General features: G+C 63.2%; 54 protein-coding genes and 2 pseudogenes (2 of these 56 only partly in view). 29 read left to right on the top strand and 27 right to left on the bottom strand.

Features of this window, described 5'->3' with window-relative positions:
- A protein-coding gene (locus NKH21_RS18740) for a MaoC family dehydratase (protein WP_352660477.1) crosses the window boundary here: on the bottom strand, positions 1 to 535 show its 5' portion. 17 nt of this gene lie to the left of the window's left edge; the window shows 535 of its 552 coding nt (coding positions 1-535); it begins with the start codon at positions 533 to 535; its stop codon lies off the left edge, out of view.
- 189 nt (positions 536 to 724) lie between these two features.
- On the opposite strand from NKH21_RS18740, the gene NKH21_RS18735 reads away from it, so the two are divergent.
- On the top strand, positions 725 to 1,822 hold the full coding sequence (locus NKH21_RS18735; protein WP_352660480.1) for a lactonase family protein: 1,098 nt from the start codon (positions 725 to 727) through the stop codon (positions 1,820 to 1,822).
- Positions 1,823 to 1,829: 7 nt separating this feature from the next.
- Here NKH21_RS18735 and NKH21_RS18730 read toward each other — a convergent pair whose 3' ends face one another.
- The gene (locus tag NKH21_RS18730; RefSeq protein WP_023676076.1) at positions 1,830 to 2,543 is read right to left on the bottom strand and encodes a GntR family transcriptional regulator; all 714 of its coding nucleotides are present in this window, start codon (positions 2,541 to 2,543) and stop codon (positions 1,830 to 1,832) included.
- 258 nt (positions 2,544 to 2,801) lie between these two features.
- On the opposite strand from NKH21_RS18730, the gene NKH21_RS18725 reads away from it, so the two are divergent.
- The 6 genes and pseudogenes from NKH21_RS18725 (at position 2,802) to NKH21_RS18700 (ending at position 8,733) form a co-directional block, all read left to right on the top strand.
- Positions 2,802 to 3,890 (top strand): ABC transporter ATP-binding protein, encoded by a 1,089-nt coding sequence (locus NKH21_RS18725; RefSeq protein WP_352660483.1) that lies wholly within the window; start codon positions 2,802 to 2,804, stop codon positions 3,888 to 3,890.
- Positions 3,891 to 3,925: 35 nt separating this feature from the next.
- A complete protein-coding gene (locus NKH21_RS18720; protein ID WP_352660485.1) occupies positions 3,926 to 5,215 on the top strand; it encodes an ABC transporter substrate-binding protein in 1,290 nt (429 codons plus the stop codon).
- Positions 5,216 to 5,412: 197 nt separating this feature from the next.
- Positions 5,413 to 6,324 (top strand): ABC transporter permease, encoded by a 912-nt coding sequence (locus tag NKH21_RS18715; RefSeq protein ID WP_352660488.1) that lies wholly within the window; start codon positions 5,413 to 5,415, stop codon positions 6,322 to 6,324.
- A gap of 4 nt (positions 6,325 to 6,328) precedes the next feature.
- Positions 6,329 to 7,147 carry an ABC transporter permease gene (locus NKH21_RS18710; RefSeq protein WP_352660491.1) on the top strand — a complete coding sequence of 273 codons (819 nt, stop codon included), beginning with the start codon at positions 6,329 to 6,331 and terminating at the stop codon, positions 7,145 to 7,147.
- A 2-nt stretch (positions 7,148 to 7,149) separates the two neighbouring features.
- Complete coding sequence (locus NKH21_RS18705) at positions 7,150 to 7,890, top strand: aspartate/glutamate racemase family protein (protein WP_352660494.1); 741 nt, start codon at positions 7,150 to 7,152, stop codon at positions 7,888 to 7,890.
- A gap of 5 nt (positions 7,891 to 7,895) precedes the next feature.
- Positions 7,896 to 8,733, top strand: a pseudogene (locus tag NKH21_RS18700) (GNAT family N-acetyltransferase).
- 51 nt (positions 8,734 to 8,784) lie between these two features.
- On the opposite strand, the gene NKH21_RS18695 reads toward NKH21_RS18700, so the two are convergent.
- From NKH21_RS18695 to NKH21_RS18670, 6 genes are all read right to left on the bottom strand, one after another.
- Positions 8,785 to 8,931 carry a hypothetical protein gene (locus NKH21_RS18695; RefSeq protein WP_023716676.1) on the bottom strand — a complete coding sequence of 49 codons (147 nt, stop codon included), beginning with the start codon at positions 8,929 to 8,931 and terminating at the stop codon, positions 8,785 to 8,787.
- A 76-nt stretch (positions 8,932 to 9,007) separates the two neighbouring features.
- Positions 9,008 to 10,300 (bottom strand): NAD(P)/FAD-dependent oxidoreductase, encoded by a 1,293-nt coding sequence (locus NKH21_RS18690; RefSeq protein WP_352660497.1) that lies wholly within the window; start codon positions 10,298 to 10,300, stop codon positions 9,008 to 9,010.
- Complete coding sequence (locus tag NKH21_RS18685) at positions 10,297 to 11,280, bottom strand: branched-chain amino acid ABC transporter permease (RefSeq protein ID WP_352661296.1); 984 nt, start codon at positions 11,278 to 11,280, stop codon at positions 10,297 to 10,299. The genes NKH21_RS18690 and NKH21_RS18685 overlap by 4 nt, the downstream gene beginning before the upstream one ends.
- Positions 11,277 to 12,185 carry a branched-chain amino acid ABC transporter permease gene (locus NKH21_RS18680; protein WP_352660500.1) on the bottom strand — a complete coding sequence of 303 codons (909 nt, stop codon included), beginning with the start codon at positions 12,183 to 12,185 and terminating at the stop codon, positions 11,277 to 11,279. Before NKH21_RS18680 ends, NKH21_RS18685 begins: the two co-directional genes overlap by 4 nt.
- Positions 12,182 to 12,931: an ABC transporter ATP-binding protein gene (locus tag NKH21_RS18675; protein WP_352660503.1), complete on the bottom strand. Its 750-nt coding sequence runs from the start codon at positions 12,929 to 12,931 to the stop codon at positions 12,182 to 12,184. Before NKH21_RS18675 ends, NKH21_RS18680 begins: the two co-directional genes overlap by 4 nt.
- On the bottom strand, positions 12,928 to 13,725 hold the full coding sequence (locus tag NKH21_RS18670) for an ABC transporter ATP-binding protein (RefSeq protein ID WP_352660506.1): 798 nt from the start codon (positions 13,723 to 13,725) through the stop codon (positions 12,928 to 12,930). Before NKH21_RS18670 ends, NKH21_RS18675 begins: the two co-directional genes overlap by 4 nt.
- Positions 13,726 to 13,852: 127 nt before the next feature.
- On the opposite strand from NKH21_RS18670, the gene NKH21_RS18665 reads away from it, so the two are divergent.
- The 6 genes from NKH21_RS18665 to NKH21_RS18640 are packed head-to-tail and all read left to right on the top strand — an operon-like array spanning position 13,853 to position 18,233.
- Positions 13,853 to 14,590, top strand: a complete 738-nt coding sequence (locus NKH21_RS18665; protein WP_352465994.1) for a GntR family transcriptional regulator — start codon at positions 13,853 to 13,855, stop codon at positions 14,588 to 14,590.
- Positions 14,587 to 15,075, top strand: coding sequence for a DUF3830 family protein (locus NKH21_RS18660; RefSeq protein WP_352660511.1), 489 nt, complete (start codon positions 14,587 to 14,589; stop codon positions 15,073 to 15,075). The genes NKH21_RS18665 and NKH21_RS18660 overlap by 4 nt, the downstream gene beginning before the upstream one ends.
- On the top strand, positions 15,076 to 15,435 hold the full coding sequence (locus NKH21_RS18655) for a TIGR04076 family protein (RefSeq protein ID WP_352660514.1): 360 nt from the start codon (positions 15,076 to 15,078) through the stop codon (positions 15,433 to 15,435).
- Positions 15,432 to 16,487 carry an aldo/keto reductase gene (locus NKH21_RS18650; RefSeq protein WP_352660517.1) on the top strand — a complete coding sequence of 352 codons (1,056 nt, stop codon included), beginning with the start codon at positions 15,432 to 15,434 and terminating at the stop codon, positions 16,485 to 16,487. Before NKH21_RS18655 ends, NKH21_RS18650 begins: the two co-directional genes overlap by 4 nt.
- Positions 16,488 to 16,495: 8 nt before the next feature.
- On the top strand, positions 16,496 to 16,924 hold the full coding sequence (locus tag NKH21_RS18645; RefSeq protein ID WP_352660520.1) for a DUF4440 domain-containing protein: 429 nt from the start codon (positions 16,496 to 16,498) through the stop codon (positions 16,922 to 16,924).
- Between the two features lie 49 nt (positions 16,925 to 16,973).
- Positions 16,974 to 18,233 (top strand): ABC transporter substrate-binding protein, encoded by a 1,260-nt coding sequence (locus NKH21_RS18640; protein ID WP_352866745.1) that lies wholly within the window; start codon positions 16,974 to 16,976, stop codon positions 18,231 to 18,233.
- Here the strand turns inward: NKH21_RS18640 and NKH21_RS18635 are convergent.
- The 3 genes from NKH21_RS18635 to NKH21_RS18625 form a co-directional block, all read right to left on the bottom strand.
- Positions 18,205 to 19,206, bottom strand: coding sequence for a sigma-70 family RNA polymerase sigma factor (locus NKH21_RS18635; RefSeq protein ID WP_352660526.1), 1,002 nt, complete (start codon positions 19,204 to 19,206; stop codon positions 18,205 to 18,207). The genes NKH21_RS18640 and NKH21_RS18635 overlap by 29 nt on opposite strands.
- A 9-nt stretch (positions 19,207 to 19,215) precedes the next feature.
- A complete protein-coding gene (locus NKH21_RS18630; protein ID WP_352660529.1) occupies positions 19,216 to 19,755 on the bottom strand; it encodes a dihydrofolate reductase family protein in 540 nt (179 codons plus the stop codon).
- Between the two features lie 134 nt (positions 19,756 to 19,889).
- Positions 19,890 to 20,429, bottom strand: a complete 540-nt coding sequence (locus tag NKH21_RS18625; RefSeq protein ID WP_352660532.1) for an Lrp/AsnC family transcriptional regulator — start codon at positions 20,427 to 20,429, stop codon at positions 19,890 to 19,892.
- Positions 20,430 to 20,477: 48 nt separating this feature from the next.
- On the opposite strand from NKH21_RS18625, the gene NKH21_RS18620 reads away from it, so the two are divergent.
- The gene (locus NKH21_RS18620; protein ID WP_352660535.1) at positions 20,478 to 21,659 is read left to right on the top strand and encodes an MFS transporter; all 1,182 of its coding nucleotides are present in this window, start codon (positions 20,478 to 20,480) and stop codon (positions 21,657 to 21,659) included.
- Positions 21,660 to 21,708: 49 nt separating this feature from the next.
- Complete coding sequence (locus NKH21_RS18615; protein ID WP_352660538.1) at positions 21,709 to 22,137, top strand: GNAT family N-acetyltransferase; 429 nt, start codon at positions 21,709 to 21,711, stop codon at positions 22,135 to 22,137.
- On the opposite strand, the gene NKH21_RS18610 is transcribed toward NKH21_RS18615, so the two are convergent.
- The 9 genes from NKH21_RS18610 to murA form a co-directional block, all read right to left on the bottom strand.
- Positions 22,138 to 23,268 (bottom strand): anhydro-N-acetylmuramic acid kinase, encoded by a 1,131-nt coding sequence (locus NKH21_RS18610; protein WP_352660541.1) that lies wholly within the window; start codon positions 23,266 to 23,268, stop codon positions 22,138 to 22,140.
- Between the two features lie 5 nt (positions 23,269 to 23,273).
- A complete protein-coding gene (locus NKH21_RS18605) occupies positions 23,274 to 24,278 on the bottom strand; it encodes a serine hydrolase domain-containing protein (protein WP_352660544.1) in 1,005 nt (334 codons plus the stop codon).
- A 232-nt stretch (positions 24,279 to 24,510) separates the two neighbouring features.
- Positions 24,511 to 26,259, bottom strand: a complete 1,749-nt coding sequence (locus tag NKH21_RS18600; protein WP_352660546.1) for an ABC transporter ATP-binding protein — start codon at positions 26,257 to 26,259, stop codon at positions 24,511 to 24,513.
- Entirely contained in the window at positions 26,256 to 27,095 is an 840-nt protein-coding gene (locus NKH21_RS18595; RefSeq protein WP_352660548.1) for an ABC transporter permease, read from the bottom strand. Before NKH21_RS18595 ends, NKH21_RS18600 begins: the two co-directional genes overlap by 4 nt.
- On the bottom strand, positions 27,095 to 28,054 hold the full coding sequence (locus tag NKH21_RS18590; RefSeq protein WP_352660550.1) for an ABC transporter permease: 960 nt from the start codon (positions 28,052 to 28,054) through the stop codon (positions 27,095 to 27,097). Before NKH21_RS18590 ends, NKH21_RS18595 begins: the two co-directional genes overlap by 1 nt.
- 33 nt (positions 28,055 to 28,087) lie before the next feature.
- Complete coding sequence (locus NKH21_RS18585) at positions 28,088 to 29,608, bottom strand: ABC transporter substrate-binding protein (RefSeq protein ID WP_352660552.1); 1,521 nt, start codon at positions 29,606 to 29,608, stop codon at positions 28,088 to 28,090.
- A 99-nt stretch (positions 29,609 to 29,707) separates the two neighbouring features.
- Complete coding sequence (murQ, locus tag NKH21_RS18580; protein ID WP_352661298.1) at positions 29,708 to 30,631, bottom strand: N-acetylmuramic acid 6-phosphate etherase; 924 nt, start codon at positions 30,629 to 30,631, stop codon at positions 29,708 to 29,710.
- A 186-nt stretch (positions 30,632 to 30,817) separates the two neighbouring features.
- Positions 30,818 to 31,708: a glucosamine kinase nucleotide-binding domain-containing protein gene (locus NKH21_RS18575; RefSeq protein ID WP_352866737.1), complete on the bottom strand. Its 891-nt coding sequence runs from the start codon at positions 31,706 to 31,708 to the stop codon at positions 30,818 to 30,820.
- Positions 31,705 to 32,961, bottom strand: a complete 1,257-nt coding sequence (gene murA, locus NKH21_RS18570; RefSeq protein WP_352660556.1) for a UDP-N-acetylglucosamine 1-carboxyvinyltransferase — start codon at positions 32,959 to 32,961, stop codon at positions 31,705 to 31,707. Before murA ends, NKH21_RS18575 begins: the two co-directional genes overlap by 4 nt.
- A 186-nt stretch (positions 32,962 to 33,147) precedes the next feature.
- Here murA and NKH21_RS18565 point away from each other — a divergent pair, with 186 nt between their 5' ends.
- Positions 33,148 to 33,996, top strand: coding sequence for a MurR/RpiR family transcriptional regulator (locus NKH21_RS18565; protein ID WP_352660559.1), 849 nt, complete (start codon positions 33,148 to 33,150; stop codon positions 33,994 to 33,996).
- Positions 33,997 to 34,039: 43 nt separating this feature from the next.
- On the opposite strand, the gene NKH21_RS18560 is transcribed toward NKH21_RS18565, so the two are convergent.
- Positions 34,040 to 34,711, bottom strand: a complete 672-nt coding sequence (locus NKH21_RS18560) for a FadR/GntR family transcriptional regulator (protein WP_352660561.1) — start codon at positions 34,709 to 34,711, stop codon at positions 34,040 to 34,042.
- 195 nt (positions 34,712 to 34,906) lie between these two features.
- Here NKH21_RS18560 and NKH21_RS18555 point away from each other — a divergent pair, with 195 nt between their 5' ends.
- The 13 genes from NKH21_RS18555 to NKH21_RS18495 all read left to right on the top strand — a co-directional run bounded on the left by NKH21_RS18555 (position 34,907) and on the right by NKH21_RS18495 (position 50,834).
- Complete coding sequence (locus NKH21_RS18555) at positions 34,907 to 35,785, top strand: fumarylacetoacetate hydrolase family protein (RefSeq protein ID WP_352660564.1); 879 nt, start codon at positions 34,907 to 34,909, stop codon at positions 35,783 to 35,785.
- Entirely contained in the window at positions 35,782 to 36,561 is a 780-nt protein-coding gene (locus tag NKH21_RS18550) for an alpha/beta fold hydrolase (RefSeq protein ID WP_352660567.1), read from the top strand. The genes NKH21_RS18555 and NKH21_RS18550 overlap by 4 nt, the downstream gene beginning before the upstream one ends.
- 54 nt (positions 36,562 to 36,615) lie before the next feature.
- Entirely contained in the window at positions 36,616 to 37,956 is a 1,341-nt protein-coding gene (locus tag NKH21_RS18545) for a metal-dependent hydrolase family protein (RefSeq protein WP_352660570.1), read from the top strand.
- Between the two features lie 74 nt (positions 37,957 to 38,030).
- Positions 38,031 to 39,032 (top strand): branched-chain amino acid ABC transporter permease, encoded by a 1,002-nt coding sequence (locus NKH21_RS18540; protein WP_352660572.1) that lies wholly within the window; start codon positions 38,031 to 38,033, stop codon positions 39,030 to 39,032.
- Positions 39,029 to 40,054 (top strand): branched-chain amino acid ABC transporter permease, encoded by a 1,026-nt coding sequence (locus tag NKH21_RS18535; protein WP_352660575.1) that lies wholly within the window; start codon positions 39,029 to 39,031, stop codon positions 40,052 to 40,054. Before NKH21_RS18540 ends, NKH21_RS18535 begins: the two co-directional genes overlap by 4 nt.
- Positions 40,055 to 40,100: 46 nt before the next feature.
- Complete coding sequence (locus NKH21_RS18530) at positions 40,101 to 41,348, top strand: ABC transporter substrate-binding protein (protein WP_352660578.1); 1,248 nt, start codon at positions 40,101 to 40,103, stop codon at positions 41,346 to 41,348.
- Between the two features lie 27 nt (positions 41,349 to 41,375).
- Positions 41,376 to 42,161 carry an ABC transporter ATP-binding protein gene (locus tag NKH21_RS18525; RefSeq protein WP_352660581.1) on the top strand — a complete coding sequence of 262 codons (786 nt, stop codon included), beginning with the start codon at positions 41,376 to 41,378 and terminating at the stop codon, positions 42,159 to 42,161.
- On the top strand, positions 42,154 to 44,406 hold the full coding sequence (locus tag NKH21_RS18520; RefSeq protein WP_352660583.1) for an ABC transporter permease: 2,253 nt from the start codon (positions 42,154 to 42,156) through the stop codon (positions 44,404 to 44,406). The genes NKH21_RS18525 and NKH21_RS18520 overlap by 8 nt, the downstream gene beginning before the upstream one ends.
- A gap of 79 nt (positions 44,407 to 44,485) precedes the next feature.
- Positions 44,486 to 46,672 (top strand): flotillin family protein, encoded by a 2,187-nt coding sequence (locus NKH21_RS18515; RefSeq protein WP_352660586.1) that lies wholly within the window; start codon positions 44,486 to 44,488, stop codon positions 46,670 to 46,672.
- 57 nt (positions 46,673 to 46,729) lie between these two features.
- Positions 46,730 to 47,167, top strand: a complete 438-nt coding sequence (locus tag NKH21_RS18510; RefSeq protein ID WP_352660589.1) for an SRPBCC family protein — start codon at positions 46,730 to 46,732, stop codon at positions 47,165 to 47,167.
- 10 nt (positions 47,168 to 47,177) lie between these two features.
- Positions 47,178 to 48,695, top strand: a complete 1,518-nt coding sequence (locus NKH21_RS18505; protein ID WP_352660592.1) for a zinc-binding dehydrogenase — start codon at positions 47,178 to 47,180, stop codon at positions 48,693 to 48,695.
- Between the two features lie 87 nt (positions 48,696 to 48,782).
- Entirely contained in the window at positions 48,783 to 49,892 is a 1,110-nt protein-coding gene (locus NKH21_RS18500; RefSeq protein ID WP_352660595.1) for a carbohydrate kinase, read from the top strand.
- A 12-nt stretch (positions 49,893 to 49,904) separates the two neighbouring features.
- Complete coding sequence (locus NKH21_RS18495; protein WP_352660597.1) at positions 49,905 to 50,834, top strand: pseudouridine-5'-phosphate glycosidase; 930 nt, start codon at positions 49,905 to 49,907, stop codon at positions 50,832 to 50,834.
- Positions 50,835 to 50,869: 35 nt separating this feature from the next.
- Here NKH21_RS18495 and NKH21_RS18490 read toward each other — a convergent pair whose 3' ends face one another.
- The 6 genes and pseudogenes from NKH21_RS18490 to NKH21_RS18465 form a co-directional block, all read right to left on the bottom strand.
- Positions 50,870 to 52,261, bottom strand: coding sequence for an FAD-binding oxidoreductase (locus NKH21_RS18490; protein ID WP_352661300.1), 1,392 nt, complete (start codon positions 52,259 to 52,261; stop codon positions 50,870 to 50,872).
- A gap of 198 nt (positions 52,262 to 52,459) precedes the next feature.
- Positions 52,460 to 53,711: pseudogene (locus tag NKH21_RS18485) on the bottom strand (VWA domain-containing protein).
- Entirely contained in the window at positions 53,704 to 54,396 is a 693-nt protein-coding gene (locus tag NKH21_RS18480; RefSeq protein WP_352866727.1) for a DUF5682 family protein, read from the bottom strand. The pseudogene NKH21_RS18485 and the gene NKH21_RS18480 overlap by 8 nt, the downstream one beginning before the upstream one ends.
- On the bottom strand, positions 54,312 to 55,961 hold the full coding sequence (locus NKH21_RS18475; protein WP_352866724.1) for a DUF5682 family protein: 1,650 nt from the start codon (positions 55,959 to 55,961) through the stop codon (positions 54,312 to 54,314). Before NKH21_RS18475 ends, NKH21_RS18480 begins: the two co-directional genes overlap by 85 nt.
- Positions 55,962 to 55,965: 4 nt before the next feature.
- Positions 55,966 to 57,045 (bottom strand): ATP-binding protein, encoded by a 1,080-nt coding sequence (locus NKH21_RS18470; RefSeq protein WP_352866722.1) that lies wholly within the window; start codon positions 57,043 to 57,045, stop codon positions 55,966 to 55,968.
- A gap of 20 nt (positions 57,046 to 57,065) precedes the next feature.
- Positions 57,066 to 57,121, bottom strand: partial view of a DUF5691 domain-containing protein gene (locus NKH21_RS18465; RefSeq protein WP_352660611.1) — the 3' end only. Its footprint extends 1,378 nt past the window's final position; 56 of the gene's 1,434 nt are visible here — the last part of the coding sequence; its start codon lies off the right edge, out of view; it ends in the stop codon at positions 57,066 to 57,068.

Raw genomic sequence — 57,121 nt, 5'->3', positions numbered from 1 at the left:
CGGCGAAATCGGCCGGATTGCGGTACTTCACCGTCTGCAGGTGCTCGCAATAAAGCACGAGCTCGCCTTCACCCTTGAAGACTTCGTAGCTGGCGCGGATCAGCCCCATTTCCTTGTATTTTGGCTTCTTGTCGAGGTTGGAGCGGATCGAATAAATCGTGTCGCCGATGAACACCGGCTTGATGAAGCGCAATTTGTCGTAGCCATAAGAAAAGGCGTTGATGCAGTTGGTGGCGACCAGCCCGAGCCCGGCCGAGAACACGAAGGCCCCGGCGACCAGCCGCTTGCCGAAAATGCCTTCCGTTTCGGCGAACATCTGGTCCTGCACGTATGGATGGATATCGAGTACCAGCGTGTTGAAGAGATGGCTGTCGCCCTCGGCAATGGTCCGGCGCAGCGAGCGGATCTTCTGGCCGACCGGCCAGTCTTCGTAGAACCAGTTCTCCGCGTTCCAGACGGGGAGGTCGGCATGATCCCTAGGCATGTTGGCGGGGTGTGTCGATGCCACGCCCACGGTTGGCGCGAAACCGCTCATGACGGCTTCCCCGGGCAGCGGGAATCGTCCATCAGGGCGCGCCGCAGACCAGCGAAATGCATGATCGATCCTCCCGTCAATCTTCTTTTGTGAATAGTATTTTCACATATGGGGTTGTGTTGCAAGCGTGAACAGGCGAAATTTTGCCCGTTCCGTGCGGCCAATGCCGGCGGAACAAGGGAGGAAGTGATGCAGAATGCCTGTCTGGTTTTCGTCGGCAGCCTCAATCGCGACGCCCCGTATTTTCAAGGCGCGCGCGGTGTCGGGTTGGGTGTTTACAGTTTCGACGAGGGGACGCTGGAGACGAAGAAACTGGCCGAGACGGAAGACATCGACAATCCGACCTTCCTGTCGGTGACGCCGGACGGCTCCCACGTCTACGCCAATTCCGAAGTGTTCACCTGGCGCGAAGGCGTGGTCTCGGCTTACCGCTTCGACAGGCAGACTGCCACGCTGTCCTACATCAACAAGCAGCCGACGCTGGGCAGCATCACGGCGCACAACACCATCACGCGCGACCGGACGAAGCTGCTGGTCGCCAATTACGGCATGGGCGAGGGCGGCCCCGATCGCTCGGTCGTGGTCTTGGGGCTGCGCGAGGATGGCGGCCTGACAGCGCCGTTGTCGAGCGTCGCGCATAGCGGGACCGGACCAGACCTCGCCCGCCAGGAGCGGCCGCATGCCCATAGCGTAACCGAGACGGTTGCCGGCGGCATGGCGATCGTCGCCGACCTCGGCATCGACCGGCTGGTGTCCTATCGGATCGGCTCAGACGGCAGCCTGACCAAACTGGCCGAGTCGGCACTCGCGCCGGGCGCCGGTCCGCGCCATTTGGCGCTGCATCCGGGCGGCCGCTTCGTGTTCGTCATGAACGAGCTGGATTCGACGGTCGTCTCGCTGGCGCTGGACGAGGCATCAGGCAAGCTTACGGTGATCGACAGCAAGGCGGCCGTGCCGGCCGAGGCGCGCGACGGCAATCACTGCGCCGACATCCAGATCTCGCCCGACGGCCGCTTCCTCTATGGCTCCAACCGCGGCCATGACAGCATCGCGGTGTTTTCGGTCGACCAGCAAACCGGCAGGCTTGCCCTTGTGGGCTATACGCCTTGCGGCGGCGCCACGCCGCGCAATCTGGCCCTGACACCCTCGGGCGGCCATCTCTTCTCGGCCAACCAGAACGCCGACCGCATCTCGATTTTCGCGCGCGACGCAGCCACCGGCCGGCTGACCGACACCGGCCGATCCATCGATGTCGGCACGCCGATGTGCGTGAGGATTGTGCGTTGACGTGATCTCAGAACTCGAGCGCCTGCCTGAGTGCCGGGCCGCTCCTGACGCGCAAATCGAGGTCGGCCTCGATATGGTCGATGTGGTGCAGCATCAGCGCGCTGGCGCGTTCGGCATTGCCATTTTCCAGCGCCTCGAGGATCTGCGTGTGTTCGTTGTGGCCGCAGCTCGAGATGCCCGAGCGGCCATAGAGTGCGATCACCAGCGATGAACGAGCGACCAATTCCTCCATGAAGCGCTGCAGGATGACGTTTCCCGCGACCGACGCCAGAAGCAGGTGAAAATCCCCCGACGCCTTGATCTCCGATCGCCTTGCGTTCGGTCCGCGCTCGGCGATGAAACGGCCTTCTTCGTCGAGCTGGGCCTTGAACGCGGCGACATGCGCCGGCGTCATCCGCCCGGCGGCGGCAATCGCGATGCCTGGTTCGATGAGCCGGCGCGAAGCAAAAACCTGCCGCGCTTCCTCCGGCGACGGATTGGCGACGAAGGCGCCGCGATTGCGCTCGGTGCGCACCAATCCCTCGAAGGAAAGCATCTGCAGTGCCGCACGCGCCACGGTGCGGCTGACATCGAACAGCGTGCCGACTTCGCCTTCGGAAAGCTTGGTTCCCGGCGCCAGCCGGCGATCGACGATCGCGTCGCGCAACTGGTCGCGGATCGCCTGCGCGCGATCCTCGTTGGCAGCCTCGATAGCAGGGAAAGTCTGGTCGGCAATGTTCATGGCGGTGATCCTGCGTACTTCTACCCTGAATCGCATCGCTTGGACGAGAGACAAAGTGAATACAGGGATGAAAAAGATTGCATACGATTTTTGCGAGGATCGGCAGCAATCGCCTATAATTTGTGCATTGCACAAGCGTGCCGTATCGGCAGCCATATGGAGGCGGCTCTGATTTCTTCGAGGATTCAGTCGGTTGGTGCGGCGGCGCGCAACTGGCACGCATGATGCTTTGGCTACTCCGACCAAAGGGGAAGCTGGATGTCCAAAGCCGCCGAAATCGACATTGTGTCCGTTTCGAAAGTCTATGGCGCAACGACTGCCGTCGAAGGCATCAGCCTGAAAATCCCTGCGGGAACCTATTGCTGCCTGCTCGGTCCGTCCGGCTGTGGCAAGACCTCGACGCTGCGCATGATCGCCGGGCACGAAAGCATATCGAGCGGCGATGTGCGTCTCGGCAACATTGTGGTCACCGACCTGCCACCGGCTAGGCGCGGCACTGCCATGATGTTCCAATCCTACGCACTGTTTCCGCATCTTGACCTGATCGACAATGTCGCGTTCAGCCTGAAGATGAAAGGCGTCGGCAAGGAGGAGCGCCGCGCCAAGGCACTCGACATGCTGAAGCTGATGCAGATGGAGGCCTATGCCAGCCGTCGTCCGGCGCAGCTTTCCGGCGGCCAGCAGCAGCGCGTTGCTCTCGCCCGCGCACTGATCACCGATCCCGAGGCGCTGTTGCTCGACGAACCGCTATCGGCGCTCGATCCGTTCCTGAAAATCCGCATGCGGGCCGAACTGAAGAAGCTGCAGACGTCGCTCGGCATCACTTTCGTCCACGTCACTCACAGCCAGGAAGAGGCGATGGCGCTGGCCGACCTGATCGTGGTGATGAACGACGGCCGCATCGAGCAGGCGGCGCACCCTCGCATCGTGTTCGAGCGGCCGGCCACCGCCTTCGTCGCCCGTTTCATGGGCGACCACAATGTCATCTCCGGCCGCGTCACCGGCAGTCGCGACGGCATGGTCGTTTTCGATGTGCCCGGCGGCGTCACGCTCGCCGCCAGCGGGCAGGGCAGGGAGACCGGGGAGCCCATCGATATCGCCATTCGCACGGACCACGTGCGCATCGGCGAGCCGCCGGCAGCCGGGCTCGGCTTCACCGGCATCGTTTCAAACGCCGAGTACCGCGGTTCGACCGTGAAGCTCTCGGTCAATGGCGCCGGCATCGAGGATTTCACGGTGATCGTCGACGACACCAGCTTCTTCGCCAGGCCGGTTGCCGTCGGCGACGCAGTGCCGATCGCTTGGGACGCCGAGGACGCGATCGTCCTTGGCCGTCTCCATTCCTGAATCCAGCATAACCAACCAAAACAGGGGAACTGAACATGACCAACACCACCGACAAGAAGACTGGAATATCGCGACGTTCGCTGCTCAAGACAGGTGCCGCCGCCGTCGGTTTTGCCGCCGGTTCCGGCGCCATATCGGGCTTTCCGACCATCTGGGCGCAATCGAACATCACGCTGCGCCAGTTCGGCACCGGTGTGTCTAACCTCAATGCCATCGCCGACAAGTGCAAAGCCGATCTCGGCATCACGCTGGAGATGACGGCAACCGATTCCGACGCCGCCGCGCAGCGCGCCGTGACGCAGCCCGACAGCTACGACATCGCTGATATCGAATACTGGATCTGCAAGAAGGTGTTCCCGACAGGCGTCCTGCAGCCGATGGATGTCACCAAGCTGAAATACTACGACGAACTGGTGCCGCTGTTCAAAACCGGCAAGCTGACGCCGGACAGCGTTATCGCCCAGGGCACCGCGCCGCATACGGTCGGTTACGTCGAGGCGCAGGACAGCAAGGCCTTCGCCAAGGCGCCGACCAATTGGTTCACCATGGTGCCGACGATCTACAATGCCGATACGCTCGGTATCCGCCCCGACCTCGTCGGCCGCGATATCACCACCTGGGCCGACATCATGGATCCGGCCTTCAAGGGCAAGACCGCCATCCTCAACATCCCATCGATCGGCATCATGGATGCGGCGATGATCATGGAAGCCACCGGCAATATCAAATATGCCGACAAGGGCAACATGACCAAGGAGGAGATCGACAAGACGATCGACTTCCTGATCAAGGCCAAGCAAGCCGGCCAGTTCCGCGCCTTCTGGAAATCCTTCGACGAGAGCGTCAACCTGATGGCTTCAGGCGAAGTGGTGATCCAGTCGATGTGGTCGCCGGCCGTGGCCGCGGTCCGCTCCAAGGGCATCGCGTGCCGGTTCCAGCCGCTCAAGGAAGGCTACCGCTCCTGGGGTGGCGGGCTTGGCCTGGCAGCCCATCTCTCCGGCGCCGAACTCGACGCCGCCTATGAATACATCAACTGGTACACCTCCGGCTGGGTAGGCGGCTATCTCAACCGCCAAGGCTACTACTCGGCCAACATGGTGTCGGCCAAGAAGTTCATGTCCGAGGACGAGTGGGGCTACTGGATCGAAGGCAAGCCGGCTAAGGGCGATATCCTGTCGCCGGACGGCAAGGTCATGGAAAAGGCCGGCGCCGTGCGTGACGGCGGCTCGTTCGAAGAGCGTATGGGCAAGGTCGCCTGCTGGAACTCGGTCATGGACGAGGACCGCTACATGGTGAAGCGCTGGAACGAGTTCATCGCTGCTTGATGCCCTCTGCCTTCTCCCCTTGTGGGAGAAGGTGGATTGGCGCGCAGCGCCAAGACGGTTGAGGGGTGCTGGACGGAGCACTGTTGGTGCCAAGCTGGAACACCCCTCATCCGGCCGAGCTTCGCTCGGCCACCTTCTCCCACAGGGGGAGAAGGGAACACCCCTCAGTCGCATCGCCGACTTCGACCGAGATATAGATGGCAGTAGCGCTCGAACAATCCACGCACGTTACGTCTGCGAAGCCAGCGCGACGTAGGCGCTCCTTTGCCGGCCTCGCACCCTATCTCCAGGCGGCACCGCTGGCGCTGATCCTCGGCGCGTTTCTCCTGCTGCCGATCCTGATGATCGCCGTGGTCTCATTCTGGGACTACGATTTCGCGGCGATGTACCCGGATTTCCTGACCACCAACTACGCCGACACGCTCGGCTCCTGGGTCACCTGGAAAACCTATCTCAACACGCTGAAATATGCCGCCATCGTCTGGGCGCTGACGCTGTTCATCGGCTTCTGGGTCGCCTATTTCCTCGCCTTCCATATCAGGACCACTGCCATGCAGATGGTGCTGTTCCTGGTCTGCACCGTGCCGTTCCTGACCTCCAACATCATCCGCATGATCTCGTGGATTCCGGTGCTTGGCCGCAATGGCCTGGTCAACTCGACGCTGGTGCAGATGGGACTGATCCCGAAGCCGATCGAATGGCTGCTCTATTCCGAATTCGCGGTGGTGCTCGCCATGGTGCATCTCTACACACTGTTCATGGTGACGCCGATCTTCAACACGCTGATGCGTATCGACAAGTCGTTGATCGAGGCCGCACGCGATGCCGGCGCTTCCGGCTGGCAGGTTCTTTGGAACGTCATCATCCCGCTCGCCAAGCCCGGCATGGCGATCGGCACCATCTTCGTCGTCACGCTGGTGATGGCCGATTTTTCGACCGTGCAGGTGATGTCCGGCGGCCAGAGCGCCTCCGTCGCGCTGATGATGAAGAACCAGATGTCGCTGCTGCAGTATCCGGCGGCCGCTGCCAACGCGGTCGTGCTGCTGGTATTGGTCCTGCTGATGGTCGCGGGCATCTTGCGCATCGTCGACATTCGCAAGGAGCTGTGAGATTTTGAGTCACGACAAGCGGACCCTCAAATTCTATGTACTGGCGGCGTTCTTTGCGCTTTTCGTGCTGTTCCTCTACGGCCCGCTTTCGGCGATCCTTATCCTGTCCTTCCAGGGCGAGAATGGCGGTCTGACATTTCCGCTGAACGGCGTCTCGCTGCACTGGTTCGCCAATTTGTTCGAGCGCCAGGCGGTCGGCGACTTCGGCGGCAGCTTCAAACGCTCGCTCATCCTTGGCCTGATGGTGATGATGGTGACTGTTGTCGTGTCGCTGCTTGCCGGTCTGGCCTTCCGGCAGAAATTTCGCGGCGCAACCGCACTGTTCTATCTGGCCGTCGCCAGCCTCGTAGTGCCCTCGATCATCATCAGCCTTGGCATCGGCGTTGTCTTTCAGCAGATCGGTTTCCGCCCCGCCTGGTACACGTCCGCTTTGGGCGCCCATTTGACCTGGACCTTGCCTTTCGGCGTGCTGATCATGTTCGCCGTCTTCAACCGGTTCTCGCCGGCCTATGAGGAAGCCGCGCGCGATCTCGGAGCATCGTCGTGGCAGACCTTCGCCCATGTCGTTCTGCCGATGATCGCACCCAGCCTGATCGGTGTCGGCCTGTTCGGCTTCACTCTGTCATATGACGAGTTCGCCCGCACGCTGATGACCTCGGGCACGTTCAACACGCTGCCGCTCGAAATCTACGGCATGACGACCAATGTGACGACACCGGTGCTCTATGCGCTGGGCACCGTGACGACCGTGTTTTCCTTCCTGGTCATCCTGCTGACGCTCGGCGCGATCGTCTATGTCGGCCGCCGCCGCGAGCGTGCCTGACAGTGCAGATCCTCGTCGTCAATCCAAACACCACCGCCAGCATGACCGACACTATCGCAGCCGCGGCCCGATCTGTCGCCGGCGCATCGACGACGATCGTTGCGGTCACCTCGACGATGGGACCTGTGTCGATCGAAGGCTATTATGACGAGGCGCTTGCCGTGCCCGGCCTGCTGGTCGAGATCGCCGCCGGCGAACGCTCGGGCGCGCAAGCCGCGATCATTGCCTGTTTCGACGATACCGGCCTTGATCCCGCACGCGCCATGGCTAACATTCCGGTCATCGGCATCTGTGAGGCATCGCTCAGCACGGCCTCGTTTATCGCCCAGCGCTTCACCGTCGTCACCACCACCGGGCGTTCGCGCGTGCCGGTCGAAGGGCTGGTCCAGCGCTATGGCATGGCGGGGCGGGCGCGTGTGCGCGCCGCCGATATCCCGGTTCTTGCCCTCGAAGATCCGGCGTCCGGCGCACTGCCCAGGCTGCGCAACGAGATTGCGCGCGCCATCGACGAGGATCGCGCCGAGGCGATCGTGCTCGGCTGTGCCGGCATGGCCGACCTGGCGGTGGCGCTGCAGCGGGAATTCGGGCTTCCGGTCGTCGACGGCGTGGGCGCTGCGGTGAAACAGGCCGAGGCATTGATCGCGCTTGGCCTGACGACATCCAAGCGCGGCGCCTATGCAAGCCCATTGGCAAAGCCCTATCATGGTGCGCTGAAATCCTTCGCGCCTGGTGCCGCCGATTGATCGCAATGCCCCGAACGATCCGAACGCTCGCACGTGACGAAGTGGAAACCCTTGTCGATTGGGCGGCGGCGGAAGGCTGGAATCCCGGCCTCGGCGACGCCGCGCTGTTCCAGGCAGCCGACCCGCAGGGCTTCATCGGCGCCTTTGTCGACGGCGAATTGTCGGCCGGTATTTCGGCCGTTGCCTATGGCGACGATTTCGGCTTCATCGGCCTCTACATCTGCCGGCCGGACAGGCGTGGCCAAGGCCACGGCAAGGCCGTTTGGGATGCCGGCATGGCGCGGCTCGGCAAGCGCACGATCGGCCTCGACGGCGTCGTCGAACAGCAGGCCAACTACCGCAGTATGGGCTTTGCGCCGGCCTACCGGTACGATCCGGTTCATGGGATCACCGAATGTCCCGGCAGCCGCCGGCAGTGAGATTCGCGCCATAGGACCGGAACTCGTGCCGGACATACTGGACTATGACCGCCGCTTCTTTCCCGGCCCGAGGCGATCCTTCCTGGAACATTGGCTGCGCCCGCCGCATATGGCGCTTGCGATCATCAAGCACGGCGCCATTGCGGGATACGGCGTCGCGCGCCAATGCCGGGACGGCTTCAAGATCGGCCCGCTTTTTGCCGACGATCTGGACGCGGCAAGCCGTCTCTTCGCCACGCTTGCGCACATGTGCGGTCCCGGAAACGTCCATCTCGACGTTCCCGAAACCAGCGGGCAATTTGCAGCTTTGCTGTCGTCCGCCGGCCTTCAGCCGGGCTTCGAGACCGCTCGAATGTACAAGGGAAAGGCGCCGCAGCTCATGCAGTCTGGTGTCTATGCGATAACGACGTTGGAGTTGGGGTGAGGCGGTGCAAGCCGACTTCCAGCGCAAAATCGGGTAACAGGAATATGTGATCTACTTTTCCTGAACTGAAATGCCGGAATCGTCGATACGAAGTTCCACGCCTTTCGGCTTAGTCTCCTCGCGATAAACGTAAATGCCCAAGGCAATGACGGCGACGACCAAAGCGCCGATGATGAGATAAAGATAGTTCTGCTTCATCCGCTGTCGTTAACAACATGATGTGAGTGAGTCTAGCAGTTCGGGTATCAGGACGGCGGACAGACACGCACGTCGATCAGCCATCCAGCCGGTCGCGCAGCATGCTCCAGGGGAGCACCATGTTTGGTGCATGCCGCATCAGGCTGTGGAACGGGATCGGCGACGGCGGCGCAAACGGCAGCAGCAAATCCTGAGGCTTTGTTCCATCAGCCCAGTCGGCAAGCACCTTGCCCATGGCAGTCGTCATGGCGATGCCGCGCCCGTTACAGGCAAAGCCCGCGATCAGGCCGGGGCCGAGATCGACGAGGTGCGGCAGGAAGTCGGGCTCGACGGCAGCCATCCCCGACCAGCTATATTCAAGCGGCGGGATGTCCGGGAGATCGAGGTGCTTGGCGAGCCGTCTCCAGATCGCCCGCGGCACCCGCGTGTCGGCACCGGGGCCAAAAACATGCATGCCGCCGGTGATCAGCCGGTTTTCGCTATCGAAGCGGAAGGTGAAAAGATTGCGCCTGGTGTCGCCGACGCCTTGCCCGCCCGGAAGCAAGCGGGTGCGTATTTCGCGCGGCAGCGGCGCCGTCGCGATCTGGAAGATTTTCAGCGGGAAATAGGTTCGCTGCAGCGCGCAATCCAGCGCGCCGCCATAGGCGTTGGTGGCGACCAGCACTTTTTCGGCGCGGACCGAACCGGAGGCCGTCTTCAAAGCCCAACCATCGCCTACGTGATCGATCGACGCGACACGCGTATGCTCGAAGATGAGCGCTCCGGCCCTTTCCGCCGCGTCGGCGAGCCCGCGCGCATATTCGACCGGATTGAGGACACCGCCCGACCTGTCCATCCAGCCGCCGAGATAGCCGCGAACGCCGGTCAGTTCCTCGACCGCCTGTCTATCCAGCGCGACAGCCGGCCTTCCGCGTCGCGCCCATTGTTCGGCGCGCGATCTAGTTTTTTCCAAAGCGGCCGGCGAATGGGCGGGTTGTATCCAGCCGCTCTGAACTGCATCGCATTCTATGCCGTGCCGCTTGATCAGGTTGAAGACGAGGTCGGCGCTGCCGGTGGCGAACCCGATAAGGCGTTCGCCGCGTTCGGGCCCGAGCTGGGCAATGATATCGTCGGGGTCTCTTTTCGCGAAATTCGGCACGACGAAGCCGGCGTTCCTGCCGGTCGCGCCCCAGGCGATGATTTCTGCCTCGAGGACGGCGACCGCGACGCCTTTCTCGGCGGTGTGCAGCGCGGTTGAAAGGCCAGAAAATCCGCCGCCGACAATCGCCAGATCGACATCGAGTGCACCTTCGAGAGCGGGCCGGTCGCGGCGGTTGCGGCCGACCGCGTGCCATAGCGACAGGCCGCGTGGCATGGCAACGCTGCTCATGACCTTGCAGCGCTCTCGTCCGGTGTCACTTTCGTGCTCTTGCCAAACCTCACACGCCGCGGCCTGTCGCCGAACAGGCCGTTCGGCCTGACCAGCAGGATGACGCACAGCATCACGCCGATCGCCACGATCTGCAGCGAGGCGGCGCGGGCCTGTTGTTCGGGCGAGAACAACACACTCGTCAAGGCTCCCGATCCGGCCCATATCGCCCAGACCAGGATGCTGCCGATGACGGCGCCGATGTTGCTGCCCGAGCCGCCAACGATCAGCATCACCCAGACCTGGAAAGTCAGCGCCGGCAAATAATTGTCCGGAGCGATGAAGCCGGTGAAATGCGCCTGCAACGCGCCGGCAAGTGCCATGATGGCACCGCCCACGGCAAAGGCCTGGACACGGTAGAAACGTGCGCTTTTACCTAGGGATATCGCCGCCCGCTCGTCCTCGCGAAGCGCCTTCAACACGCGCCCCCACGGGCTGCGCGACAGATGCTCCAGCGCGAGATAGACGATCAGCGTCACCACCGAGACGATCGCAAGGTTCGAAAGGTTGAACAGCAACGGCGTTTCGGCGAGACCGCCGAACGGACGCGGAATGAAGCCGATGCCGAACGGGCCGCCGGTCAGCTTCTGGGCATTGAGCGCTACCAGTTGCACGACGACGGCGACGCCGAAAGTAGTGATCGCCAGATAGTCCGATCTCAGGCGCAGCGTGGCGATGCCGGTGATGGCGGCGGCGACACCGCCCACCAGCATGGCGCCGAGCCAGCCGACAAGGATCGGCAGATCGAAGCCGCCGAGCCGCGCGGCATCGTCGGGCGTGGTCAGCAGTGCCGAGGTGTAGGCGCCGATGGCAACGAAGCCGGCGACCCCGACATTGAAAAGCCCGGTCAGCCCCCACTGCAAATTGAGCCCGAGCGTGACGAGCGAAAAGATCAGCGCGGTGGTCAGGAAGAAAGCGCCGTAGCCGAGCAGATCCATCAGCGTTCCCTCACTCCGAAAAGGCCGATGGGCCGCACGAACAGCACCGCCATCAGGATGACGAAGGAAACGGCTGCCCGCCATTCGGCGCCGATCAATTGCACGGCACCCGCTTCGGCCATGCCGATGATCAAACCGCCGAGGACGGCGCCGGGCACACTGCCGATGCCGCCGAGGATGGCGGCCGCGAACATCGGCAGCAGCATCTCGAAACCCATGAACGGGCGGATCTGGATGAGAATGCCGATCATGACGCCGGCGACGCAGGCCAGCGCGCCGCCGATGATCCAGGTGACGCGCACCACCTTGGCGACGTCGATGCCGACGATGCGGGCAAGTGCCGCGTTCTGGCTCAACGCCTGCATCGAGCGGCCGGTCTGGGTCCGCGTCATCAGAAGATGCACACCGAGCACCAGGACGGCGGTCAGCAGCAGCAGCGCGATCTGGTCGGGGGTGATGCGGATGCCGAAGCCTATCGGCATCGCGATCTGGATGGCCCGGCTAAAATAGGTCGGACGCGAGGTGAAGATGAATTCGAGCAGGCTTCTCAGCGCCATCGAGGCGCCGAAGCTCGCCATCACCACGATGATCGCCTGGCCCTTGGCGCGCAGCCGCGCGAACAACACCATGTCGAGCGCCAGCGCCAGCATGCCGGTGGCCGCCATGCCGATGATGAGCGCGACGACCAGCGGCCAACCGAAGGAGAGGGGAGCGATCGGCGCGATCTTGCCGAACATCGCGCCGATGGCCCCGACGACGGCGAGCGTCGCATAGGCGCCCCAGGCCATGAAGTCGCCATGGGCGAAGTTCGAGAACCGCAGGATCGAATAGGTGAGAGTTACGCCGATTGCGCCGAGGCCGATCATGGAACCTGCCAGCAGTCCGTCTACGACAAATTGCAGGCTCATGCCGCACTCCCTTGTCCAAGGTCGAGGCGGCGCTGGCCAAGATAGAGTTCAGCGACGACTGGATCGTTCCAGAGCTCGGCGGCGACACCCTGGTGCCGCTCCTTGCCCTCAACCAGCACATAGGCGCGGTCGCCGATGGCAAGCGCTGCCTTGGCGTTCTGCTCGACCAGCAGGATGGTGACGCCGGATTCGCGGATGCCGGCCAGCATCTCGAACACCATCGACACGAATTTCGGCGACAGACCGGCCGACGGCTCGTCAAGCACCAGCACCTTGGGATGGATGATCAACGCCCGCGCGACGGCCAGCATTTGCCGCTGTCCACCCGACAGGTTGCCGGCGGCGGTCTTGCGCTGACGGGCGAGATCGGGGAAGGCCGCATACATTTCCCCGATGCGGGCTGGCGTCTCGCGCGGCCTCAGGATGCCGCAGGCGACCCTTAGATTGTCCTCGACCGACATCAGCGGGAAGATGTTCTCTGTTTGTGGCACGAAGGCAAGGCCAAGGCGGACCATGGTGTGGGCGGGCGACGCCGTGATATCCTTGCCGTCCAGCAGCACCGTGCCGCCGGTGATCGGGACAAGGCCGGCGATTGCCTTGATAAGGCTCGACTTGCCGGCGCCGTTGGGACCGAGAACGACGACGATCTCGCCCTGGTCGACGGTGATCGAAGCGCCGCGCACGATCGGAACGCCAGGCTCGTAGCCGGCTTCGAGATCGCGGACGTCGAGTACCCTTTGGCTCATGCCGCGCCCCCGAGATAGGCCTCGATGACGCGTGGGTCGCGCGCCACTTCGTCCGGGGTGCCTTCGCACAGAAGCTGACCGCTCGCCATGACCAGCACGCGATGGCAAAGCCGCGTCACCATGTCGATATTGTGTTCGATCAGCAGAAAAGTGATGCCGCGCGCATTGATGTCGCGGATGCGGTCGATGATGACTTCGAGCAATGTCGCGTTGACCCCGGCCGCCGGCTCGTCGAGCAGGATGATCGCCGGATCGGCCATCATCACGCGGGCCAGCTCGAGCAGCTTGCGCTGGCCGCCTGAAAGCACGCGCGCAGGTTCGTGCGCGAGGTGAGCGATCGTGACGAGCTCGAGCAGCTCGATAGCTCTCGTCTCGGCAGCCCTTTCTTCGGCAGCGACCCGCCGGGGTGTCAGGAAGTTGGCGAGCAGTTTTTCTCCGGCCTGCCCCTGCGCGGCCAGCATGACGTTTTCGATCAGCGTCAGGTTAGGCAAGGGCCGGGGGATCTGGAACGTGCGGCCAAGGCCGCGACCGATGCGGCGATGGGCTGCTTCCCCCGACACCGATACGCCGTTGAGGAGGATTTCGCCGCTAGTCGGTAGAATGCTGCCGGCGAGCAAGTCGAACATCGTGGTCTTGCCGGCGCCGTTCGGGCCAATGAGGCCAAGTATTTCGCCCGGCCGGACGTCGAACGAGACATTGTTGACCGCGACCAGGCCGCCGAAGCGTCTGAGGACGTTCCTGGCCGTGAGGACCGGCGTGCGGATCTCCTCCTGCCGTTCCGTCGTGTCGCTCATCAATCCCTCTGGCCGAAAGCGATCTTCGTCGCCTATGATTTGATTTGTGATCACACTTGCTTTGATCACGCTATTCGGCTTTAATTTCTTGCGCAAGCCGAAAACGGGCCAGAGACCGGGACTGCCCATGCAGAAGGCCGCCATCGAAAAGAACAATGAGGTGATCGCCGCCCAGCTTACGCCGGTCGGGCGCGAGACCGTGCAGGATCGCGTCTATTCGGAGCTGCGCCGCGCCTTGATCGGCGGCCTTTTCGAGCCGAGCCAGGTTCTGACCATCCGCGGCCTCGCCGACGCGCTGGTCACCAGCACCATGCCGGTGCGCGAGGCGCTCGGAAGGCTGATCACCGAGAAGGCGCTGGAGGCGCTTCCCAACCGCTCGGTGCGCGTGCCGCCGATCACGCTGGAGCGCATCGACGACCTCTTGCGGGCCCGCTCTCTGATCGAGGGTGAAGCGATCGCCTTGGCCGCGACGCGCATGAACGCGCGCCAGATTGCTTCGGTCGAGGCCATGCTCGGCGAATGGGACGAGATGCGGGCGCTGAAGCACAAGAAGGATATCGATCGCGAGGCGACGCTCAACCAGAGCTTCCACTTCGAGATCTACCGCTGCTGCGGTTCCGCCGTGCTGATCCCGATGATCGAGAGCCTGTGGCTCCAATCCGGACCTTGTATCCGCGTCGCCATCTACGCCTTTTCGGATGCCGGAGAGGTCGATACCGCCCACTACCACCGCAGCATCGTCGCAGCGCTTTCCAGGCAGGATGCGCAAGCGGCGCGCGAGGCGCTGGTGGCCGACATAAGCCGGCCTTTCGCCTTCCTGCGCGACAAACTTCAGTCCACAAGCAAGGAAGGATTGAGGGCATGACGGCGCCTGGCATCAGCATCACCGAGCCGCGCTCACAGCTTTCCGTGACCGCGCTGCTGTTGCCTGAAAAGGCGCCTGACAACGCCGCCTTCCTGCTGGCCTATCTCGACCGGCCGCGAATCGTTGCCGGCATCCATGCGATGTGGACGGGGCCGGAAATCTCCTGCCCGGTTCCATCAGCCGAACTTGAGGGCCAAACCTATGCCCGGCCCTTGCCAGCGGAGAATGCAACGCTGACGCCGCAGCCAGGCGACATCGTGTTGTGCTACGTGCCGCCGCGTATGTGGGGTGGCAACCCGAATGCCATCTTCGACATCGGCTTGTTTTATGGACAGGGTGCACGCCTGCTGTTCCCGATCGGCTGGCTTGCCGGAAGCGTCGTCGCGCAGGTGCTGCCTGAGGAGCGCGATAAATTCGCAGCCGCTTGTGGCGTGATCCGCCGCAACGGCGCCTGCGACATCACCTTCACCCGGGTGGAGATCTGAATGGCTGAGACCGACGACAGTTTCGAACTCTTCGACCTTCGCGTCGAGGCGGTCATCCCCAAGGGTAAGCCGATCTATTGCGGCGCCAAGCCCGGCGACCATTTCGAGTTGAAGGGCGAGATGCTGTCGATGCCGGCGGGGCAAGGTTTCTCGATCTATTCCATCGCGGCCGTGTTGCCGCTTCTAGCAGCAAAGCAGCGCCCGACCCACAGGAACGACTGGATGACATCGGACGCCGAGATCGCCTGTCCCGATCCCAATTGCGCCAGCCGGCTGCGGATCATCAGGACCGGCAAGCGGCGGTTCAGCCATTCAGAGACCACGGCGGTGCCGCTGCCCAAGGAGAATGACCGGAGATGACCGCCAAGGCATTCGAGCTCAGCCCCGGCTACACGATCTCGCGCGTCATTCGCGGCGGCTGGCAGCTTGCCGGCGGGCACGGCGCGATCGACTGCCAACAGGCGGTGACCGACCTGATCGTCACCTTCGACGCCGGCATCAGGACCTATGATTGCGCCGATATCTATACCGGTGTCGAAGAGCTGATCGGCGCGGCGCGCCTGCGCCTTGCCAATGAGCGTGGCCTCGACGCTGCCGCCAAGATGAAGGTGCACACCAAGCTGGTGCCTGACCTCGAGCGGCTTTCCACGATCAGCCGCGACTACATCAGCAGCATCGTCGACCAGTCGCTGCGGCGGTTGAAGACTGAGCGGCTCGATCTTGTGCAGTTCCATTGGTGGGACTATTCGGTGCCCCGCTATGTCGATGCGATGGGCTGGCTCGACGAAATCCGCAGGAAAGGCAAGGTGCGCAACATTGGCACCACGAACTTCGACACGCCGCGGCTGGCCGAGATCCTGGCCGCAGGTGTGCCGCTGGTCAGCCAGCAATTGCAATACTCCGTGCTCGACCAGCGGCCGGCCAACAGCCTTGCAGCACTCGCCAGCCGGCATGGCGTCAGTTTCCTCTGCTACGGTTCGGTGGCGGGCGGCTTCCTCAGCGAAAAATGGCTTGGCGTTACCGAGCCGCAGACGCCGCTCGAAAACCGGTCGCTGGTGAAATACAAGCTGATCATCGACGACTTCGGCGGTTGGGAGCTTTTCCAAGAGTTGCTTCGCACACTGAAGGCCGTCGCCGACCGCCACGGCGTCGATATCGCCACCATCGCCAGCGCCTGGGTGCTGGAGCAGCCGCAAGTGGCGGCCGTCATCGTCGGCGCCCGCAACCAGGCGCACGCCCTTGCCAATGCCAGAATCATGGACATCGCGCTCGATGTCGACGACCGGGCGAGGATCGCTGCCGTGATCGCGCAAAGCCGTGGGCCGCTGGGCGACGTCTACACATTGGAACGCGACCGTCACGGCCGCCACGGCTCGATCATGCATTACAATTTGAATGCAGGCAGGAAATGAACGCGGCCATGGACGAAAAGCCCTCCTTGCTTTCCCGCGCCAGCGCCGAGGTGGTCGATCTCCACCGCTTCTTCGTCGACTGGTTCAATGCGGCGAGTGCGGACAATGCAGATTTCAGGCGCTTCGAGCACGTCATGGGCGAAGGCTTCTGCATGGTTGCGCCGGATGGCAAGGTCCTCGATCGTGACGCGGTGCTCGACCATGTCAGGGCAAGCCGCGCCACCTCTGAGGGCGATTTCAGTATCTCGATCGAGGATATCCGGGCCGGCTGGCAACAAGGCGACACGATCCTCGTCTGTTACATCGAAGCACAGCAGCGCGCCGGCAAGCACAGCCGCCGTCGCTCGAGTGCCGTTTTCACCACCAGTTCATCGGCGCCCAACGGCGTCGAATGGCGACATCTGCATGAAACCTGGCTGCAGATGCCTGAAGGCTGAACAGGGCTCAAGACATCAATGAGAGTCGTGTAACGAAAGGGGAACAACAATGAAAAAGACCATACTTCAGATCACCACCGCGCTCGCTCTGCTGACAGCGGCCGGTGCAGCGCAAGCCGCCGATTGCAAGATCACCGTCGGCCTTGTCATGGAACTGACAGGCCCGGCCGGCGAGTACGGCCAGGCAGGCGCCAAATCGGTCGAAATGGCCTTCCGCGATATCAACGAGGCGGGCGGCGTGCGCGGCTGCGATCTAGCGACCGACACCCGCGACAGCCAGAGCCAGGGCAACATCGCCGTCGATGCCGCGACGCAGCTCGTGCAGGTCAAGAAGGTGCCGGTGATCATCGGCGGCATCATCTCCTCGGTGTCGATTCCGATCCTGACCTCGGTCACCGCTCCGGCCAAGATCGTCCAGGTGTCGCCTGCTTCCTCGTCGCCGACGCTGACGGCGCTTGGGCGCGACGGCAAGACCAACGGCATTTTCTTCCGCACCATCACCTCGGACGCACTGCAAGGCGTCGCCGCCGCCAAATACGCCATCGACAAGGGTTTCAAGAAGCTGTCGGTCGTCCACGTCAACAACGACTTCGGCGTCAACATGGTGGCGGAATTTTCGCGCGCCTATAAGGCGCTCGGCGGCACCATCGTCTCCGACACGCCCTACAATGAAAAGCAATCGAGCTATGCCTCGGAAGTTACCGCGGCGATGGCCGGCGAGCCCGATGGGCTTTATCTCGTCAGCACACCTGTCGACGGCGCAACCATCGCCCGCACCTGGATTTCGCAGGGCGGTGTCCAGAAATTCCTGCTCAATGACGGCATGAACAGCCCGGACTTCATCGAATCCGTCGGCGCCGACTATTTGAAGGACGCCTACGGCACGTCCTCGGGCACCAGCCCGACCGCATCGACCGAGTATTTCACCAAGAACTACAAGGAATTTTCGGGCATCGAACCCTCCAATCCCGCAGCCGACCGGTCCTATGATGCCGGCGCCATTGTCGGCTTGGCAATCGCCATTGCCGGCTCTGAGGATCCGGCCAAAATCAAGGATGCGATGTACAAGGCGGTCGACCCGGCCGGTACGCCGATCTATGCCGGCAAGGACGAGTTCGCCAAGGCGCTCAGCCTGATCAAGGAGGGCAAGCCGATCCGCTACGAAGGCGTCATCGGTCCGGTCGCCTTCGATAAGTATGGCGACATCACGGGCCCGTTCCGGCTCTGGAAGATCGTCGACGGCAAGGTGACGACCGACGGCGAAATGACGACGGATGACGTCAACGCCTTGCAGGCGAAGCTTCAGTAGGCCGCCTATGTCTTGTCCGGCATCGATCCCATTTCATTGAGGTCGATGCCGGACAGTTAGGCCGCCCGGAAACGACCACCGAACCAGCCGTCGGCATGATCCAGGGGCAGGCATAATAATCGGTGATGCGATTTATGATCCCGCCGGCGGCTTCGATCCGAACGGGATGGGCCGGCTTCCAACCGGCTTCGCCATGGTGGAGCACGAGCAGCACCGCCTCGCCATCAATCTCGCCAATCGCTATTTTCCAGGCCGTCGAGGCTCTTTCGTATTCGACGAAGTAAGGTGATTCCGACAGCCTGCCCTTGAAGCAATCCGCGACCCGCAATTGTGCGTCGGCGCTGGTCAGCGCCCGTACGCCGTCCCAGTCGCGGCGGTTGAACAATTCGACATAGCGCCTGAGCAATTCCAGAAGTTCCGGATCGCTTTGGCGCTCCGAACGGACGATTGGCTCGCCCGACAAGGCGGCCAATTTCGAGCGGCCACGGTTCAACGCGGCCTTGACGCCACCCACCGTCGAGCCGACGAGATCGGCAATCTCTTCTAGCGAATAGTCGAATACATCCTTGAGCAGGACACAGGCGCGTTCCTTGGGGGGCAGGTGGATCACCAGCCGTTCGATCGCGCGATCGGCGCCCTGGCCCGCCGGCTCGACCGGCAGGATGATCTCGTCCTCGGCGAAATTGGCCTCAGCCTGCTGGCGCACCTGCCGGCTTCGCAGGAAATCGATGCAGCGATTATGCGCGATGCGAAACAGCCAGGGGCGAAGGGCGCTCGCATCGTCCAGCTTCTCGATCTTCCGATACGCCTCGAACAGCGCCTCTTGCATCACGTCTTCGGCGTCGAGCGCCGAACCGGTCATGCGTGCGCAGTAGCGGTGCAGCCGTCCACGCAAATGCGCGACTGTTCCCAGGAAGCCGGCATAGCGGACGTCGAAAAGCCCTGTCGGGTCAAGTCTAGGCTGCATCTTCATGGTACACGATCATTGCGGGACATAGGTCAGCGTAATGACGCCGTTCTTGAAACGGTGCGTATCTATAAGCTCCAGCTTGACCAGCGACGGGTCGACATCCTGGAAAGCGCGTTTGCCTTGGCCAACGCGGGTCGGCACGATCGAGAGTTGATACTCGTCGACAAGCCTGTTGGCGAGCAGCGTCTGGTCGAGATTGCTCACTCCATACTTCAATATGTTGCCGCCGCTTTGCTGCTTGATACCAGCGATTTCGGCAGCGACGTCGCCTTCGATCAGCGACGCGTTCCAGCTTACTTCCTTGAGGCTGCGCGACGCGACGAGCTTCTTCAGCCCGTTCATGCGGTCCATGTACTTGCTGCCTTTGACCTGCGGCCAACGCGCCGAAAACATTTCATAGGTGACGCGGCCGAGCAGGAAAAAATCCGCCTCGCCGGCCTTTTCATAGGAGTGCTCCTTCATCTCCTCGTCGAAGAAGGGCGAGGCCCATTCCATTGGTGCCTCGATGACGCCGTCCAGCGAGATGAAGCTGCCCACGATCAATTTTCTCATCGCGTGTCTCCGGTTGCGCAACAGACATCGGTCGGACCCAAGGAACCGGCGAAAACGAAACCGGCCCGATCCACAGGATGCAGTGCCTAAGACGTTCCCGGTTCGACTTTGGATACGCGTGAGGATCGTTTGAGTTAATAGAGCGGCTTGGCCATGTGTCGGGGCGTCGGCCACTCCGTCGTAATCCCCGGCTGCACCGGCCGCTCGAGATAGGTCGAGAGCACGACGTAGCTTCGCGTCGAGGTAACGCCGGGTGTTTCGTACAGGCGCGACAGCAGCCCTTCGAGTGCCCGCGTGTCCTCGGTGCGGACCTTGATCAGCATGCATGTGTCGCCGGCCACCGAGTGGATCTCCTCGACTTCGGGGTGTTCGGAAATTGCCATCAGCTCCGGCGTCTTTCCCCACCCCTTCGTGTCGATATGGACGAAGGCAAGCAGCGGCTTGCGCACCGCCTTGGGATCGATGATGACCGCGGTGTTGCGGATGGCGCCGCTGCGCCGGAGGCGCTTGACGCGTTCATGGGCTGCCGGCGGTGAAAGGCCGACGCGGTCGCCGAGCTCGGCATAGCTGATCGTGGCATCGTCGACCAGAACGCCTAATATCTTTCGGTCGGTTACATCGATATCGCGGGCGGCAGGCCTGTTCTGCGGAATGCCATCTGTTTCTTCATTCATATTAAAATTCCCGATTGATGCAGAATTTAATACGGCCATTATTGCCATATGTCGAACACTGATCAAGTCGCCACATTCGCAGCTGCCCCCAAGCCGCCAATCCCGGCACTCGCTTACCTGCTGACCGGGTGCATTGCCGTGATCGGCTCGAACTCGCTGGTGCTCGGTCCGATCGCACCGGCCGTGGCCACGTCGTTCGGCACAAGTGTGCCGGCGGTTATGATCGCGTCCGCCGCGTTCGGACTCGGTACGTCGGCGAGCGCCTTGTTCCTGGCGCGCTATATCGACCGGCTTGGTGCCCGCCGCATGCTGCAAGGAGCGTTGCTGCTGCTGGCGATAGCGCTCGTCGCCAGCGCCGCTGCGCCGACAGTGACGGCGCTGGTCGCGGCCCAGCTTCTCGCCGGCATCGCTGCAGGTGTCGCCATGCCGGCAATCTACGCCAGCTCCGCCGCGATTGCACCGCCCGGTCGTGAAAGCGGCACTATAGGGGTCGTGCTGACCGGCTGGACACTGAGCATGGTCGCCGGGGTTTCGCTGTCGGCCGTACTTGCCGATCTGGTGCATTGGCGCGCCGTTTTCGCGGCGGTCGCGGTGCTTGCAACACTCGCCTTGGCCAGCCTGTCGCTGACGTCGCTGAGCGATGTCAGGAAGAGCGGTCCGGCGCCGACCCCGCTGGGCGCCTTGAGCGTTCCCGGCATCGTGCCGCTTCTGGTTGCCTGCGCCGCCTTCATGACCGCGTTCTACGGCGTCTACGGCTATCTTGGCGATCACCTTCACAATGGCTTGGGACGGCCGGTCAGTGCCAATGGGCTTGCCGCGCTCGCCTATGGCGCCGGCTTTGGTGCGGCGGCACTTCTTGACGGCGTTATCGATCGCCTGGGTGCGCGGCGTGTCATGCCGTTTGCCTACCTGCTCGTCGCGGTCGTCTATGTCGCGATTGCCGCGGCGAGCGGTAGTTTCCATTTGACCATAGCGATGATAGCCGTCTGGGGCCTTGCCAATCATTTCGGATTGAACGTCCTGGTGATGCGCCTCTCGGCGCTCGATCCTGCGCGCCGCGGCACGATCATGGGTCTGAACAGCGCGGTCACCTATCTCGCGGTGTTCGTCGGCACCACGGCGTTCGGACCGCTTTATTCCACATTCGGTTTTGCGGCATCGGCGCTGGTTGCAGCCTTGCTGATGCTGATCGCTGCTGCGGCGGCGGCGTGGCGTTCGCCGAAGCTATAGCGCAGCCAGGCTTGCGTCTCGGTCCGGTCCTTCGATAGATGCTTGATGGATGGACAATACAACGCTTGAGACAACCGCCAATCCCCTGCCGCAGGAACTCGCTTTTCTCGGGGAGCGGCTTGCGGCGTTCAACGACAGTGATGTCGGTGCCTCCGGCAGGAAGGCATTGGCCGTGTTCGTACGCGATGAGCGCGGTGCTATTGTCGCCGGCATCTCGGGATATACCGCCTGGGGCTGGCTCTATGTGCAATGGCTCTGGGTGGATGAACGGCTGCGCGGCCAGCGCATGGCCGGCCGGATGCTCGAAGCGGCCGAGAGGGAGGCAATGGCGCGCGGCTGCCACGGCGCCTGGATCGACACGTTCAATCCCAAGGCTGCCAAGGCCTATGAGCGCCAGGGCTATCAGTCCTTCGGCGTGCTTGCCGATTTTCCCATGGGCCGCAGCCGTATCTTCCTGCAGAAGAGATTGGCGGCTTGATTAGCCGGCAAGGCGTCCGCCGCGCATCGGCTGGGGCACACCGGTAGTACTGGGGAAGCTGATCGGCAAGCCTCTGAGCACGCGCACTGCCAGGAAGGCAAAGCACTCCGCCTCCACCGCATCGCCCTTCCAGCCCATCGCCTCGGCCGGCACGGCGTCGACACCGGCGCGGCTGGCAAGCATGGCCATCATCGTCGGGTTGTGTCGACCGCCGCCGCTGACCACCAGCCGCTTCGGCCGGTGTGGTAGAAGATCGAGCGCCTTGCCGACGGCGGCCGCGGTGAAGGCCGTCAGCAGGGCTGCGCCATCCTCGGCATTCATCCCGTCCGCCATCGAGGCGCCGAAATCGAACCGATCCAGCGATTTCGGATAGGGCTTGGTCAAGTAGGGATGCTGCAGGAGCTTGGCCAGCCGTGCCTCGTCGACCGTGCCGGCGCGCGCAAAGGCGCCGTCGCGGTCCATTTCGCCGAGCCCCTTCGACTTGATGAAATCGTTCAGCGGTGCATTGGCCGGCCCGGTGTCGAAGGCGACGACATTGTCCTTGCCGTCCCACCAGGTGATGTTGGCGACGCCGCCGAGATTGAGCACCGCCGTGTCGCCGCTGGCGTCGGCTTCGCGCAGCAGCGCGGCGTGATAGGCGGCCGACAGCGGCCCGCCCTGGCCGCCGGCGCGCATGTCGGCCGAGCGGAAGTCATAGGCGACTTTAGTGCCCAGGATGGCATGCATCAGTTCGCCATCGCCAAGCTGGCGGGTCTGGCCGAGCCGGCCGGCTTGCGGGGCACGATGCAGCACGGTCTGGCCGTGGAAGCCGACGACGCCGATGTCGGCCATGGTCAGGCCGTGGCTTTCGACAAGATCCTTGACCGCCGCGGACTGGGCGCGCGTCAGCGCCTCCTCCGCCTCGTGGAAGATTGCCGGTTCCGGCCCGGTGAAATTCCAGCTCCTTGCCTGGCCAAGCGTCTCTTCCAGCAAGGTCCGGATCGACTGCGGGTAGGGGGCCAGCGTGTAGGTGCCGAAATCAGCGATCCGCTCGCCGTCGGTCTTGATCAGCGCGACGTCGATATTGCCGTCCAGCACGGTGCCGGTCATCAGTCCGACGGCCCACATTGGTTCGGCATTTTTCGGATTCATGACTGTCAGGCTCCATTGACGAGATCGCCGACCACTTGGCGAAGCGCTGCGATCCCGCTGTTGAAATGACGTGTCGGATGAATCCGATTGGTGAGCAAGGTCCATGCTCTGCCTTCGTCGAAGTCGATCCACAGCCCGGTGCCGGTGAAGCCGGTATGCCCGATGGTTTCGGGGCTGCACAGCGCGCCGCCGGACCAGCCTTCGTAGGGTCGCTCCCAGCCATGGGTGCGGGTTGCCGACAAGGGCGTGCGCATCAGCGCTATCGAACGCTGCGACGCGCCGGTCCCGTCGAGCAGCCCTCGCGCAAAGTCGAGGACCGAAGCTGCCGTTCCGAACAGCCCGGCGTGAGCGGCCCCTTGCAATGCCGAGCAATTGTCGTCGTGGACCTCGCCTGACAGCACGCGATGGCGCCATGTGCAGTCTTCGGTCGCCGCCGCTCGATCCGGTTCGGCGGAGAACGCGAAGCCCGGGCCGGGATCCATGTCGCGAATGGTCTTGCCGGACAGGCGCTCCAGAACAAAGCCGAGCAGGATGAAGTTGATATCGGAATAGACCGGCTCCCCAGCCTGCCATTCGCGCTGCAGGATGAAGGCGCGCAGCAGCTCGGGGTCACGCCCATAGGTGTAGATCGGCGCAACGGCGGGAAACGGCGTCTGATGACCGAGACACTGGCGAAACGTCACCTTCCGTTCCCATGCTTTTTCGTCATATTGGCGCAGGTCGGGCAGCACCGAGATCAGCGGTGCGTCGAGATCGATGACCCCTTGTTCCGCCAGCGCCAGGATTCGCGGCGTGGTGAAGATGACTTTGGTCAGCGACGCCAGATCGAACCATGTTTCGATATGCATCGGCCTGATATCAGGCACGCGCTGGGCGAGGCCTGTCGCCCGCACCATCCGTGTGCCGCCGCGCTCGACGAGACCCAACACGCCGCCTGGAATACGGCCCTCCGTCACCGCCGCTTCGAGCGGCGCGAACGCGCGGTTGAAAAGCTGGGCGAGGTCGGTCAACGCCAGCCTCCGTCTGAGAGGCAGTGATCCTTCCCACCCCCCTCTGTCCTGCCGGACATCTCCCCCGCAAGGGGGGAGATTGGCAGTTTCGCCCCCCGCGCCCATTTCCTTCCGCGTTGAAAATTGGCGAAAGCCGACGCGACATCCAATCTCCCCCCTTGCCGGGGAGATGTCCGGCAGGACAGAGGGGGGTGCTGTCCCTCTGGCCTTTCATATCTTTGGGCGACAATCATCACACTTCCACCCGTGCTCTATGATCCGGCCCGAATTGCTGCCAATTGGCCGGGCCTGGCTCAAATCCCAGCGGACGCACGAGCGAGGGGACCTGGCGCGTATCCAGCTCGAAACGTTCATGCCGCCGATCTATGGAGGGAACGGCCGCGATAAGCTGTTTGGTATAGGAGTGCTTCGGCTCCGAGAGCACCGATCTGGCATCGCCGATCTCGACGATCTGGCCGGCATAGATGACCGCGATGCGATGGGCGATCCGCTCGACGACAGCCATGTCATGCGAGATGAACAGATAGGCCAGCCCGAATTCACGCTGCAGCTCGATCAAAAGCTCCAGCACCCTGGCCTGCACCGACACATCGAGCGCCGAAACCGCTTCGTCGAGGACGACAACCGAAGGATTGAGCATCAGCGCGCGAGCGATGCACAGGCGTTGCCGCTGGCCGCCGGAGAATTCGTGCGGATAGCGCTGCAGGCTGTTTTCCGGAAGGCCGACGCGTTTCAACAGCGCGGCCATTTTCGCCCGCGCTTCAGCAGTTATCCGTCCGCCGGTAGCGATCACCGGCTCCGCGAGAATGTTTTCCACGGTGAGTCTGGGATTGAGCGAGCCATAGGGATTCTGGAACACCATCTGCACGGGAAGGGCGCTCTGCCCGGCGGCGGCCTTACGCGCGCTGGCCGAGATTGTGCCGCGCGTCGAGCGCACCAGCCCCAGAATCGCGCGGGCGGTGGTGGACTTTCCGGAACCGCTCTCGCCGACGACCGCCAATGTCTCGCCCGGCATCAGCTCGAAATCCACACCGTCAACGGCATGGACGGCACCGCTGGTACGGCTGAGAAAACCACCCTTGACCGGAAATCGCACCACGAGGCCATCGACCTTCAGCGCCGGCTCGGCAGCTTTTTGCTTTTCGCGTTGCGCGTCCCTGCGTGTCGCACTGCCGTCGGTGAAATGCGGCACCGCATGCAGCAGATGCCGCGTATAGGGATGCCGCGGATCGTCCAATATCTGGTTCAGCGCGCCCTGCTCGACAGCTTCTCCGCTTTGCATCACCATGATCTTGTCGGCGATGCCCGCAACCAGACCGATGTCGTGGGTGATGAAGATCATCGACATCCCGGTTTCCTGCTTCAACTCGGCGAGCAGCGCCATGATCTGCGCCTGCACCGTAACATCCAGCGCCGTCGTTGGCTCGTCGGCAATGAGCAGGCGCGGGTTGCACGCGAGCGCCATGGCGATCATCACCCGCTGCAGCATGCCGCCCGAAAGCTGGTTGGGCGTGTATTTCAGCCGCCGTGCAGCGTCGGGAATACGCACGCGGTCGAGCGCGTCCTTGGCCGCCGCCGTCGCTTGCCGGCCGGTCAGGCCGCGATGCAGGCGAAACGATTCCTCGATCTGCCTGCCGATGGTCAGCACCGGATTGAGCGAGGTCATCGGCTCCTGGAAGATCATGCCTATTTCGCCGCCGCGGATCTTCGTCAGTTGCGGCTCGGTCGCGGCGGTCAGGTCGAAGATGCTGTAGTCGGCCCGCCTCAGCTTGATCGAGCCCGCGGTGATGCGGCCGCCGCCATAATCGACGAGGCGATTGATCGACAGCGCCGTAACCGATTTGCCCGAGCCGCTTTCGCCGACGATGGCCAGCGTTTCGCCGTCGGCGAGATCGAAGCTGACGCCGCGCACGACCTCATTGGCTTTCGGGTTGCGGCCGAAGCCGACGCGCAATCCGCTGACGGACAGCAGCGGGATCATGCGATCGATCTCCGCATCATCGGGTCGAGGACATCGCGCAACGCATCGCCGAGCAGGTTGAAACCGAGGATGCTGATCATGATTGCCACGCCCGGGAAGATCATCAGCCAAGGCGCTGTCTCCATCAGATTGCGGCTGTCGCTCAGCATCAGGCCGAGCGACGCGGCGGGCGGCTGCGTGCCGAGCCCGAGGAAGCTTAAGCCGGCTTCGGTCAGCAGTGCCCAGGCCAGCGCCAGCGTCACCTGAACCGTCAGTGGCGCCACCAGATTGAGCAGCAGATGCCGTGTTACGATATAGCCCGCACTGCTGCCGAACGTGCGGGCCGCGTCGACGAACTCGCGCGCCTTGAGCGACAGAGCCGGACCTCGCACGACGCGCGTGAAGATCGGCGTGTAGACGATGGCGATGGCAATGACGCTGGTGGAGGTTCCCGGTCCCGCAACCGCGACGATCAGCAGCGCCAGCAGGATCGCCGGGAACGCCAGCAGAACGTCCATGATCCGCATTACCAGGCCGTCCCAGCGGCGCCCGAACCAGGCTGCCGCCAGCCCGAGCACCGTGCCGGCCAGTGTCGCGAAGGCGACCGAAAAGAAGGCCACGATGAAGGACTGGCCGATCCCGGTCATCAGCCGGCTTGCGACATCGCGGCCGAACAGATCCGTGCCCATCCAGTACATGCTGTCAGGCGCATGCAGCCGCTCGACCCGGTGCTGCGTCAGCGGATTGTCCGGCGTCAGCCCCAGCATGCCAAGTACGGCAAGCAGCAGATAAAGCGCAACGATGGCACCGCCGATGCGGCCGCTGGTGTGCGCAAGTATAGCCCGCAATGTCGCCATCAGTGCTCGCTTAGCCGAATACGCGGGTCGAGCGCGACATAGGCGAGGTCGACTAGGAGATTGACGATCATGAAGTTGAAGGCGATGAACAGCACGCTTCCCTGCACCAGCGCATAGTCGCGCTGCAGGATGGCATCCAGAACCATGCGGCCGAGACCGGGCAGCGCAAAGATCTGCTCGACGATGACTGCCCCGCCCAGGAGATAGCCGAACTCTATGCCGCTCAGCGTCACGACCGGGATGAGCGCGTTGGGCAAAGCATGCCGCCAGATGACGTCGCGCGCCGAAACGCCCTTGCTGCGCGCCGTCCTGACATAGTCGTCGCTGAGCACATCGAGCATCGCCGAACGCGATATGCGGGTCACCGAAGCCGCGAAGGCAAATCCAAGCGTGACCGCAGGCAGCAACAGCTGGCCGAGATTGCGCAGCGGATCCTGCCACAGCGGCGAAAACTCGCCCATCGCCGGCAAAACGCCAAACCCCGCCGACAGCGTGTAGATGATCAGCAGGGCAAGGACGAAGTTCGGCGTCGACTGCCCGATCATTGCGACAACGCGCACGCCGAGGTCGGACAGCTTTTCATTATGGGTGGCGGCAAAAATCCCGGCCGGCATGCCGACAACCAGGGCGATGACCATCGACAGCAGGGCGAGCTCCAATGTTAGGGGGAAACGCTCGAGGATGACGTCGAGCACCGGCCTGCCATAGGTGGACGAAATGCCGAGATTACCTTGGAAAAGACCAAGCAGCCAGCGCCAGTACTGGATGAACCAGGGCTGGTCGATGCCGAAATAAGCTGCAAGCGCATCGCGCTGCTGCGGCGTCAGCAGGCCGGCTTCGGTCCCCAGCATTGCCGTGATCGAATCGCCCGGAACCATCCGGATCGCCAGGAACACCACGATGGACACGCCAAGCAGGACGAGAGGGAAGGTCGCCAGTCGCCGCATCAGATAGTTCACGCGAAGAACATCCTCTCGTCCGGCATCAAAGAGCTACTGGATCGTCACCTTGGCGAGGCTGAACAGCGAACCTGTCGGCACCGGTTCGAATCCTGCGATATTCTTCTGCTGTGCCGTGTAGCTGTAGGACGTGTAGAGCCAGATCCAGGGCGACATCTCAGTGATGTGCTTCTCGAAGTCGGCGAAGATCGCTTTGCGCGCTGCCGGGTCGGTCTCGGTGCGGCCCTTCTGCATAAGGCTGTCCAGCGTGTCGTCGATATAGTTCGCGACCTTCTGCAGATTGCCCGTCTTGGTCCAGTAGCGGTTGTACATAGTGTAGGGATCGGCCCTGCCGCCGTTCAGCGCGACGGCCATGTCGAAATCACCCTTTAGCCAGGCATCGACGTAGACGTTGAGCTCCATCATCTTGATGTCGAGCTTGACGCCGATTTCTGCGAGTTGCGACTGGATGACCTGGGCTTCCGCCGCTGCCGTCGGCGGCTCGCCGGTGGCGCCGATCACGGTCGCCGAAAAGCCGTCGGCATAGCCGGCCTCAGTCATCAACTGCTTGGCCTTCACAATGTCGCGCTTATAGCAGAACAACTTGCTTGGATCGGTCGCCAGCGCCGGGATGGTCAGCGGGCCGGTGACCTTGCCTTCGCCGAGCGAGGCGGTGTCCAGCACTTCCTGCCGGTCGATGGCGCAGGAGATCGCCTGACGCACCTTGAGTTCGGTCATCGGCTTGCGGGAAGGATTGAGCTGCAGCACGTGATAGGCAAGTACCGGCACGCGGTTCAACTGCAGGCTGGCTTCCTTGGGCACCAGCGTGGCGACAAGCGGATCGTTGAGCAGGGCAAAATCGATCTGCTTGGTGCGCATCGCTGCCAGGATCGCCGTCTCGTCCGGCAACACGCTGATCTCGATGCCGTCGACACCGATCGTGCCGCCCGCCCAATCCTTGTTGGCCACAAGCACTTCCTTGGAATTCGGATCCCATTTCTCGAGCTTGAACGGACCTGAGCCGATCGTCGTCGTGCCAATCGAGCCGGCCGTGATTTCGCTTGCCGGGACGATCGCCGCATTGACGTCGCTCATCGCCGTCAGGATCGGCACATCCGGCTGCGAGAGGTGGAACACGACGGTGGCTGGATCGGGCGTGTCGATGCTGGCGATCGAGAGAAAGTTGGCGCGCGCCGCAGCGCCCGTCTTCTCGTCGAGTATGCGCTCGAACGATGCCTTGACGTCGGCCGAGGTCACGGCGGCGCCGTTCTGGAATTTTGCTTTCGGATTGAGCTTGAAGCTCAGCTCCTTGCCGTCCGGCGAGAACTGCCATGAATCGGCAATCGCGGGCGTGATTTGCAGGTTTGCGTCGAGCCGCACCAGCGGTTCGTAGATCAGCTCCAGCAGCCGCAGTGAGGAGAATGCCGTCTGCTTGTGGGGATCAAGACCGGTGGCGTCCTGCGACCACGCCATATGCAGCGTCGCCGCACTCGCCTGCACCGGTAGCGCGGCGAGGCCAACCATTGCCGCGAGCGTCATGCCGGAAAGCAGTTTCTTGCCAATGTGCCGTACCATTGTCGTCTCCCATTATTGTTAACCCAGATGCCTTGCAGTTCCCCGGACCGCTTCAAAGGGACACACGCCCCGGAACATCGGCCCAGCATCCATGCGGTCTTACACGGTCTTTTCGCCTATCGCCTTGCGCAGGAAACCTCCCGCGTTGGCAAGCGCCTTACGTGCTTCTTCGACACCCATGCCGGTGATCGTCACCAGGATTGCCAGTTTTACATCATTGCCGGTCTGGTCGAGCGCCTGTCGTGCCTGCTGTGCCGCGCAGCCGGTCGTCTGCATCACGATCCTGACCGCCCTGGCGACAAGCTTCTTGTTGCTTGGATTGAGGTCAACCATCAGATTCTGATAGCTCTTGCCGATACGGATCATACTGGCGGTAGACAGCATGTTGAGCACCAGCTTTTGCGCCGTTCCCGATTTCAACCGGGTCGAGCCGGTGAGGACCTCCGGGCCAACCACCGGAGAGATGGCAATATCGGCAATGCCGGCGATGGTTGATCGAGGATTGCAGGACAGCGCCACGGTGGTGGCTCCCACCTCCTTGGCATAGGTCAAGCCGCCGATGACATAGGGTGTGCGTCCGCTGACAGCGATGCCGACCACCACGTCGTCGGCGGTCAGCTTGATGTCCTGCAGCGCCTTTATTCCCTGTTTCGGATCGTCCTCAGCGCCTTCCGCAGAGTGCACCAGTGCGTCGACACCACCGGCGATCAGGCCCACCACCATGTCTTCGGGTACGCCGAAGGTCGGCGGACATTCCGAGGCGTCGAGGACGCCGAGCCGGCCGCTGGTGCCGGCGCCCATATAGACAAGGCGTGCACCGTTCTGGAACGCGCTCACAATCCGGTCCACGACCGCCGCAATGTCGGGGATGACCTTCTCGACGGCTGCCGCAACGCCTTTGTCCTCGTCATTGATCTTGCGCAGCACCTCGAGGGTCGGCAACAGATCGATGTCCATCGTCTTCGGGTTCCGGTCCTCGGAAACCAGCCGCTCCAGCTCCGACATCAACCCTTGTTCGACCACTTCGCTTACTTTCAAGTGCGACTGCGAGCAGGACTGTGATGCCCGCGGCAAGCGGCGTCCAGTGCCTGCACCTGGCCGTCGGCTCGGATACCGGCTGCGCCGGTTCTGTTTCGTTAACTTTTTAGAATTCGATATTCTCTCTGTCAACGGAAAGCAGGAATATTATATTCCTTGCCGAGCAAGGCATCACTGGCGGCAGAGCGATTTTCTGGCCAGGATTATGGCTCCCGAAACCGCGTCGCCGTCGGCCGGCTTCGGCCGTCGGCGGACGTCGGGAGCGAGCCATGGCTCAAGCGGGCTGGACAAACCTCCGAGCAGCGTAATCCGCGGCGCGCCTTTTTCGAACAGCACCCGCACGAACGTGTCGATCTGCTCGGCAGCGCCCTGCACGATCCGCCGACCGGCCGGATCGCCCTGGTCGGCATGGCGGATCACCATCGGCGCCATGGCGGCATAGTCCGTCGCGCTGGCGCGGTCCATCCAGGCCACGGCCTCGAACGGATCGTCCCTGAAGCGCTGCATCACCTCGGCCAGCAGCGCCGTCCGCTCATGCCGGCCGTCATGGGCTCGCAAGGCAAGCTGCACTGCCTTTAGTCCGAGATCGGCGCCGCTGCCCTCGTCGGAAATCGGAAAACCGTAGCCGCCGACGCGCAGGTCGCGCCCTTCGACAAAGCCGAGCCCGATCGACCCGGTCCCGGCTATGACGATGGCGCCGTCTTGACCCGAATGCGCGCCAAGGCAAGCCGCGATGCCGTCGCTGACGAAGTCGATGGTCGCAAAGGGATGTTCGATGCCACGAAACGCCTCGAGCGCACCCTTACGGCCGATACCGGCAACACCGACACCGGCGCGGATTCTGGCGATTTCCGCCGCCGCGAACCCTGCCTCTTCGATCGCCGCGCCAAAGGCTTTGGCAATCGAGGCCCAGGCCGCCTCTATACCGAGCCGCGTTGTCGCCGGGCCCGACAGGCCTTGCCCGAGCACGGTTCCCGCCTCGTCTTCGATACGCGCCCGGCAGCCGGTTCCGCCGCCATCGACGCCCAGGAAATAATGCGGAGACGCCCCACCGGCACTCATTGCCTTATTCGTTCGATCTGGGCGCCACACAGCCGAAGCTTGCGGTCCAATTGCTCGTATCCGCGGTCGAGATGATAGACGCGGTTGATCGTCGTCTCGCCCTCCGACACCAGCGCCGCCAGTACCAGCGAGACTGAGGCGCGCAGGTCGGTCGCCATCACTTGCGCGCCCTTCAGCTTCTCGCCTCCGCGCACCAGCGCCATGGTGCCTTGCAGCTTGATGTTGGCGCCGAGCCGCATCAGTTCGGGCACATGCATGAAGCGGTTCTCGAAGATCGTCTCGCGCAACAGCGAAGCGCCCTCGGCACAGCACATCAACGCCATGAACTGCGCCTGGAGATCGGTCGGAAAGCCCGGATAAGGCTCCGTCGTCACGTCGACCGCCTTGAGCGACCCGTCTCTCGATACGATCAGCCCGCGGTCGCCCGGCCATATTTTCATACCGGCTGCTTCGAGCAGCTGGACGACAGATGCCATGTGCTCGAGCCGGGCATGAGTCAGCTCGAGCTGGCCGCCGGTAATAGCCGCTGCGACGGCATAGGTGCCGGCCTCTATCCGGTCCGGGATGATGTCGTGCGTGGCGGCGCGCCAGTCTGTGCTGCCCGCGATCAGGATGCGGTGCGTGCCAGCGCCCTCGATCCGCGCGCCCATGGCGTTCAGGCAGGCGGCAAGATCGGCCACCTCCGGCTCGCGCGCCGCGTTGAGGATCTCGGTTTCTGCTTTTGCAGTCGTCGCCGCCATCATCGCCGTTTCGGTCGCGCCGACCGACGGCGAGCTCAAAACGATGCGCGCGCCTTTCAGTCCGCCCGGCGCCGACGCGACGATCAGTCCGTTTTCGATCGCGATATCGGCGCCAAGTGCGGCAAGTGCGGCGACATGCATGTCGACCGGCCGTGCGCCGATCGCGCAGCCGCCAGGCAGCGAGACCCGGGCATGGCCGAAGCGGGCAAGCAGTGGACCGAGAACCAGCACCGTCGCGCGCATGCGCCTGACTGTATCGTAGCTTGTCTCCCTGGAGACGGCAGCACTGGTATCGATTGTGGCGGCATGCGCCGATCTGGTGACCTCGGCCCCATGAAGCCCGACGACGCCAAGCATGTTGTCGACATCCGTCACCTCAGGCAGGTTGGTTAGCTGCAGCGGATAAGGGCTAAGCAACGCCGCCGCTATTTGCGGCAAGGCCGCGTTCTTGGCGCCGGAGATCGTCACCGCGCCCTCAAGCCTGCGCCCGCCGACGATCCGCAATTTGTCCATAGCTCTGACCTAATCCCGAGCTGTCGGCGAGTCTACGATCTTTCATGTCCGAATCGTCGACGTGCCCGAAGGCTGGGCCGAAACCGCACCGGTCGAGATTTGATGGTTCATTCTTGGCTGTCAATCAGAGACGGAATAATTTATTCCTTGGGTTGGCATTGTCGATGACAGGCAACGGGGGAACGCATGTCCGTCCTGAAGAAGATCGAGGCCAAGCTCGAAATCATGGCGCCCGGCGACCGCGAGATCGGGCGCTATATCGTCGACAATCCCGACCAGATGCTCCGCCTATCGACAGCGGGGCTTGCCGCCGAGATCGGCCGCAGCCAGTCGAGCGTCGTCAAGTTCAGCCAGAAGCTCGGCTATGCCAGCTATCAGGAGCTTAAGCTCGCCGTCAGCGAGGCCAAGTCGCAGGAATGGCACGTGCCGGCTGGCATGATCCACGGTTCGATCGAGGTCGGCGACAGCTATCTGGTCATCCTGCGCAAGCTGATCGGCAGCAAGCTTTCGTCGATGCAGCAGACCGTCGCGGCCAACACCGAGCAGGAAATCGGCAAGGCCCTTGAAGCCTTGAACGGTGCGCGCCGCATTCATTTGGCTGGCGTCGGCGCATCCTCGCTGGTGGCGCGCGATTTTTCCTACAAGCTGATGAAGCTCGGCCGCAACGTGCTGCACGACAGCGACAGCCATGTGCAAATGGCCAATGTCTCGACGCTTGGACGAGGTGACGTGCTGTTCGCGCTCTCCTATTCCGGGGCGAGCATCGAAACCCTGCGGATAGCCGAACTCGCCCGCAAACGTGGCACCACCGTTATCGCCGTCACCGGACTTCGCGACAATCCGCTGAGCCAGGTTGCCGACATTCGCCTCCACACGATCGCCGATGAAGAGCGCGCGCGCTCGTCATCGATAACCGCGCGCGACGCACAACTGACGCTAACCGACCTGCTGTTCATCCTGCTCGTGCAGAAGCAGCCTGACGCCAATGAATACGTCCACAACAGCGAATTGGCCGTCTCGGTGCTGAAGGCTTAGTCGTTGGACGCGTGTCACCCGCCCTCCTTGACCAGTGCGTTTACTAGCGGCCCAGAAGGTTGCGCTCGACTGTCTTGAGATGGGCGAGCATCGCCTGGTTGGCGCTTTCCGGATCACGGCGCAGCAATGCATCCACTATCGTCTGATGCTCGTCGCAATAAACGCGCCTGCGCTCCTCCGAGAATGAGCGCTTTTTCATTTCGAACCAAGGCGATTGGTTGCGGATCGTGCGCATGAGATTGTGAATCTCTTTCAGGAAGTCATTGCGGCAGCAGGCGAAGACGCGGTGATGGAACTCGGCGTCCCAATGCTCGAAATCCGGCATGTCCTCGGCAGCGCATGCGATCTGATGTGCTTCGCGAACGGCGTTTAGTTCCGCCATGCTGGCATTGGTGGCGGCGAAGGCCGCCGCCGCCGGCTCCAGCAGCTGCCTGATCTCCATCATGTCGGCGGGGCTGGTGCCTTCCATCCGCGTGACCGTTGCCGCGATGGAATCGGGATTGGTCGCGGTCAGAAAAGTGCCGCGCCCGACATGCCGGACAACGGTTCCGTCCTCCTCCAGGAATCCGACGGCGCGGCGCACCGTATTGCGCGCCACGCCGAACTCGGCCGCAAGGTCGCGCTCGGGCGGCATTCGCCCGTCCTGAAGCCACTCGCCGGCCGAAATCCGCTTTTTCAGCACAGTGGCGATGTCGTTGGCGACGAGCTTGGGCATTTGTTGAGAACTTTAATCTGATCCAATGTTGAACCAATACTATCAGCCAGTGCCCCGCTGGTCCAGCACCAGATGAGGCCTGGGCATGTTTTGCCAAGCCAATCAACGAAATCCCTCTTGCGGCCTAAACCAATCGGCGATAGCGTGTAGCGAAAGAGCAAGATATTGGCTCACAAAAGGTTCAGGGAGGAACGAATGAAGGTCGCGACGTTTTCGATCGCCGGCGAACGGCGCGTCGGCGTTGTCGATGTCGATAATCAGTCGGTCGCGCCATTCGATATTCCTGTCGAACAGGCATTGTCGGGTGTGCTGGCGCTGTTGCGGCGCAACGGCGCCGGGATGCCGCGCACGCTGTCGCCGGTACCGCTGGCGCAGGTCGAACTCGAGGCGCCGATACCTTTGCCTGCCCGCAACATCTTTTGCGTCGGCAAGAATTATCATGAGCACGCCCATGAATTTGCCCGCAGCGGCTTCGATTCGAGCGCCGCTGCCGGCGCCATTCCACAGCATCCAATCATTTTCTCGAAGGTCCCGGAATCGGTCGTTGCAACGCATTCGAGCGTGCTGATCGACCCTTCCATATCGACTGCGATCGATTATGAGGCGGAACTGGCCGTCATTATCGGCAAGGGCGGGCGCGGCATCTCGAAAACCGACGCTTACGATCACGTCTGGGGCTATACGATCGTCAATGACGTCACCGCCCGAGATCTCCAGGGAAAATACAGCCAGTGGCTGATCGGTAAGTCGCAGGATACGTTTTGCCCGATGGGCCCATGGGCAATCACCAAGGATGAGCTCGACCTGGAAAACGCTGCGGTGCGTTGTTTCGTCAACGACGACCTTCGCCAGAATTCCAAAATATCGCTGCTCATCTTCGATATCCCGACGATCATATCGACGCTGTCGCAAGGCATCACTTTAAAGCCGGGCGACATCATCGCCACCGGCACACCGGTCGGTGTCGGCATCGGCTTCGATCCGCCGAAATATCTCAAGGCCGGCGACATTGTCCGGGTCGAGATCGACGGCATCGGTACGCTGGAGAACCGGATCGTGGAGCGGGTGCAATGACGACTGTCACCGTCGGGCCGATAGTCGCGGAAAGCACCGGCGAGGGCGAACCGGTGGTGATGATCCACGGTCTCGGCGGAACCTCGAACATGTTCCAGCCGCAGTTGGAAGCGCTGTCGGCTTATCGTGTCATCCGCCTAGACCTGCCGGGCTCCGGCCGTTCGCCGCGGCCGCTCGATCCGTTGACGATCGAGCTCATGGGCGATGCGGTCGTCCGTGCGATGGCTGGCATGGGCGTCGCCCGGGCACATTTCGTCGGCCATTCCATGGGCACGATCGTGTGTCAGTTGATCGCAGCGATGCAGCCCTCGCTGGTCAGGTCGCTAGTCTTGTTCGGTGCGCTCGCCGAACCGACCGAGGCGACGCGGCAAGGCCTTGCCAACCGTGCGCGATTGGCGCGATCAGGCGGTATCGCCGACATTGCCGACCAGATCGTCGCCAATGCACTGTCGGCCCATACCAGGGAGACCTCGCCGGCCGCCGTCGCCTTCGTGCGCGAATCCATCACCAGGCAGGACCCGGAAGCCTATGCCCGCAGCTGCGAAGCCCTGGCCAAGGCGGCTGCCGTGGATACGCGCCGGATTTCAGCGCCGACCCTTTTGGTTACCGGCGACGCCGACACGGTCAATCCGATGAGCGTCGGCCAGGCGCTTGCCGACAGGATAAAGGGAGCGATATTCTTGTCCCTCGATCGGTGCGGCCATTGGGCCACGGTGGAGTGCCCCCGCGAAAGCAGCCAAAAGCTCGCCGATTTTTTGAGACGCGTTGATAGGTGAGGATCGGAATTCGGGCGTAAAAACAGTGCGCCCGACAGTTTGGGAGGTTTTCTGATGGCAGACGACGGCTGGAACGCAAACGGTTCGGGCAGCACGCTGTTCACCAATGTGCGCGTGCTCGATGCGACCGGCGAATACCCCTACACCGGCGAGGTGCTGGTTCAGGGCAACCGCATCAAGCAGATCACCAAGGGCTCGTCGCGTTTCGGCTCGCCGGCTGTGTCGTCCGCCTACAGCGGCCTGTCAGGCGGTGTCACGACGATCGACGGCATGGGCGCGACGCTGATGCCGGGCATGATCGACGCGCATCTGCATCTCTCCTGGAACAATGCGCCCGGGATCGACCCGATCCAGATGATGGAGGTCGAAGAGCACATGCTGGTCACCATGGAGATGGCCAAGCTGGTGCTCGATGCCGGTTTCACCGCCGGCCGCGGTGCCGCAGCCGCCAAGCCGCGACTCGACGTTGTGTGCAAGAAATTCATCAATCAGGGGCGTTTTCCCGGGCCACGTTACCTTGCCGCCGGCCCCGAGATTACGACTGTCGGCGGCCTCGGCGACTCCGCGCCTTCGCACATTCCGCATGAAGGCCTCAATCTCGGCATTGTCGTCTCAGGTCCGGAGGAAATCCGCCGCACGGTGCGCCAGCTGATCAAATACGGTGTCGATTCCATCAAGCTCAATCTGTCCGGCGAGAGCATCACCGGCATGGGCGCCGAAGAAACGCCGATGTCGGAGGAAGAGGTCGCCATGGCCGCCTCCGAGGCCCGCTGCCGCAACAAGGTGCTGTCGGCACATGCGCGCTCATCCGGCTCGGTCAAGCAGTGTGTCCGCCACGGTATCCAGAACATCTACCACGCTTCGTTTGCCGACGAGGAAGCCCTCGACATGCTGGAGGCGGCCAAGGACAAGCATTTCGTGGCCCCTGGCATCGCCTGGCTGATCAACACCGCACGCCATGCCGAGCAATGGGGCATCAAGCCGGGCTCGCCGCTCTCGCTCGAATATGAGCGTGAGCTCGAAATGTGCATCGAGACGATGAAGAAAATGCACCGCCGCGGCATCCGCGTTTGCATCGGCGGCGACTACGGTTTTGCCTGGACGCCGCAAGGCACCAACGCCAGGGACATCCAGACCTTCGTCGAGATGCTTGGCTTCTCACCGATGGAGGCAATCCAGGCCGGGACCAAATATGGCGGACAGATTATGGGCATGGGCGACGAGCTCGGTATGATCAAGGAAGGTTACCTCGCCGATCTGCTGTTGATCGACGGCGACCCGATATCCGACGTGCGCATCCTGCAGGACAAGAACCGCATCCTCGCCATCATGAAGGACGGCAAGTTCCACAAAGCGCCGCGCTTGAATGAACAGCGCCGCCGGCTGACCGCATGAGCATTCTGGACCGGCCACCTTCGTCTGACATTTCGAGGCCCAGGACTTCGGGGCTCGAGATTTCTGGCGGCGGCATGACGCGCAGGCAGGCGTGGGGGCTTTTCTGGCTCCTGGTCGCCGCCGTTGTTGCATGGCTGGTGTTTTCCGTTTGGCCGGACTGGCTGAACGCGATCCTGATCTCGAAAAAGGCATTCGTCAGCGCCATCCTCAACGGCATCACTCTGGCTGGCCTCTATTTCCTGGTCGCCAGTGGCTTTACTCTGATCTTCGGCTTGATGCGTAACGTCAACCTGGCGCATGGCTCGCTCTATCTGCTTGGCGCCTATATCGGTTATGAGGTGGCGAACCGTACCGGCTACTGGCTGCTAGGTGTCGCCGCGGGGTTTATCGCTCTGGCTCTCGTCGGCGTCGTCATGCAGATTTTCGTCTTCCGGCGCCTGGAAGGCGATGACCTTCGCCAGACCCTGGTCAGCATCGGTATCTCGATCGTCGCCGCCGACCTGATGCTGGCGGTCTGGGCCGGCGGCACCTATCAGATCCCGGTGCCGGAATGGCTCGACGGTGCACTGACCTTGCCGGTGATCACGGCCGTGCGGTCGAATGGCGTCTCGGTGTTCCTCACCTACCCGCTTTATCGCGTCGTCGTGCTGGCGGCTGCGGTCGTCATCGGCATCGGCCTTTGGCTGATGCTGCACAAGACGCGCGTCGGCATGATGGTCCGCGCCGGCGTCGACGACCGCGCCATGCTGTCGGCCTCGGGCGTCAACGTGCATGCGGTCTTTGCAGTCGTCTTTGCCGTTGGCGCCGGACTTGCCGGCTTTGCCGGCGTCGTCGGCGGCTCGGCATTGTCGGTGGCGCCCGGCGAGGACGTCCGCTATCTCCTCGCTTCGCTCGTCGTCGTCATCGTCGGCGGCATGGGTTCGATTACCGGTGCCGCAATCGGCGCGCTGCTGATCGGCCTCGCCGAGCAGATCGGCCTCGTCTATTTCCCAACCTACGGGATCGTGCTCACCTTCGTCATCATGGTGGTAGCGCTGTCGGTGCGGCCGCAAGGCATCATGGGGAAGGCGCGATGAGCCTGACCGTCGCCGTGGACGCCGCGCCCCGACCGAACTGGCTGGAGAAGCTCGGCGCCGGCCACATCGTCCTTGCCGTCGCACTGGTCCTTTATCCGCTGGTGGCATCCGATTTCTTCCTGACGCAGATCGGCGGCTATTCGCTGATCTTCGGCATGCTCGCACTGTCGCTGATGATGCTGGCCGGCTATGGCGGCATGGTCAGCCTTGCCCAGATCACTGTCGCCGGCATCGCCGCCTATGCCATCGCCATCCTCGGCGAGAACAATTCGAACGTGCTCGGCTTCGGCTGGCCGTGGTGGATCGCGGCACCCTTCGCCATAATGGCGGCGGCGGTGGCGTCGGCGCTGATCGGCTGGATCTCGGTGCGCACCGAAGGCATCTATACCATCATGATCACGCTGGCGATCGCCACCGCGACCTTCTATTTCGCCCAGCAAAACTACGCGATCTTCAACGGCCATTCCGGTTATGCCGGCATTCGCGCGCCGGTGTTCTGGGGCGTCAACTGGCGCGACCCGAAGGCCTTCTACTATCTCTGCCTGGGTTCGGCGGTGCTGTCCTATGCGGCGATACTCTATGGCGCCCGCTCGACCTTCGGCATGACCGTGCAGGCAATCCGCGACAATCCGCGCCGCATGCGCGCCCTCGGCTATCACGTCACCGCACACAAGGTCTTTGCGTGGTTCCTGGCCGGCATCATTGCCGGCGTAGCAGGTGTGTTGCTGGTGTGGTTCAATGGGCGTGTCTCACCCGGCACGATCGGCGTCGATGCAGCCATCGACGTGCTGATCATCGCCGTCATCGGCGGTTTGCGTCACCCGATCGGGCCATTTCTCGGCGCGCTCGTCGTCGTCCTGATGCAGACGTTTGCCATCGATATTGTCGGCGCCGAGCGTTTCAACACGCTGATCGGACTGGTGTTCCTGGTGATAGTCTTCATCTCGCCGGATGGAATTCTTGGGTTGTGGGGGAGGATTAAGCCGCAGCTAGCTCAAGAGTCCTTGCGTTCCGGTCCGTGACGCCGGAGCGGAATGAACTGCATCAATCAATCAAAGGGAGGAAAAAATGAGAATACATCGACGCACACTGCTTGCGCTGGCGCTTGCCACCGGGCTGACAGCTCCATCTCTGGCGCTTGCCGCCGACGACACGATCAAGATCGGCCTGCTCGCAACTTTCGAGGGACCGTTCACGGTGCTCGGCGAAGACGGCGAGCGTGGCGCGAAGACGGCGCTCGACGAGGTCAGCGGCATGGTTGCCGGCAAGAAGATCGAGATCGTCAAAGGCTCGTCCGACGCTTCGCCGGATAGCGCCGTGCGTGCTGCCCGCAAGCTGGTCGAGCAGGATGGCGTCAAGGTCTTGGTCGGCCCGCTTTCGGGCGACGAAGGGCTGGCGGTCAAGGACTATGCCAAGACCCAGCCGACTGTGACTTTCATCAATGGCACCTCCGCGGCACAGGACACCACGCTGCGCAACCCGGCCGAAAATTTCTTCCGCTTCTCGACCGACGGCGCGCAGTGGATGGCCGGTCTCGGCACCTATGCCTTCAACGACAAAGGCTACAAGCGGGTCGCCACGGTCGCCGAGGATTATTCTTTCCCGTATACGCAGGTCTTCGGCTTCATGGCTGAGTTCTGCAAGGCAGGCGGCAAGGTGCCGTCCAAATCCTGGGTGCCGATCGGCAACAAGGACTTTTCGTCCGTCATCGCGGCCATTCCCGATGACGTCGATGCAATCTACGTCGCGCTTGGCGGCGCCGACGCGGTGAACTTCCTGACCCAGTATCAGCAGGGTGGCGGCGCGGCCCCCTTGATTGGTGGCTCGATCACCGTCGACCAGACGGTGCTGACCTCGAAGGGCAAGCTGCGCGACGTGCTGGTCGGCACGCCTTCCGCCGGACCGACCGCCGATACCAACGACGCGCCCGCCTGGAAAACATTCGTCGAAGCCTACAAGAAGCAGCCAGGCGCCTTTCCCTCGCCGTCGCTCTTCGCCCACGGCTATTACGTCAACATGAAGGCGACGTTGCTGGGTCTCGAACAGGTCGGCGGCGATGTCTCCGACGGCGGCGCCAAGCTGCGAGATGCGCTCTCGAAACTGTCTTTCGACACGCCGACCGGCAAGGTGTCGCTGGACAAGAACCGCAACGCCATCGCGGACATCTACCTGACCGAGGTGACGGAAGGGCCAGACGGCAATCTTTTGAACAAGCTTGTCAAAGTCGTGTCGCAGGTCAACCAGACGCTGGGCATTCCCGAAGACGAGTTCACCAAGCTTGGGGCTGTCAGCCGCGACAACCCGAGCTGCCCGTAACCGCGTGGCTTGCGAGCATATCCGCCCTTGACCGAAACTCTTGCAGCAAACCGTCTCCAGAGCTCCGGCGCCTTTGCGCTGGAGCTCGATGGTGTTGCGCGGCATTTCGGCGCTTTGGTGGCGCTCTCCGGCATTGATATGAGGATCGCGGCCGGCGAGCGGCGCGCGGTCCTTGGTTCCAACGGCGCCGGCAAGACCACGCTGTTCAATGCAGTGACCGGCGATTTCCTGCCGACTGCCGGCCGCATCCGCTTCTTCGGCGAGGACATCACCGATTTGCCGCCGCATGAACGCATCCGGCGCGGCCTACGGCGGACCTACCAGATCTCGCAGTTGTTCAAAGGCCTGTCGGTTCTCGACTCTATTTTTCTCGCCTGCCGCGGCGTCTCGCGCCGACGGTTCTCGCTGCTCCGCCCAACGGCCACCGACGTCAACATGGTGCAGGCGGAATCGATCCTCAATGCCGTGCACCTCGAGGCCTATCGCGACGTGCTGGTGGCGACACTCAGCCATGGCCAGCAGCGGCAGTTGGAAATCGCGCTGGCGTTGGCCGGCGCGCCGCGCTTCATCCTGTTCGATGAGCCGGCGGCTGGCCTGTCGCCGACCGAGCGCCGCGACCTGGTGGCGATCCTCAATGCGCTGCCCAAGCACATCGGCTATATTATCATCGAGCACGATCTGGATGTCGCGCTGCGCGTTTCGGAATATGTGTCGATGATGCACAACGGCCGTCTGTTCAAGGAAGGCACGCCGCAGGAGATCGAGGCGGACCCTGAGGTCCAGGAGATCTATCTCGGGGGCAAGCATGGCTGAGCGCCCCGTTCCCCTCGGCCGAACGCTCCCTTCCGGCCCAGCTTCCGGCAAAATAGGCAAGGCGATCCTCAAAATAGAGGATCTGCAGGTCTATTACGGCGAAAGCCATGCCCTTCAGGGCGTCTCGCTGATGCTGGAAAGCGGCGTGCTGTCGGTGGTCGGCCGCAACGGCATGGGCAAGTCGACACTCTGCAACACCATCGTCGGCCTGAAGCGCGCACGCTCCGGCTTGATCCGCGTCGACGGCCGCGAGATCACTGCGCTCGAGCCGCACGAGATCCATCGCCTCGGGGTCGGTTATGTGCCGCAGGGGCGGCGCGTCTGGCCAAGCCTAAGCGTCGACGAGCATCTCCGTCTCGCTGCCGGCAATCGGCGCGATGCGAGTTGGACCGTCGAACGCATCTACCAGACATTTCCGCGCCTCGCCGAGCGCCGCACCAATGGCGGCTCGCAGCTCTCCGGCGGCGAACAGCAGATGCTGGCTATCTCGCGTGCCCTGCTCAGCGACCCGAAGCTGCTGGTCATGGACGAGCCGACCGAAGGCCTTGCGCCTATCATCGTCGACCAGGTCGAGCGGATGCTGGTCACCCTGGCCGAGGAAGGTGAGATGGCGATCCTCGTCATCGAGCAGAATATCGGCGTGGCGACTGCGGTTTCCAACCAGGTTGCCATCATGGTCAACGGTCGCATCAACCGGCTGATGGACGCGGCAGCGCTCGCGGCAGACCGGGAATTGCAGCAACGGCTGCTTGGCGTCGGACGCCATGCCGACGAGACGTCCGTCACGCCGGCAGCCGCGGCGCAGGCCAAGGACCAGTTGGCGGAAGTCTACCGCGTCGAGCGGACGGCGACCGGGTCCGAACCGATAACCCCGAACATAATCCACCGTCCGGTCACCGAACTGCCCAACCGCTGGAACGTGCCGGTCACTGCCCTGCGGCAAGCGGCCGTCGAGAAGGCCGCGCCGCAGGACGATTTGACAAAAATCTTTGCAATTCCTTTCGCCGAACGCATCGGAAGAACAGTGCTCGTCGCCGGCACTTTCGATACCAAGGGCAAGGAATTGCGATTCATCGCGGATCGGCTGAAGTCGCTCGGCGTTCCGGTTCGCACCGTCGACCTCTCCACCTCCGGAAAACCGTCGAGCGCCGACGTTCCCGCCATGCAGGTGGCCGGCATGCATATGCGGGGATCATCAGCCGTTTTCACCAATGATCGCGGCGGCTCGGTGAGCGCCATGGCCGAAGCCTTCGCGCACTGGATCGAGCGCGAGCCGCGCATTGGCGGCGTCATCTCGGCCGGCGGCTCCGGCGGCACCACCCTGGCAACAGCAGGCATGCGCGCGCTGCCCGTCGGTATCCCCAAACTGATGGTGTCGACCGTGGCAGCCGGCGATGTCGCCAAATATGTCGGCGGTGCGGATATCATGATGTTCCATTCGGTCGCCGACGTTCAGGGGCTGAACTCGATCACCGAACAGGTGCTGTCGAATGCCGCGCACGCGATGGCGGGCATGGTCGCGCAACTGCCCAACGCCGAAGCCTGGGAAGCCAGGCGCAAGCTGGCGCGCCCCGCCGTCGGCATCACCATGTTCGGTGTCACGACCCCGGCAGTGCAAGCGGTGACCAGGCTGCTCGAGGCCGACTACGACTGTCTGGTTTTCCACGCCACCGGCATAGGCGGGCGGGCAATGGAGAAGCTCGGCGATTCGCGGCTGCTCTCGGCCTTTCTCGACCTGACCACGACGGAGGTGGCCGACATGATCGTCGGCGGCGTGTTCCCGGCGACTGAAGATCGCTTTGGCGCGGCGATCCGTACCGGCCTACCCTATGTCGGTTCGACCGGCGCGCTGGACATGGTCAATTTCGGCCCGCGCGACAGCGTGCCGGAGAAATTTCGAAGCCGTAAATTCGTCATCCATAATCCGAACGTCACGCTGATGCGGACAACCCGCGACGAGAACCGCGCCTTCGGCGAATGGATCGGTGCGCGGCTCAATGCCATGAACGGTGCCGTTCGTTTCCTGCTGCCGGAGGGCGGTGTGTCGATGCTCGATGCACCGGGCCAACCATTTCATGATCCGGAAGCCGACAACGCCCTGTTCGAGGCGATCGAGAAGACCGTTCGCCAGACGGCGCAGCGCCATGTCGAGCGTGTGAGTGCAAATATCAATGACGCGCTTTTCGTCGACGCCGCAGTCAATGCGTTCCGCGCCATCACGCCGAAACTGCAGAGACGAGCGTGATGATTTCGAGCGGGCGGATTTATGGAATTGATGCCGGTCGCCTGTGGCTGACCGCATTCTATTTGGGAGGGTAGAAAAGATGGCCGCGCAGACCTTGGGCGCTTTCCTTTTGTGGCTGATCATTGCCGCGATAGTCGTGGTAATCGCCGTATACATACTGCGATGGCTTTATCGCCGGTCGACCAAGGAGACGGCGTTCGTGCGCACCGGCTTCATGGGCGAGAAGGTGGTGGTGAACGGAGGCGCTTTCGTCATTCCGGTGCTGCACGAGATTACGCCGGTCAACATGAACGTCCTGCGCATCGAAGTGCGCCGCGAGGATGCCTTTGCGCTGATCACCAAGAACCGCATGCGCGTCGACCTGATCGCGGAGTTCTTCGTCCGTGTCGGCGCCAGTCGCGAGCTGGTCGCAGCCGCCGCCCAGACACTCGGCCGCCGCACGCTGCAGCCCGACAGCCTTCGCGAATTGCTGGAAGGCAAGTTTGCCGGTGCCATGCGCACCGTTGCCGCCCAGATGACGCTGGAAGAGATGCACGAGCTGCGCGGCGACTATGCGGCCAGGGTCCGCCAGCTCGCCTCGGAATCGCTCGCCGCCAACGGACTGGAGCTGGAGAGCGTCGCCATCGTCGATCTTGACCAGACCAGCCTTGAATATTTCGATCCGTCCAATGCCTTCGACGCCGAAGGCCTCACCCAGCTGACGGAATCGATCGAGACGCGCCGCAGGATGCGCAACGAAATCGAGCAGCGCACGCTCGTCGACATCCGCAACCAGAACCTCGATACCCAGCGCAAGGTGCTGGAGATCGACCGCGACACCGAATATGCCCGCCTCGAACAGGAGCGCGAGGTCGAGATACGCCGCGCCTCGCAGCGCTCCGAACTCGCCAGGGAACGGGCAATCCGCGACCAAGAGGCCGAACAGGCGCAACTGTCGGCGCGCGAAGCGGTCGAGAAATCGCGCCTCAACCAGGAGCGCAACATCACCGAGGAGCGCATCAAGAGCGAGGAAGACACGCAGCGCCGCGAGATTGCGCGCCGCCGTGCGCTCGATGAGACGGAAATGAAAATGCGCGAACTGACCGAGCGCGAGCAGATCGCGCTCGAGCTCGCCCTGGAAAAGGCCAGGATCGAACGCGAAGGCACGCAGAGCGAGCTTGAGATCGAGCGCAGGAAGGCGCTGGAAATCGCGGAACTCGAACGCCAGATCGCGCTGGCGGAAAAGGCATTGGAGGTCACCAGGGCCGAGGCGGAAAAGCGCCGCGCCGAAATCGTCGAGAACCAGGCGACCGAAACGGCGCGGATCGGCCAGGAGCGCGCCATTGACGAAGTCAGAATCGCACGTGAGCGTCACCTCGAAGCGCTGCAGATCGCCAAGCGCCAGGCTTTCGAAGAGGCCGAGATATCGGCCGGCGAAGAGGTCGAGCGCGCCCGCATCACCACCGAGCGCGGCATCGAGGAGGCCCGGCTGATCAAGGATCGCGACATCCGCCAGCTTGGCGTCGAGCGCGACCAGAAGATCGAGATCGCCGAAATCCAGAAGGCCATCGACATCGCCAAGAAGACGCAGGAGCGTTCCTCGGCCGTCGCGGCTTCCGAGGCGGTGCGGGCCAAGGCCATCCAGGCTGAGGAGCAGGCCTTCACGGCGCGTGAGCGCGAGATCGCCGAGCGCCGCAAGCTGACCGATCTGATCGGTGCGGCCCGCGAGGCCGAGCGCGAGGCCTTGCGCATTACGGCCGCGGCAGATGCCGAGATGAAGGCTGCCAAGAGCCTGGCCGAAGCGCAGAAGATCGCCGCTGTTGCCGCGGCCGAGGCGGAGAAGATCCACGCCCTTGCCGCTGCCCAGCGCTATGAGGTCGATGCCGCCGGCCATCGCCAGCTCAACGAGGCCGACAATTTGCTCTCCAATGAAGCGCGCGCCGGCCGCCTGCGCGGCAAGTTGCTCGACCACATGGAAGGCATCATCCGCGAAAGCGTCAAGCCGATGGAGAAGATCGACGGCATCAAGATCCTGCATGTCGACGGCATCAATGGCGGCCAGGGCGGCAACCGCAACGTCACCGACGAGGTGATCGATTCGGCGCTGCGCTACCGGGTCCAGGCGCCGATGATCGATAATCTGATGAAGGAGATCGGCATCGAGGGCGGCTCGCTCGGCCGCATGACCGACGTGCTGCGCGATGCCAAGGACATATCGAGCCTGACGCGCGATAAAAAAGGCAAAGGCAAAGTCAGCAAGGACGACGATGACGACCGCGACCGCTGACCGGGTCCGGTGGGTGGTGCGTTGTGCGAATGAGTTGTTCCACGCGGGCGGTGGGGCATGAGCAAGGTCTATGTGTCCTCGGTCATTCCCGCGCCGGCGGCGGAAGTCTGGAAAATCGTGCGCGATTTCAACGGCCTTCCGGCCTGGGCGCCGTTCGTCGCCGAGAGTCGAATCGAACAGAACGCACCAGCCGACCAGATCGGCTGCATCCGCAATTTCGTGCACAGGGATGGTGGGCGGATCCGCGAAAGATTGCTGGCGTTATCCGACTACGACCTGTCCTGCAGCTATGCGATCCTGGAAAGCCCGATGGCGGTGGAGAATTATATCGCCACGCTGTCGCTGACGCCGGTCACCGACGGAAATCTCACTCTGGCCGAATGGCAGGCGGAGTTCGACTGTGCGCCTGAGCGCGAAGCAGCGCTTATGCATCAGATCGGCACCGGCGTCTTCCAGGCGGCGTTGAGCGCACTCAAGCAGCGCTTCGGGCGCTGACATTCCCGCGATGGTTCAGGTCCGCCAGAGCACGATCATCGATGCGCCTATCGATGATGTCTGGTCGATCCTGCGCGATTTCAACAGCCATGAGCGCTGGCACCCGGCGATCTCGTTCAGCGAGATCGAGGGCGGCGATCCGGTCGATGCGGTCGGCTCGGTTCGTCATTTCCGCCTGGCCGATGGCGGCGAGTTGCGCGAACAGCTGCTGGCGCTGTCCGATAAGGACTTTCGGCTCGCCTATTGCCTGCTCGAAGCACCGCTGCCACTGATGGGTTATGTCGCATCGATCCGGCTGAAACCGGTGACCGACGGCAATGCTACGTTCTGGGAGTGGCGCTCCGAGTTCTATCCCCCCGCGCACCGCCGCGACGAACTGGTCAAGCTCATCACCGAGGGCATCTATCAGGCCGGTTTCGCGGCGATCCGCAGCCTTTTACGAGGAAGGATTGCGCCTCCTGCCCAGGCAAGAACGCCTCCGGCACCTCCGTCAGCCCCGCCGTTGATCGCTTCGCCGGTCTCTTCCCCAACAACATCGTTCGGCCAGTCAGCCACAACCAGGGCTATTGTGGTCGAGCGCTATGGCGGTCCGGAGGTGCTGCAACTGAAGGAGATCGGCTTGCCGCAGCCGGTGCCGAACGAGGTGCGGATCCGCCATACGGTGATCGGCGTCAACTTCATCGACGTCTATTGCCGCACCGGCTATTTCGACCTTCTGCAGCCACCGGGCGTGCCAGGCATGGAGGCGGCCGGCGTCGTCGAAGCGGTCGGTTCGGAGATTGCCGGTTTCTCGGTCGGCGACCGCATCGCCTATGCCTGCCCGCCGGTCGGCGCTTATACCGAGCGGCGCAACATGGCGCCCGATCTGCTGGTTCGCCTGTCCGACGATATTCCCGACGAGATTGCGGCCGCGGGGCTGCTCAAGGGCGTCAGTGCGAGTTTTTTGCTGCACGACGTGCACGCGGTTCGGCCGGGCTCCGTCGTTCTCGTCCATGCCGGCGCCGGCGGCATCGGCCAGCTTTTGGTGCAATGGGCACGCCATCTCGGCGCAACGGTCATTGCAACGGTGTCGAGCGACGACAAGGCGCGCATTGTCGAACGCCTCGGGGCGCATCATGTCATTGTCTATTCGCGCGAGAATTTCACTGAAGCCGTCATGCGGCTGACGGGAGGCGTCGGCGCCGATGTCGTCTACGATGCGGTCGGCAATGATACGTTCGGCGGCTCGCTGGCGGCGCTTCGCATTCGCGGTCACCTCGTCAGTTTCGGTCAGGCGTCAGGGCCGATCGGCAATTGGGACATCGGCCGCTTTGCATCGAAGTCGATTACCATATCGCGTCCCAACTACGCGCATTACACCGACACGCCCGAAAGACTGGCCCCGCACGTCGAGCGGTTTTTTGCCGCGCTACGACAGGGTGTCGTCAGGATTGAACCCCCCAAGCGCTACAGCCTATTCGATGCCGGCGACGCTCACCGCGACCTCGAAGCCAGGCGAACGACGGGCGCATTGGTGCTGGTGCCGTAGCCGACACTCGGTCGAAACAAATGTTGACAATGTCATCTGTTGTTGCGACAGCGTTCAGCCTCGAATTTGACGGGCCGGATAAGACAAATGGACGACCTTGGAGCACAGGAACAAGCGGTTCTCGACCTCATTGCGGCGAACCCGTTTGCCGGCCAGCAGGACATAGCAACCGCGCTCGGCATCGCCCGCTCGACGGTCGCGGCCCACATCGTGCAACTCGTCAACAAGGGCTACATTCTCGGCCGTGGTTATGTCTTGCCGACGTCCAAGCGCATTGTCTGCGTCGGCGGCGCGGTGCTCGACCGCAAATACCACGCCAGGAAGGATCTGATTTTCGAGACGTCGAACCCAGTCGACGGCTATCGCAGCTTCGGCGGGGTCGCCCGCAACGTCGCCGAAAACCTTGCCCGCCTCGGCGTCGACATAAGCTTCGTCTCGATCGTCGGCGACGATGAAACCGGCCGCTCGCTGGTGCGGCACCTGCGCGATCTTGGCGCCGATGTCAGCCAGGTCATCACCACCACGGAGCGGCCGACGGCGGAATACGCGGCCATCCTCGACCGCAACAACGACCTCGTGCTCGGCATTGCCGACATGGAGATCTTCGATCTGTTTTCGTCGTCCTATCTCGACCGCTTCTGGCCGCATCTGGCTTCGGCGACATGGGTGTTCATCGACTGCAATCTGCCGGCCGCGACTATCGCAGCACTGATGTCGCGCAAGCAGGGCGCGCGCTTCAAGCTCGCAGTCGACACGGTATCGGCGCCGAAATCAGCGCGCCTGCCGAAGGACCTGACCGGCATCGATCTTCTGTTCACCAATCATGACGAGGCCAATACGATGCTCGGCATGACGGATGCCGACAAGCGGCTGACGCCGGAGGAAGCAGCAGCAGCGCTGCGCGCGACCGGCGCTGCCGAAGCGATCGTGACCGTGGGCGCGCATGGATTTGCCGTTGCGACCGAGAGCGGTGTGACGACCATGCACTCCGTCCCGGCGCAGCCCGTCGATATCACCGGCGCCGGTGACGCGATGATCGCCGGCACTCTGTACAAGGTGCTTTCGGGTGAGCCGGTCGCTCATGCCGTGCGCACCGGCGCGCTGCTTGCCACACTGACCACCGAGAGCGAATCCAGCGTCCACCCCGATCTGTCGCCGCGGTTCCTTGCCGCCGGCATGTACCGCATTCCTGCCTGAAAGCGAGATGATATGAAACCTTCCCTTGTCCACTTGAACGACGAAGTCGCTACCGCGCTTGATGAAGGCCGCGCCGTGGTGGCATTGGAATCGACGATCATCACCCACGGCATGCCATATCCGGCCAATCTGGAAACGGCCCGTGGTGTCGAGACCGTGGTGCGTGAAAACGGCGCGGTGCCCGCCACGATCGCAGTGGTCGCCGGCAAGATCAAGGTTGGCCTCGACGACCGTGAACTGGAAGAGCTGGCAGTGGCAAAGGGCGTGGTCAAGGCTTCCGGGCGCGATCTCGCCGCCATCATGGTGCGCGGCGGCTCGGCCGGAACCACCGTCTCGGCGACGATGCGGATCGCCGCTTTGGCCGGGATCGGCATTTTTGCAACCGGCGGCGTCGGCGGCGTGCATCGCGGCGCCGAAGCCACTTTCGATATCTCCGCCGACCTAACCGAACTCGGCCAAACCGGCACCACCGTCGTCTGCGCCGGGGTTAAGTCGATCCTCGATATTGCGAAGACGCTGGAATGTCTGGAAACTCAGCGCGTGCCGGTGATCGCCTATGGGAGCGATGATTTTCCGGCTTTCTACACCCGCTCCAGCGGGCTCAGGGCCGATCATCGCCTCGACACGCCCGACGAGATCGCGCGAGCCATGCTGCTGCATGACGAGATGGAATCCGGCACCGGCATTCTCGTCGCCAACCCTATCCCCGAAGCGGACGCGCTCGATCCGGCGTTCATCGACGGCACGATCGCAGCGGCCGTGGCTGAGGCCGAGAAGCGCGGCATCGGGCGCAAGGAACTAACGCCGTTTCTGCTCGCACGCATCAACGAGCTTTCGCAAGGCCGCAGCCTGAAGGCCAACATCGCGCTGGTCCGCAACAACGCCGCGCTTGCTGCCCGCGTCGCGGTTGCGCATGCGGAATTGAAGGGCGCGACCAGATAGGGGCAGCACCCGGCCAGCGCTACCTGCCTTCGATTTCAGCCCGGTGCGAGGTCGAATATGCGCCCGGCATTGAGGATGGTGTTCGGGTCGAAGGCTGCTTTCAGGCCCCGCATGGCCGCGATCTCGGCGTCGCTGCGCACAAGGTGCAGCCATTCCTTCTTGTCGAGGCCGATGCCATGCTCGGCCGAGACGCCGCCGCCAGCCGCGGCAACACCGCCGTACACGATGCCGTATACGGCCGCCGGATCCGCGGTGCGGACCTGATAATGCAGATTGCCATCGCCGAGATGGCCGAAGACGTAGATGTCGGCGCCGCGGTCAATGGACTTGATTGCGGCTTCTGTTTCGCGCAGGAAAGTCGCCATTTTCGCCAGCGGGATGCTGATATCGACGCCAATCAGGCCTGCCATCGAAAACAGGAAACGGTTGGCCTCCTCGCGCACCGCCCAGAGCGCCCGGAATTCGCGCGGCGATTGCGAGACGACCACGTCGTCGATCACGCCATCTTCAACCGCCTGCATCAGCACCGCGGCAAAACGTTCGCCGTCGCGGTCGGGCTCGCTGCCCTGTATCTCGGCAAGCACATAGACGGGCGAGCCGGCGGGTAGCGGCGCCGGCGCCTCCATGCCGGCGATCATGGCGCCATAGAGCGGTGCGAAATTCACCTCATAGGCCGACAGCAAGGGCCCGAGCTTTCGCTTGAGCAGCGCAAGCAGCGTGATCGCTGCGTCCAGCGAAGCAAGCGCGCAGAAGGCGTTGATCTCGGTGGCCGGCTTCGGATGCAGCCGCAGGGATGCGCGCGTGACCACGCCGAGCGTGCCCTCGCTGCCGATGAACAATTGGCTGAGATCGTAGCCGGAGTTGTCCTTCGCCAAACCCTTGAGCGAGGTCAGGATACTGCCGTCGGCAAGCACTGCTTCCAGCCCAAGCACCTGCGCCCGGTACATGCCGTAGCGCAGCACGCGGATGCCGCCGGCATTGGTGGCGACATTGCCGCCGACGGTGGCCGATCCGCGCGCTCCGATGTCGACGCCGAACAGCAAGCCGGCCTCATCGGCGGCGTCCTGCACCGTTTGCAGCGGCGCGCCGGCCTCGGCGATGATGGTCGCCGCCTCGCGGTCGAGGGCTTCAACGGAAGTCATGCGCTCCAGCGACAGCACAGCTTCGCCGGGTTGGACGCGAGCGCCGCCGGCGAGCCCGGTCCGGCCACCTTGGATCACAAGCCTCTGCCCGATTTCATTGCACAGGCGCAGTATGTCCGACACCTCGCCGGCAGTGCGCGGTCGCAGCACGACCTCCGGCCGCGCACCGGTCTTGCCGTCGGGGTCTTCCCTGTAACGCGGCCCGGCCTCATCGGCCGAGACGATCGCCGACCGATCCAGCCGACCCTCAAGTCGCGACAGAAGCTCGGCGGTCAGCGGGGACAGAGCGCTCACGGATGCGATTGGCGCGCACACAGTGATGCGACGCGAGCAGTGATAGGTGAGGATTGTGAGCGCGTCCGGAGATGATTTTCGCTGCAAAGAACGCATGCGGAAAACCCGCCAAAACCGCAGCCGGTTGCTATTGTCATGCGCCGCTCCTGTAATACGCCGACGATAGGCACGGGCTGCTGTTTGTCAAACCTATATGGCAGTTGGTGACGGGCTCGACGCCTGCGTTTCGGCGCGGACCACCTTGATGTCGGCGCCTGCCGCCCATGCTCCGATATCGTCGCGGCGTAAGGCCGCAGCCATCATGTCCGGAAACAGATCCGGCGTGCAGGCGAAGACGGGAATACCAAGGGCTGCTACCGAGCCTGCCATTGTCGGATCGTAGCCGGGCCGGCCTTGATCGGTCAGCGCCAGAAGCACGACAACATTTACACCGGATCGAACCAACGCTGCCAGTCGCCGCAGCAGGTCCTGGCCATTTACCCCCTTCATAGAGATCGGTGATCAGCACCAGATGCGACTTGGTTGGCCGTTCGATACGGTCGGCGCAATAGGCGACCGCCTGATTGATGTCCGTGCCGCCGCCAAGTTGCACGCCGAACAGCACCTCGACCGGATCGCTGAGCTCGTCGGTCAGGTCGATAACCGCCGTATCGAAGCAGACAAGCTTGGTGCGCACAACCGGCAGCGAGGCCATCACCGCCGCGAAAATCGAGGCATAGACAACCGAGCTTGCCATCGAGCCGGACTGGTCGACACAGAGAACGACTTCATCCAGATCGACAAGCCGGCGCTGCTTGCGCATGAAGCCGACCAGTTTCTCCGGCACGATGGTCTTATGCTCGGGTTGATAGTGGCGAAGGTTCGCCGAAATAGTGCGCTGCCAGTCGATATCGCGCGCACGCGGGCGGTTGGTTCGTCTCGATCGATCGAGCGCGCCGCGTATAGCCTCGGCGGTCTTCTGTTCCAGCTTCTGCATGAGCTTGCCGACGATATCGGCAATGATCGTACGGGCAATGTCCTTAGTCTTGGCCGGCATGACCGATCGCAGCGAAATCAGGTCGGCGACGAGATTGACGTCCGCCTCGATCGCCTTGAGGAATTCCGGTTCCATCAGCATCTGCTTCAGGTCCAGCCGTTCGAAGGCGTCCTTCTGGACGATCTGGACGACCTGCGCCGGAAAGAAGGAGCGAATGTCGCCCATCCATTGTGCAACGCGCGGCGCTGACCGGCCAAGGCCGCCACGCCGCTTGCGGGGGTCGCTGGCCCCGGAGTTGGTACCGTCGCCATAGAGCGCGTCGAGCGCCGCCGAAAGCCGTTTGTCGTCGCTGGAAAGTGCCGGCGACGCCTCGTCATCGGCGCCGATCGCCAGTCGCCAGCGGCGCTCCCTTCCGCCATCGGCAGTGAGCGGGCCCGGTTCGTTCATTTCGGCCTCGTCATCCATTGCCGGTTTCTCCGTTGAGCAATGGTCCAAGCAGCCCCAGGTGTCGACGCCATGCGTCGCCGCCATCCGGCGTCGGCGTCACGCCAGCCGGCAAGCGCGCCGCGCCGCCGAGGACCGCTTCGATCAGCCGCCGGCGTTCCATGCTGTCCAGATTGGAAAAGACACGGCGCAGCAGCGGTAGATGCGCGATGAAAGCATCTTCGTCCAGGGATCTGAGCCACCCATCGACCGCACCGCGCAGACCCTCGTCATAAATCAGCCGTTGACCGGCTGTGCTGAAGAAGCCTTCGAAGAACCCGGCCGCGTCAGTGACAGGCGTCCCCGGTGACAGGCGTCGCCCGAGCAGCCCGGCAGCGGCTTCGGCGGACAGGCGACCGGCGTCGTAGAGCAGGTGTGCGGCGCACCCGGCCAGCAGCGCCGTCGACCGTGACGCGTCCAGCACGGCAGCCAGCCCGTTGCGCCATCCGTCCAGCACGTCTTGGCCGGGTTCGACCAGCCTGATCGCCTCATCGGCCTTGCGCATCGCACCAACCAGTATCGCGGCGGCCTGCTCATCCAGATCGCGCGCAGCATAGGGAAGCGCGATCGCACCTTCGACGATCAGCCGCTCCATGAGGCCGGACAGCCGGTCCGTCTGCGTTTTGCGGGCCTCGCCATAGCGGACAATGTCGGCGAGCGGCGGCACCGACGCCAGGATATCCAGGCATTCACTGCTGCGCGCCGCGCGTACCTCCAACGCCGTGGGCCGGCAGTAGATGCTGCCGACAAGTTTGCCGTGATGGCGCTCTGGACCAGTGCCGCAAGCGTATCGAGCGTCGCCGCCGTTTCGATCATCTGGATCAGGCGGCCATTGGCAGCCTTTTCGATGGTCGGCCCGTAAATCAGGTTCTCGACCAGACGAACGGCATATTCTGGTTCCCAGACCAGCGTCCACCGCTCGCGGAAGGTGCCACGGCTGCGACCGGCATCGGTCAGTCTGCCCCAATGCACACCGAGCACGTTCAGCCGATGCAGCAATGTCGAGCGGAACAGCCCGCTTTCGCTTCGCAGGTCGACCGACAGTTCCCGTTCCAGCGCCTCAGGCTTCAGCCGCGCCGCCTTCTGGTTGCGCTGGAGATCTTCGATCAGCGGCGCCAGCGGTGTGTCGGGCGGAATTTCGCCGACGTCCGAACCAAGAAGCAGCTCGGCCTCGACCAGTCCCCACAGCAACGCTTCGCCGTTGAAGAGGGCGGCAATCGCGGCGTCGCGCAATTCCTCAAACCCGGGTTTCGGTCGTTCGCGAATTGCGGCGAGGGTCCGGGCGAGCCGCTCAGCTTCGATCAACGAAGCGGTCGAGATCAGGTGGCCCTTCGCCCGCAGCACGGCGGCGATCATTGCAAGCCACAGGGTTGCCGCATCGTGACGGCCGCGCGTGCGCCAAAGATGCTTGCACCAGCCGGGTGCGACGACGCCCGCGCCATAGCCGTATCCCAGCGCCAGACGCGGTCCCGTCCACGGCGCCCATGTCATTGTGCTCTTGCGCCGCACAATTCCCTTGATCAGCGCCTGATCGTTTTTCTGTGTGTGGGTGGCCTGTAAAGCTGGCACATGCCATGCCCCGCAGACGACGGCGATCGGCCCATCGAACGCCTTGCGCGCCGCGGCGATTTCGAGCCGCATATGCGCCTCGCGTTTGGCTTCGAACTCAGCGATCGGACCCTCGCCGTCCCGCAGTGTCGTCATCGCATCGGCGATGGCGGCAAATATGGGGCCGGGTTTCGGGTTCTGTTCAATGATGTCCGACCACCAGCTTTCGCCGTCCTCATAACCGGCGGCGTGCGCCAGCATGGCTATCGGATCACGCGGTAGCGGAGCCGCGTCACCATTCTCGGGGGCTTGGATAGCTTCGGTCGCATCGGCGTCCTCCGCGCCACCGATCGCAGCAGTGGTGAATCGTGCCGATGACGGCAGGTCGATAAACTGCAACGTCGCCTTGTTGCCCACAGCCCAAAGCGCCGCCTGGTATTCGGGCGAGAATTCGGCGAAAGGCCAGAAGCTTGTCGAAGCCGGATCCTCCTCCGGATAGCAAAGGAGCGCCACCGGCGGCTGCATTTCGGGGCGGGCCAGCATGGGCAGAAGCTCAGAGGCGTCGATCGGCCCCTCGATCAGCACGGCGACCGGGTTCAAATCCTGCAGTGCCTGCACCAGGCTGTCGGCGGAACCCGGCCCGTGATGGCGTATCCCGAAATAGGCAATGTCGCCGTGGCCCATGGCGTCAGATCGCTGCGTTCAGCGCCGCGTAATATCCGGCATAGTCGGGCCGCTTCTTGAGCACCGTTTCCAGATATTCCTCCAGTACCACCTTGTCCTGCACCGGATCCTTCACGATCGCGCCGACAAGGCTGGCGGCGAGGCCTTCGGCGCCGAGCTTGCCACTGTCGAACCACGCCGCCTGGCTGAGCCCGCCAACCATCGTGGCGATCGCTTCTGCGGTCGACAGCGAGCCAGAAGGCGTCTTCAGCGTCACCTTGCCGTCGGCAGTCGCGCCGGAGCGCAATTCGCGGAAGATGGTCAATACCCGGGCGATCTCCTCGCCGACGTTTTTCGGCACCGGCAGGTCGAGCCCGCCAGCCATCTCGTCGACCCGTTTGGAGACGATCGCCACCTCTTCGGCCATGTCCTCCGGCAATGGCAGCACCACGACATTGAAGCGACGCTTGAGCGCCGAGGAGAGCTCGTTGACACCTTTGTCGCGGTTGTTTGCCGTGGCGATAATGTTGAAGCCGCGCTGGGCGTAGATCGAGGTGTTCAATTCCGGGATCGGCATCATCTTTTCGGAAAGCACGGTGATTAGCGTGTCCTGCACGTCCGAGCCCATACGGGTCAGTTCCTCCAGCCGGCAGAGCTTGCCGTTCTGCATGGCTCGGTAGAGCGGCGTCGGCACCAACGCTTCCTGGCTCGGGCCCTTTGCCAGTAGCTGCGCATAGTTCCAGCCATAGCGGATCTGGTTCTCGTCGCTGCCGGCCGTGCACTGCACGATCAGCGTCGAGTCGCCCATGATGGCGGCGGCAAGATGTTCCGATACCCAGGACTTGGCGGTTCCGGGAACGCCGAGCAGCAACAGTGCGCGGTCGGTGGCGAGCGTCGCTACCGCGGTCTCCATCAACCGGCGGCGACCGACGTATTTTGGCGTTACCGGGGTGCCGTCACCGGCCTTCCCGCCCAGAAGATAGGTCAGCACAGCCTGTGGCGAGAGGCTCCAGCCGGCAGGCCTCTGCCGGTCGTCATCGCGCGCCAGCGCCTGCAATTCCGAAGCGTAGGCCTGCTCGACCGGGAGGCGGATGGCTGCGTTCATTTTGCTGTTCTCCGGATTGGTCATGTGTTGGTTCCAGGCCCCGCCAGTGATGCGTTGAGACGCAGAAGCCCGAGTG

The sequence above is a fragment of the Mesorhizobium sp. M1329 genome (assembly GCF_040318035.1).
Lineage (GTDB): Bacteria > Pseudomonadota > Alphaproteobacteria > Rhizobiales > Rhizobiaceae > Mesorhizobium.
Note: the sequence above shows the minus strand (reverse complement) of the source record. Positions and strands in the feature narration are given on the sequence as shown.

Coding starts and splice junctions, on each gene's coding strand:
- NKH21_RS18735 (WP_352660480.1), top strand. CDS start 725: ATGCAGAATGCCTGTCTGGTTTTCGTCGGCAGCCTCAATCGCGACGCC.
- NKH21_RS18730 (WP_023676076.1), bottom strand. CDS start 2,543: ATGAACATTGCCGACCAGACTTTCCCTGCTATCGAGGCTGCCAACGAG.
- NKH21_RS18725 (WP_352660483.1), top strand. CDS start 2,802: ATGTCCAAAGCCGCCGAAATCGACATTGTGTCCGTTTCGAAAGTCTAT.
- NKH21_RS18720 (WP_352660485.1), top strand. CDS start 3,926: ATGACCAACACCACCGACAAGAAGACTGGAATATCGCGACGTTCGCTG.
- NKH21_RS18715 (WP_352660488.1), top strand. CDS start 5,413: ATGGCAGTAGCGCTCGAACAATCCACGCACGTTACGTCTGCGAAGCCA.
- NKH21_RS18695 (WP_023716676.1), bottom strand. CDS start 8,931: ATGAAGCAGAACTATCTTTATCTCATCATCGGCGCTTTGGTCGTCGCC.
- NKH21_RS18690 (WP_352660497.1), bottom strand. CDS start 10,300: ATGAGCAGCGTTGCCATGCCACGCGGCCTGTCGCTATGGCACGCGGTC.
- NKH21_RS18680 (WP_352660500.1), bottom strand. CDS start 12,185: ATGAGCCTGCAATTTGTCGTAGACGGACTGCTGGCAGGTTCCATGATC.
- NKH21_RS18675 (WP_352660503.1), bottom strand. CDS start 12,931: ATGAGCCAAAGGGTACTCGACGTCCGCGATCTCGAAGCCGGCTACGAG.
- NKH21_RS18670 (WP_352660506.1), bottom strand. CDS start 13,725: ATGAGCGACACGACGGAACGGCAGGAGGAGATCCGCACGCCGGTCCTC.
- NKH21_RS18665 (WP_352465994.1), top strand. CDS start 13,853: ATGCAGAAGGCCGCCATCGAAAAGAACAATGAGGTGATCGCCGCCCAG.
- NKH21_RS18660 (WP_352660511.1), top strand. CDS start 14,587: ATGACGGCGCCTGGCATCAGCATCACCGAGCCGCGCTCACAGCTTTCC.
- NKH21_RS18655 (WP_352660514.1), top strand. CDS start 15,076: ATGGCTGAGACCGACGACAGTTTCGAACTCTTCGACCTTCGCGTCGAG.
- NKH21_RS18650 (WP_352660517.1), top strand. CDS start 15,432: ATGACCGCCAAGGCATTCGAGCTCAGCCCCGGCTACACGATCTCGCGC.
- NKH21_RS18645 (WP_352660520.1), top strand. CDS start 16,496: ATGGACGAAAAGCCCTCCTTGCTTTCCCGCGCCAGCGCCGAGGTGGTC.
- NKH21_RS18640 (WP_352866745.1), top strand. CDS start 16,974: ATGAAAAAGACCATACTTCAGATCACCACCGCGCTCGCTCTGCTGACA.
- NKH21_RS18635 (WP_352660526.1), bottom strand. CDS start 19,206: ATGAAGATGCAGCCTAGACTTGACCCGACAGGGCTTTTCGACGTCCGC.
- NKH21_RS18630 (WP_352660529.1), bottom strand. CDS start 19,755: ATGAGAAAATTGATCGTGGGCAGCTTCATCTCGCTGGACGGCGTCATC.
- NKH21_RS18625 (WP_352660532.1), bottom strand. CDS start 20,429: ATGAATGAAGAAACAGATGGCATTCCGCAGAACAGGCCTGCCGCCCGC.
- NKH21_RS18620 (WP_352660535.1), top strand. CDS start 20,478: ATGTCGAACACTGATCAAGTCGCCACATTCGCAGCTGCCCCCAAGCCG.
- NKH21_RS18615 (WP_352660538.1), top strand. CDS start 21,709: ATGGACAATACAACGCTTGAGACAACCGCCAATCCCCTGCCGCAGGAA.
- NKH21_RS18610 (WP_352660541.1), bottom strand. CDS start 23,268: ATGAATCCGAAAAATGCCGAACCAATGTGGGCCGTCGGACTGATGACC.
- NKH21_RS18600 (WP_352660546.1), bottom strand. CDS start 26,259: ATGATCCCGCTGCTGTCCGTCAGCGGATTGCGCGTCGGCTTCGGCCGC.
- NKH21_RS18595 (WP_352660548.1), bottom strand. CDS start 27,095: ATGGCGACATTGCGGGCTATACTTGCGCACACCAGCGGCCGCATCGGC.
- NKH21_RS18585 (WP_352660552.1), bottom strand. CDS start 29,608: ATGGTACGGCACATTGGCAAGAAACTGCTTTCCGGCATGACGCTCGCG.
- NKH21_RS18575 (WP_352866737.1), bottom strand. CDS start 31,708: ATGAGTGCCGGTGGGGCGTCTCCGCATTATTTCCTGGGCGTCGATGGC.
- murA (WP_352660556.1), bottom strand. CDS start 32,961: ATGGACAAATTGCGGATCGTCGGCGGGCGCAGGCTTGAGGGCGCGGTG.
- NKH21_RS18565 (WP_352660559.1), top strand. CDS start 33,148: ATGTCCGTCCTGAAGAAGATCGAGGCCAAGCTCGAAATCATGGCGCCC.
- NKH21_RS18560 (WP_352660561.1), bottom strand. CDS start 34,711: ATGCCCAAGCTCGTCGCCAACGACATCGCCACTGTGCTGAAAAAGCGG.
- NKH21_RS18555 (WP_352660564.1), top strand. CDS start 34,907: ATGAAGGTCGCGACGTTTTCGATCGCCGGCGAACGGCGCGTCGGCGTT.
- NKH21_RS18550 (WP_352660567.1), top strand. CDS start 35,782: ATGACGACTGTCACCGTCGGGCCGATAGTCGCGGAAAGCACCGGCGAG.
- NKH21_RS18545 (WP_352660570.1), top strand. CDS start 36,616: ATGGCAGACGACGGCTGGAACGCAAACGGTTCGGGCAGCACGCTGTTC.
- NKH21_RS18540 (WP_352660572.1), top strand. CDS start 38,031: ATGACGCGCAGGCAGGCGTGGGGGCTTTTCTGGCTCCTGGTCGCCGCC.
- NKH21_RS18535 (WP_352660575.1), top strand. CDS start 39,029: ATGAGCCTGACCGTCGCCGTGGACGCCGCGCCCCGACCGAACTGGCTG.
- NKH21_RS18530 (WP_352660578.1), top strand. CDS start 40,101: ATGAGAATACATCGACGCACACTGCTTGCGCTGGCGCTTGCCACCGGG.
- NKH21_RS18520 (WP_352660583.1), top strand. CDS start 42,154: ATGGCTGAGCGCCCCGTTCCCCTCGGCCGAACGCTCCCTTCCGGCCCA.
- NKH21_RS18515 (WP_352660586.1), top strand. CDS start 44,486: ATGGCCGCGCAGACCTTGGGCGCTTTCCTTTTGTGGCTGATCATTGCC.
- NKH21_RS18510 (WP_352660589.1), top strand. CDS start 46,730: ATGAGCAAGGTCTATGTGTCCTCGGTCATTCCCGCGCCGGCGGCGGAA.
- NKH21_RS18505 (WP_352660592.1), top strand. CDS start 47,178: ATGGTTCAGGTCCGCCAGAGCACGATCATCGATGCGCCTATCGATGAT.
- NKH21_RS18500 (WP_352660595.1), top strand. CDS start 48,783: ATGGACGACCTTGGAGCACAGGAACAAGCGGTTCTCGACCTCATTGCG.
- NKH21_RS18495 (WP_352660597.1), top strand. CDS start 49,905: ATGAAACCTTCCCTTGTCCACTTGAACGACGAAGTCGCTACCGCGCTT.
- NKH21_RS18475 (WP_352866724.1), bottom strand. CDS start 55,961: ATGGGCCACGGCGACATTGCCTATTTCGGGATACGCCATCACGGGCCG.
- NKH21_RS18470 (WP_352866722.1), bottom strand. CDS start 57,045: ATGAACGCAGCCATCCGCCTCCCGGTCGAGCAGGCCTACGCTTCGGAA.